The 48,169-nt window shown below is 67.5% G+C and carries 38 protein-coding genes and 1 pseudogene; 17 read left to right on the top strand and 22 right to left on the bottom strand.

The annotated features are described in order from the left end of the window. Positions 1-124 precede the first annotated feature (124 nt). On the bottom strand, positions 125-397 hold the full coding sequence (locus tag ACM6LU_RS37655) for a hypothetical protein (RefSeq protein ID WP_414942644.1): 273 nt from the start codon (positions 395-397) through the stop codon (positions 125-127). Positions 398-801: 404 nt separating this feature from the next. On the opposite strand from ACM6LU_RS37655, the gene ACM6LU_RS37650 reads away from it, so the two are divergent. The 3 genes from ACM6LU_RS37650 to ACM6LU_RS37640 all read left to right on the top strand — a co-directional run bounded on the left by ACM6LU_RS37650 (position 802) and on the right by ACM6LU_RS37640 (position 4,703). Then, positions 802-3,513 (top strand): helix-turn-helix transcriptional regulator, encoded by a 2,712-nt coding sequence (locus tag ACM6LU_RS37650; protein WP_414942643.1) that lies wholly within the window; start codon positions 802-804, stop codon positions 3,511-3,513. A 260-nt stretch (positions 3,514-3,773) separates the two neighbouring features. Next, positions 3,774-4,169 carry a hypothetical protein gene (locus ACM6LU_RS37645; protein ID WP_414942642.1) on the top strand — a complete coding sequence of 132 codons (396 nt, stop codon included), beginning with the start codon at positions 3,774-3,776 and terminating at the stop codon, positions 4,167-4,169. A gap of 36 nt (positions 4,170-4,205) precedes the next feature. Then, complete coding sequence (locus ACM6LU_RS37640) at positions 4,206-4,703, top strand: hypothetical protein (protein WP_414942641.1); 498 nt, start codon at positions 4,206-4,208, stop codon at positions 4,701-4,703. A gap of 285 nt (positions 4,704-4,988) precedes the next feature. On the opposite strand, the gene ACM6LU_RS37635 is transcribed toward ACM6LU_RS37640, so the two are convergent. From ACM6LU_RS37635 to ACM6LU_RS37615, 5 genes are all read right to left on the bottom strand, one after another. Next, complete coding sequence (locus tag ACM6LU_RS37635) at positions 4,989-5,651, bottom strand: hypothetical protein (RefSeq protein WP_414942640.1); 663 nt, start codon at positions 5,649-5,651, stop codon at positions 4,989-4,991. 214 nt (positions 5,652-5,865) lie between these two features. Next, on the bottom strand, positions 5,866-6,069 hold the full coding sequence (locus tag ACM6LU_RS37630) for a cold-shock protein (RefSeq protein WP_276367717.1): 204 nt from the start codon (positions 6,067-6,069) through the stop codon (positions 5,866-5,868). Between the two features lie 421 nt (positions 6,070-6,490). Beyond that, positions 6,491-7,195 (bottom strand): response regulator, encoded by a 705-nt coding sequence (locus tag ACM6LU_RS37625; RefSeq protein ID WP_414942639.1) that lies wholly within the window; start codon positions 7,193-7,195, stop codon positions 6,491-6,493. Beyond that, positions 7,183-7,329 carry a hypothetical protein gene (locus ACM6LU_RS37620; protein WP_414942638.1) on the bottom strand — a complete coding sequence of 49 codons (147 nt, stop codon included), beginning with the start codon at positions 7,327-7,329 and terminating at the stop codon, positions 7,183-7,185. The genes ACM6LU_RS37625 and ACM6LU_RS37620 overlap by 13 nt, the downstream gene beginning before the upstream one ends. Before the next feature lie 101 nt (positions 7,330-7,430). Next, positions 7,431-8,327, bottom strand: a complete 897-nt coding sequence (locus ACM6LU_RS37615; RefSeq protein ID WP_414942637.1) for an alpha/beta fold hydrolase — start codon at positions 8,325-8,327, stop codon at positions 7,431-7,433. A gap of 541 nt (positions 8,328-8,868) precedes the next feature. Between ACM6LU_RS37615 and ACM6LU_RS37610 the strand changes: the two are divergent. Both ACM6LU_RS37610 and ACM6LU_RS37605 read left to right on the top strand, forming a co-directional pair. Further along, positions 8,869-9,117, top strand: a pseudogene (locus ACM6LU_RS37610) (DddA-like double-stranded DNA deaminase toxin); the annotation flags it as partial. Continuing rightward, a complete protein-coding gene (locus ACM6LU_RS37605) occupies positions 9,105-9,449 on the top strand; it encodes an Imm1 family immunity protein (RefSeq protein ID WP_414942636.1) in 345 nt (114 codons plus the stop codon). The pseudogene ACM6LU_RS37610 and the gene ACM6LU_RS37605, both read left to right, overlap by 13 nt. A gap of 203 nt (positions 9,450-9,652) precedes the next feature. On the opposite strand, the gene ACM6LU_RS37600 is transcribed toward ACM6LU_RS37605, so the two are convergent. Both ACM6LU_RS37600 and ACM6LU_RS37595 read right to left on the bottom strand, forming a co-directional pair. Next, positions 9,653-10,396, bottom strand: coding sequence for a MerR family transcriptional regulator (locus ACM6LU_RS37600; RefSeq protein ID WP_414942635.1), 744 nt, complete (start codon positions 10,394-10,396; stop codon positions 9,653-9,655). Between the two features lie 41 nt (positions 10,397-10,437). Further along, complete coding sequence (locus ACM6LU_RS37595) at positions 10,438-11,697, bottom strand: FAD-binding oxidoreductase (protein WP_414942646.1); 1,260 nt, start codon at positions 11,695-11,697, stop codon at positions 10,438-10,440. 80 nt (positions 11,698-11,777) lie between these two features. Between ACM6LU_RS37595 and ACM6LU_RS37590 the strand changes: the two genes are divergently transcribed. Next, entirely contained in the window at positions 11,778-12,383 is a 606-nt protein-coding gene (locus tag ACM6LU_RS37590) for a TetR/AcrR family transcriptional regulator (RefSeq protein WP_414942634.1), read from the top strand. 481 nt (positions 12,384-12,864) lie between these two features. On the opposite strand, the gene ACM6LU_RS37585 is transcribed toward ACM6LU_RS37590, so the two are convergent. Together ACM6LU_RS37585 and ACM6LU_RS37580 are read right to left on the bottom strand one after the other, a co-directional pair. Then, positions 12,865-12,993: a hypothetical protein gene (locus tag ACM6LU_RS37585; RefSeq protein WP_414942633.1), complete on the bottom strand. Its 129-nt coding sequence runs from the start codon at positions 12,991-12,993 to the stop codon at positions 12,865-12,867. Between the two features lie 162 nt (positions 12,994-13,155). Further along, on the bottom strand, positions 13,156-13,755 hold the full coding sequence (locus tag ACM6LU_RS37580) for a TetR/AcrR family transcriptional regulator (RefSeq protein WP_414942632.1): 600 nt from the start codon (positions 13,753-13,755) through the stop codon (positions 13,156-13,158). A 182-nt stretch (positions 13,756-13,937) separates the two neighbouring features. Between ACM6LU_RS37580 and ACM6LU_RS37575 the strand changes: the two genes are divergently transcribed. Beyond that, positions 13,938-14,948: a lysostaphin resistance A-like protein gene (locus ACM6LU_RS37575; protein WP_414942631.1), complete on the top strand. Its 1,011-nt coding sequence runs from the start codon at positions 13,938-13,940 to the stop codon at positions 14,946-14,948. Between the two features lie 70 nt (positions 14,949-15,018). Next, on the top strand, positions 15,019-15,672 hold the full coding sequence (locus tag ACM6LU_RS37570) for a hypothetical protein (protein WP_414942630.1): 654 nt from the start codon (positions 15,019-15,021) through the stop codon (positions 15,670-15,672). Positions 15,673-16,069: 397 nt separating this feature from the next. Here the strand turns inward: ACM6LU_RS37570 and ACM6LU_RS37565 are convergent, their stop codons facing one another. From ACM6LU_RS37565 to ACM6LU_RS37550, 4 genes are all read right to left on the bottom strand, one after another. Further along, positions 16,070-16,369, bottom strand: coding sequence for a peptidase inhibitor family I36 protein (locus ACM6LU_RS37565; RefSeq protein WP_414942645.1), 300 nt, complete (start codon positions 16,367-16,369; stop codon positions 16,070-16,072). Positions 16,370-16,559: 190 nt separating this feature from the next. Next, the gene (locus ACM6LU_RS37560) at positions 16,560-16,925 is read right to left on the bottom strand and encodes a hypothetical protein (RefSeq protein ID WP_414942629.1); all 366 of its coding nucleotides are present in this window, start codon (positions 16,923-16,925) and stop codon (positions 16,560-16,562) included. A 550-nt stretch (positions 16,926-17,475) separates the two neighbouring features. Continuing rightward, positions 17,476-18,168 (bottom strand): tectonin domain-containing protein, encoded by a 693-nt coding sequence (locus tag ACM6LU_RS37555; RefSeq protein ID WP_414942628.1) that lies wholly within the window; start codon positions 18,166-18,168, stop codon positions 17,476-17,478. 920 nt (positions 18,169-19,088) lie between these two features. Continuing rightward, complete coding sequence (locus ACM6LU_RS37550) at positions 19,089-19,367, bottom strand: hypothetical protein (RefSeq protein WP_414942627.1); 279 nt, start codon at positions 19,365-19,367, stop codon at positions 19,089-19,091. A gap of 221 nt (positions 19,368-19,588) precedes the next feature. Between ACM6LU_RS37550 and ACM6LU_RS37545 the strand changes: the two genes are divergently transcribed. Next, positions 19,589-20,098, top strand: a complete 510-nt coding sequence (locus ACM6LU_RS37545) for a TauD/TfdA family dioxygenase (protein ID WP_414942626.1) — start codon at positions 19,589-19,591, stop codon at positions 20,096-20,098. A 432-nt stretch (positions 20,099-20,530) separates the two neighbouring features. Here the strand turns inward: ACM6LU_RS37545 and ACM6LU_RS37540 are convergent, their stop codons facing one another. Next, on the bottom strand, positions 20,531-21,082 hold the full coding sequence (locus ACM6LU_RS37540) for an EF-hand domain-containing protein (RefSeq protein ID WP_414942625.1): 552 nt from the start codon (positions 21,080-21,082) through the stop codon (positions 20,531-20,533). A gap of 922 nt (positions 21,083-22,004) precedes the next feature. Between ACM6LU_RS37540 and ACM6LU_RS37535 the strand changes: the two genes are divergently transcribed. Continuing rightward, a complete protein-coding gene (locus ACM6LU_RS37535) occupies positions 22,005-22,640 on the top strand; it encodes a hypothetical protein (protein WP_414942624.1) in 636 nt (211 codons plus the stop codon). A gap of 52 nt (positions 22,641-22,692) precedes the next feature. Here ACM6LU_RS37535 and ACM6LU_RS37530 read toward each other — a convergent pair whose 3' ends face one another. Next, entirely contained in the window at positions 22,693-22,854 is a 162-nt protein-coding gene (locus ACM6LU_RS37530) for a hypothetical protein (protein ID WP_414942622.1), read from the bottom strand. Positions 22,855-23,274: 420 nt separating this feature from the next. On the opposite strand from ACM6LU_RS37530, the gene ACM6LU_RS37525 reads away from it, so the two are divergent. From ACM6LU_RS37525 to hppD, 4 genes are all read left to right on the top strand, one after another. After that, positions 23,275-23,913 (top strand): LmbU family transcriptional regulator, encoded by a 639-nt coding sequence (locus ACM6LU_RS37525; RefSeq protein WP_414942621.1) that lies wholly within the window; start codon positions 23,275-23,277, stop codon positions 23,911-23,913. A gap of 590 nt (positions 23,914-24,503) precedes the next feature. Beyond that, positions 24,504-25,445, top strand: coding sequence for a transcriptional regulator (locus ACM6LU_RS37520; protein WP_414942620.1), 942 nt, complete (start codon positions 24,504-24,506; stop codon positions 25,443-25,445). Positions 25,446-25,747: 302 nt separating this feature from the next. Beyond that, positions 25,748-26,719 (top strand): ParB N-terminal domain-containing protein, encoded by a 972-nt coding sequence (locus ACM6LU_RS37515; RefSeq protein ID WP_414942619.1) that lies wholly within the window; start codon positions 25,748-25,750, stop codon positions 26,717-26,719. A 79-nt stretch (positions 26,720-26,798) separates the two neighbouring features. Continuing rightward, the gene (gene hppD, locus ACM6LU_RS37510) at positions 26,799-27,872 is read left to right on the top strand and encodes a 4-hydroxyphenylpyruvate dioxygenase (RefSeq protein WP_414942618.1); all 1,074 of its coding nucleotides are present in this window, start codon (positions 26,799-26,801) and stop codon (positions 27,870-27,872) included. 107 nt (positions 27,873-27,979) lie between these two features. Here hppD and ACM6LU_RS37505 read toward each other — a convergent pair whose 3' ends face one another. The 6 genes from ACM6LU_RS37505 to ACM6LU_RS37480 all read right to left on the bottom strand — a co-directional run bounded on the left by ACM6LU_RS37505 (position 27,980) and on the right by ACM6LU_RS37480 (position 36,783). Then, positions 27,980-30,319, bottom strand: a complete 2,340-nt coding sequence (locus tag ACM6LU_RS37505; protein ID WP_414942617.1) for a penicillin acylase family protein — start codon at positions 30,317-30,319, stop codon at positions 27,980-27,982. After that, positions 30,316-31,818: a tryptophan 7-halogenase gene (locus tag ACM6LU_RS37500; RefSeq protein WP_414942616.1), complete on the bottom strand. Its 1,503-nt coding sequence runs from the start codon at positions 31,816-31,818 to the stop codon at positions 30,316-30,318. Before ACM6LU_RS37500 ends, ACM6LU_RS37505 begins: the two co-directional genes overlap by 4 nt. 183 nt (positions 31,819-32,001) lie before the next feature. Then, complete coding sequence (locus tag ACM6LU_RS37495; protein ID WP_414942615.1) at positions 32,002-33,042, bottom strand: ABC transporter permease subunit; 1,041 nt, start codon at positions 33,040-33,042, stop codon at positions 32,002-32,004. Next, on the bottom strand, positions 33,024-33,956 hold the full coding sequence (locus ACM6LU_RS37490; protein WP_414942614.1) for an ABC transporter ATP-binding protein: 933 nt from the start codon (positions 33,954-33,956) through the stop codon (positions 33,024-33,026). The genes ACM6LU_RS37495 and ACM6LU_RS37490 overlap by 19 nt, the downstream gene beginning before the upstream one ends. A gap of 35 nt (positions 33,957-33,991) precedes the next feature. Further along, positions 33,992-35,944: an ABC transporter ATP-binding protein gene (locus ACM6LU_RS37485; protein ID WP_414942613.1), complete on the bottom strand. Its 1,953-nt coding sequence runs from the start codon at positions 35,942-35,944 to the stop codon at positions 33,992-33,994. Between the two features lie 11 nt (positions 35,945-35,955). Continuing rightward, on the bottom strand, positions 35,956-36,783 hold the full coding sequence (locus ACM6LU_RS37480) for an alpha/beta fold hydrolase (RefSeq protein ID WP_414942612.1): 828 nt from the start codon (positions 36,781-36,783) through the stop codon (positions 35,956-35,958). Positions 36,784-37,034: 251 nt separating this feature from the next. On the opposite strand from ACM6LU_RS37480, the gene ACM6LU_RS37475 reads away from it, so the two are divergent. The 3 genes from ACM6LU_RS37475 to ACM6LU_RS37465 all read left to right on the top strand — a co-directional run. Beyond that, positions 37,035-37,307 carry an acyl carrier protein gene (locus tag ACM6LU_RS37475; protein WP_414942611.1) on the top strand — a complete coding sequence of 91 codons (273 nt, stop codon included), beginning with the start codon at positions 37,035-37,037 and terminating at the stop codon, positions 37,305-37,307. Beyond that, positions 37,304-43,585: an amino acid adenylation domain-containing protein gene (locus ACM6LU_RS37470; protein ID WP_414942610.1), complete on the top strand. Its 6,282-nt coding sequence runs from the start codon at positions 37,304-37,306 to the stop codon at positions 43,583-43,585. The genes ACM6LU_RS37475 and ACM6LU_RS37470 overlap by 4 nt, the downstream gene beginning before the upstream one ends. 14 nt (positions 43,586-43,599) lie before the next feature. Continuing rightward, positions 43,600-48,169: non-ribosomal peptide synthetase (locus ACM6LU_RS37465; RefSeq protein WP_414942609.1), on the top strand; the 4,570-nt coding region annotated here is incomplete at its 3' end.

Genomic DNA, 48,169 nt, shown 5'->3' with positions numbered 1-48,169 from the left:
CACCAAGGGAGTGCCTTCCTATCGAGTGAATCTTGGACCGTCGCAAGCCCAATTTTCCCTTACAGGACAGGCACTTCCTCCATTTTCAGGCCAGTTCTACATCACATTGCGCGAAAGACCCAGGTTAGTAGCCGACGAAGTACCACTTGCCCCCGAAAACGCTGGCATCGAAGCAGTCGCCGACCGGACCGTTCCACAATGCCCTCGCGGTCAGGCAATTTTGTTCATGGGTAAACGGGCCGAAGACCCATTCCTCTGTGACGGTCATGGTGATCGGAATATCCGAGATACTTGTCGACGCTCCGGCGGCCGCCGCCGCCGAATCCAACGCGACATTTTCTGTCGCGATGGTGGCAGCAAGAATCATCACCGAAATCAGCTTCGTAACGCTCGACATTTCTTCTCCTCGATTGCCTCTACAGTGGTTGTGATACCATCTCCGCTCCTTGCGCTGGGCGCGACGAAGAAGCGGGCGCTACGGCCAACTGGCTGCAATTACTGGCTGGCAGGACAATCTCGCACACTGGTCGCCCATGTCGACAATTCGCCTGTTCCTCTGCTGTCGGATACCGATCTGCGGGTGGTCGCACGCCCACTTTCGGGGCTCGGTGCCGGGACGACATCGGCCAGGTGGCCGACGTTGTGGCGAGAATCGCCGAGCTGGCATCCTGGCCACCAGTCGGATGCCGAGGTCTGGCCGCGAAGAAGATCTGTCCAGGGGAGCGATCAGGCTTCGCCGCGGTACCGAGAATGGGGAGATGGCAAGTGCAACACGGCATTCCTGAGTCGAGTCGCGGCACCATGCCGGATCTCCCGGTCCAGCTGACAAGCTTCGTGGGCCGGGACATCGAGCGGACTCACGTGGAAAAGGCACTGACCGAGCGTCGGCTCGTCACGCTTGCCGGCCCTGGTGGCATCGGCAAGACCAGGTTGGCTGTGGCCGTGGCGGAGGCATCGGCCCACCGGTACGTGGACGGCGCGTGCTGGGTCGATCTGGGGTCGCTGGTCGACCCAGAGCAGGTCACGCGAACCGTGACAGCAGCTACGCAGGTCCTCGTACACCCCGCCGGCGACCCACGGCGGGCGCTGGTCGCGCAGCTGAAAAATCGGCAGCAGCTGGTTTGCTTGGACACCTGCGAGCACCTCCTCGTGGCCTGCGCCGAGTTGGTCGACCTGTTGCTACGCGGCTGCCCGGGTGTGTCGGTGCTGGCGACCAGCCGCGAGCCGCTGGGAGTTTCCGGCGAAGCAGTGTGGCGTGTTCCGCCCATGGGCATGGAGTCCGCGTCGCGGCTCTTCGCCGATCGAGCGGCCCTCGTGGTCCAGGACTACGTCGCGGGCAAAAGCGTGGAGCAGGAAATCTGCGAACGGCTCGACGGTGTTCCGCTGGCGATCGAACTCGCGGCGGCCTGGGCGGGAGTACTGGCTCCCGGCGAGATCGCGGCGCGGTTACGGCACCGGTCGACGCTGCTGCCCGGTGGCCCGCGGCTGGCCCCCGAGCGACACCGTTCGCTGACGGCCTCGCTGGCATGGAGCTACGACCTGCTCGATGAAACCGACCGCGAGCTGTTTCGCGGGATGGCCGTATTCGCGGGCGGATTCGACCTCGATGCCGCGAGTGCGGTGTGCACGGGGGGCGCGGAAGTGTTGGACGGCGTTCGGCGGCTGGTCGACAAGTCTTTGCTGGCAAAGGTCAACACCCCGACGGGTGCCCGCTTCCACATGCTGGAAACGATCCGTGAGTACGCTTCGGATCGTCTGGAGCAAGCCGCGGAATCAACCGAGCTGCGACGTCGGCATCTCGAGTACTACCTCGGATTCGCCCGGGTCGCGGAAGCAGGCTTCGAGCGCGATCAGGATTACTGGCGTATCGCGCTGCACGCCGACCATGACAATCTGCGTGCCGCCCTCATCCGGGCGCTCGACGAGTATCCGGGACACGGACGCGAACTCGCCGCGGCCCTCAGTCGCTTCTGGTTCGTCTGCGGCCACACGAACGAAGGCATGGGTTACCTGCGGCGGGCGATCGACCTGGCCCCCGACGACCGAACGCCGTTGCAGGCCGCGCTGTTGTCCGGCGCGGCCGCGATGGCCGTGGGCAACGCCGACGGAGCGGAAGCCGCAGAACTGGCCGAACGGGGCATCGACATCGCAGGCGTCGGCGACCGGCATCGGGGACGGTGCCTGACGTGGGCCGCGCACCGCTGGCTGTACTTCGACTCCGACGCTAGTCATGACCTGGCGAGCGAAGGCGGCCGGTCGGGCGTTCTCGCGGACGACCCATTCACCGTCGAGCACGCCGCGATTCTGCGAGCACGGACACTCGCCAACCGTGACCGGCATGCCCAAACGCGTACGGAAATCGGTGACGCGCGCCGGCAAGCGCTGGCGCGAGGCGACCGATGTACAGCCGCCTTTGCCGTCGGCATCGAGATCTGGGCGGATCTGTTCACCGGCGAGGTCCCCAGTGCCGTCAGTGCCAGCCGGGAGGCCCTCACCTTGGTCGAACCGCTTGGGGATCACTTCGCCGTCGGACACATCACGGTCAACTTGGCGTGGGCCTTGGCCCTGTCCGGAGACTTCGACGGAGCCCGCGCCGCGATCGAGCCGGTACTCCGCTCGGTCAGCGACACTGTCCCCGAACTGTTGCGCTGCTTCGCGGTGATCCCTGGCCTGGTGGATTTGTGGCAAGGGCGCCTCGACGCTGCCCACCACTGGCTGACGATCGCCTCCCGTTTCGCCGAGCCGGCGACGGACAACTGGCATGTGGCGCAGGTGCTGCCCCCGCTGGCCGAGACGCTACGTCGCCTGGGAAGGCCCGGCGAAGCACGTGTTGTCGCCGAGCGCGCCGTGGCGTTGGCCACGACGCTGGACGTTCCCCACGTCCAAGCCGAAGCTCTCGACGAACTCGGGTACCTGGCCAGGGACAAGGGCAGCGGGGGCGAGGCCGCACGGCTCCACCATCGGGCACTGGACATCCGCGTCGAGCACGGTTTGCGCACTTTCTGGCCGGACAGCTTCGACGCGCTGGCAGGCGTGACGCGTGATCCAGCGGTCGCGGTCCGGCTACTCGCCGCAAGCGAAAGCGGGCGCGTCGCGGTGGGCCGCGGGTTTCGCCCGGTCGACGATGCGGGGCACACCGCAACGGTGACCACGCTGCGCGCGAAAATCGATCCGGACACATTCGCCGAAACATGGTCGGCGGGCATCGAACTCACCCTTGATGAAGCCGCGGACTACGCGTCCCGCCAGCGCCGTGGCAGATCCTCCGGCACAGGCTGGCAGAGCCTGACGCTCACCGAACGGCAGGTCGTCGATCTAGTCGTGGCCGGGCAGACCAACCCCGAGATCGGCGCACGGCTGTTCATGAGTCGATCGACGGTCAAGACACACCTCGCCCACGTCTTCGCCAAGGTGGCCGTCGCCAACCGGGCGGAGCTGGCGGCTGCGGCGGGACGAAGGCACGCGGTGGACGTCGACGCCGAGGCGGCGAAATCCGGGTTCCCCCATCGATGAGCGGGTTGTCAGCCGGCAGGCCAGTTCGTCGGACGGCGAGGCTGTGGGGCAGATCTGGCCACCTGGCCGATGCCTGCCCTTGCCCGAACGGCGAGGCTGACCGATGCTGGTCAGTGTGGTGACCACGTAATGCCATCTGGGGGTCTCATGTTCAAGCGAGTCGACAATCGTGCCCTGAACCCGCGGGAATCGGTCCGGCCTGCCGGGCAATCTCGCGTTTCCGGCGTGCGGAACGATGAGAGCTGACAGTGTCGAACACCATGGACGATTCTCCGGACGCTTCCGGCCCGCCGTATCCTTACCCGAGCCCGTTGCCCGCCGAGGCGGAGCAGGCGCACCTGCGGGCAGCTGCCCGTCAGCAGACCAGCATCAACAAGTGGAACGGCCTGGTGCTGTTCCCCGGCATCACCTGTGCCGCGATCTCCATCGTCTGGGGCAATGGCCGCAGTTCCGGTCCCGGTGATCAGTCACTGTGGGAAAGCAACCTGGCGCTCGCGCAACTCCTGCTATTCGCCGGTCTCTTCCTGATCGCGCTCGCGACGGTCCAGATCGCGCGACGGGCGTCGAGGAAGGGCAAGCACGTCAGGTTGCTCAGGGCCTATGGCGTACCGCTGGACAGCCTCGGCGTGAAAATTCAAGCGCCCGAACAGGGCTGATGTGGAGAATGTCTTGATACCTGGAGCCAAGCTCAAATGACCTATCCTTCTCAGCCGGGGCAGCCCTATGGCCGACCGCCGTACACAGGGCACGCGTCCTCTATGGGATACGGCACTCCGCCGCCGAAGAAAAGCCTTGCTTGGCTGTGGATCACCCTTTCCCTGATCCTGGTCTCGCTGACCGCACTGGGGATCACCGCTTTCGTCGTGCCTGGGTTTCTTCTCGCCGCCGACCCGAGGGACACCGCGAACACCATCGTCAACGGGTTCAACACCAAAAACGCGGAGACACTGAATTCGGTCAAGTGCGCCGACGCGGAACCCCGGGTGCACCGCGCCGCCGGATACGTCGGCGACGTCGATCATGCCATGCTGGTGAACCCCAAGTCAGCCGGTGAAACCAAGAGTTTCGAACTGGCGCTGACCGATCGCGACGGCAAAGTCTTCGACATGCGGATCGGACTCAAGAAAACAGGTCGAAAATGGTGTTGGAACGATGTAGGCGCCATGGGCAGGCCTGGTAATCGAGAATGAGCCGCCGCTCCGGCGAATTCCTGCAGAAAACGTTCCTGTTTGGACTGTGCCGGGTCGGCTCGGGTCGACGAGGCGATCGTGCTGGGCGCGTGTCCGATGCGGGCGTCGGATGATGATCGCCGCGACGGTGTCGTCGTCGGCTGCACCCGGCGGCCTCGGCGACTAGCGCGTGGGCGAGGACGGCGAGGGCGCGGCCAACGGTTCGCCCCGTGAGGTCTCGCAGCCCGGAACCGGCTCGAACACGGCAATGCCCGGGGCGTTTCGCGGCCCTCTGATCGGTGGTTGTCAGGATTGCCGGGTGTGGTCGGGGCAGCAATGGGAGGTCGGCCAGCGGAGTTCCGCTACGCCGTCGCGGCGGGCCAGTTCGGTGATGTAGAGCTGCACGTCGACGAGGTCGGTCGGGGCATTTTCGCGGATGCGGTCGACCGCCGACGCGACCTCCTCGACCCACCAGGTGCTGGCGAGGCTGTGCGCGTCGACGTCGGCGGCCTCGCCGTCGCGTTGGCGTCGGAATCCCCAGGCGAGTGCGGAGTCGGCCAGTCGTGACCAGTCCGCGGGGCGGTCGAGCCACAGGTCGCGGCGGACAGGCTCGGGCAGCGGGACCTCTTCCAGGAATCGCCGTTCGGCTGCCTTGGCGGGAAGGTCAGCGGCCGACACACAACTGCACACGTACGCGACGGAGCAGATCCGCCGGACGTTGGCGGGGATGTGGGTCCAGCCCTGTTCTCTGGCCGCGGCCACTCGATGGTGCCCGTCGGACACGAAGTAGAGCTGCCCGAGCCGTACGACCTCGACAGGCGGAGGAGCGTCCCCGGCACGAAATCGCGCGAGGACGGACTCGTATCGGGCTGTGCGCCTGCGGGGCCTGAACCGATGATCGAAATCCTCGGAGCGGGACACCGAGCCAAGCACCTGAGGCAGCGGAACCTCGCCCGCGTACGTGCCCATGGCTCCGTCCCCGCCCACCGCCTCCAGCGCATCGGCGAAGGGAATCAGACCAGGCTGCCGCCGTCGACTCACTGACTTCCACCAGTTCATATCGCGTGATCTACCCGCCCCCGCCGCGCTGTAAGCGCCGCGGGGACGGGGCGGTAGCCGAGCATCGCCGCGACGGCTGGTCTCGGCGCCAGCCCATCGGCCAAGGTTTCCGGCAGCCGATGCGTCAGATCGCTGTGACGCCCTGGGCCTGCGGGCCCTTCTGGCCCTGGCCGATCTCGAACTCCACGCGCTGCCCTTCATCCAGGGACTTGAACCCGTTGCCCTGGATCTCCGAGTAGTGCACGAACACGTCCGGCCCGCCACCGTCCTGCTCGATGAAGCCGAAGCCCTTCTCGCTGTTGAACCACTTCACACTGCCCTGAGCCATACCTGCACCTGCTCCTTTTCGTGCGTCAGAGCCCTGACGATGCCCTGATCTTGAGAGCCATTGTCGCAGGCGGCAGCCCATCTGCGCACCTGTCAGGACCGAGACAGGCGGCATCGTGTTGGTGGCCAGGTTGAACTCCCCGCTGACGGCCGGTTAGCGGGGAGTAATCCGGCCGCCCGCTCGGCTACGGAGCGTGGCTCTCGACAGATGCGGCCGTAGCCCGTGAAGAGCTGCCCGCCCGTCGGCTGGAGTGGCTTCGATCTATCGGTTGCCAAGACCGAGGGACCACCATGTCGCCGGTCGTGGGACCACGGACACCAGCGCAGAAGTGGAACGGGCTACCACGCGGTTCGTTGGGCCGCCGCCGCGTTCTTGAACGACCGCTCCGCGGTACGAGCGCGCGTTCTGGGAGCGGTCGGGCTCACGCTTGCGGATCGAGGTCGGCGTCGTGGACAAGCAGTGCGATTTGGACGCGGTTGTCGAGGTCCAGCTTGGTGAGGATGGCCGAGACGTGCGTCTTGACGGTGGCCAGGCCCAGGTAGTGGCGGGCGGCGATTTCGGCGTTGGAGCGCCCGGCGCCGACATCGATGGCCACGGTGCGTTCCCGCGGGGCGAGTGAGTCCAGGCGCTTGCGCGCGGCTTCGGCGCGAGCGTCGCGTCCGGGGCCCGCGCCGGCGACGCGGTGGATGAGACGGCGGGTGACCTCGGGCGAGAGCACGGGCCGTCCCTCTGCGGCCTGGCGGATGGCGACGACGAGTTCCTCCGGTGGGGTGTCCTTGAGCAGGAACCCTGCCGCGCCCGCGCGCAGAGCGCGCAGGACGTGGGCGTCGGAGTCGAAGGTGGTGAGTACGACGATCCGGGGCGCGTCGTCGCGGGCGCAGAGGGTCTCGGTGGCAGTAATACCGTCGGTGCCGGGCATACGGATGTCCATCAGGATCACGTCGGGGGCGTGGCGACCGGCCAGCTCGATCGCCTCCGCGCCGTCAGTCGCCTCGGCAACCACCCGCAGGTCAGTGGCGCCGCGCAGCATCATGGTGAGCCCGAAGCGCACGACCGGGTCGTCGTCGGCGATCAGCACGGCGATGGCCGGGGCGTCGCCCGGTGCTTCCTCGGTCACGTCGGCCACGGTAGCCGGACCGCCAGCCGCCAGCCGCCGGTGCGGGTCGGGCCGTGCCGGAGGTCGCCGCCGACGAGCGTGACCCGTTCAGCAAGGCCGCGCAACCCCGACCCGGAGTCGGCCGGTGCCGTTGCGGGGCGCACGGGTGGCGTCTCGTTGGCGACCTCCGCGCTCAGGTGCGCGCCGGGTTCGGCGGTGATCGTGACGGCGACCGGGGCGGCCGGGGCGTGCTTGCGCGCGTTGGTCAGGCGGCTGCCAGCTTTTCGAAGTTCTGCTGGAAGCCGGTTTGCTGGGTGAGCCGTCGCGGCGGGTTTTCCAAGGTGGGGTCCACCACGCCGTCCAGTACCAGTGCGCGCACATTCTTGGGGAACATCTCGGCGTAGACCGCGCCGAGCCGGGTGCCGTAGCTCTGCCCCGCGTAGGTCAACTTCTCGTCGCCCAGAGCGGAGCGCAGGATGTCCATGTCCCGGGCGGCGTTACGGGTGCCGACCGCGGCCAGGATCTCCTTCCCGCCCGAGCCCTGCGCGCATCGCTCCGCCAGGCGCCGGGTGTCGTCCTCGCTCCACTTACCCGAAGACGCCAGCAGTGTGGTCTGGTCCTCGCCGCGATCGCGTTCCTGGTCGGTGAAACAGCTGATCGCGGGCGTCGACGACCCGACCCCGCGCGGATCGAACCCCACCAGGTCGAACCGTTGCAGCAGCGGGCTCTTCGCGAACGCGGTACTGAACGTCGTCGCCTGGGTCATGCCCGAACCGCCCGGCCCGCCCGGGTTGAGCACCAGTGAGCCGATGCGTTGACCGGGGTCTCCCTGGGCGGGAAGCCGGAGTACAGCGACCTGGATGGTCTTTCCCTTCGGGTCCCGGTAGTCCAGCGGCACCGTCAGCCGAGCGCACTCGAAAGGCTTGGCGTAGAGCTTCTTCTCCCCCGGCGTGGAGCCGTAGCCCTCACACGAGCCGAAATTCGGCTTCTGCCCGTAGTACGCCGCCAATCCGGCAGGAGACGGTTGCGACTCATCACCCGCCGCGGTCGGGGTGCTCGTGCAGGCAGTCGCCAGCGCGAGCACCACCGTCGCCCCGACAGCGGCACCCATGCGATCGGTGGCGCGTCGAATGACAGGCGGGCCGGAGTCGTGCAAGGCCATGGAAGCCTCCGGGATCGATTCGTTGGCACGGTGCGCCTTCAACGAGACACTCGGCCGTAGCGGCACACTCAACCCCGTACCGGTGTGACCTTGCCGACGATCTCCGGAGATATCCGCGACCTCGCGCGTTCCGCGATGGTCCACCGAAGACCTCCCCGGCGTCCACTTGACCATGCCCTGAGGGCACGGGTTCGGATGTGGGCAGGCCCGCTGAGGGTGGGTCAGACAGGAGACGGGAACGTTTCGTACACGGGGTATGGCCCTGGTGGGGACGCTGGGTCTGATGGGCGTCCTGGCCGCGGTGAATCCGGCGACAGCCGGGGAATCAGCGGCGGGAAAGCCGCGGCCGGCATGGGCGGCGTGTCCGGACGACGTGGTGGTGCCGCCGCAGGTGATACCGCAACTCCAGTGCGCGAAGGTGCCGGTTCCGCTGGACTACAGCGATCTTCGGCGCGCTGGGACTACGGGTGAAGAGCTTGCGTTGTGCGCACAGCTGTGCGCACAGGTTTCTCAGCTCGCGGCCTAGCAGCTTCAGGAGAAGGGCATTCCGCGGAAGCCGCTGCGCACGTCGGATGTCGAGATGAAGCTCGCGGCGAAGATGGCTCACGAAGGCATCACCGAGGCGGTGGTGGTGATCAACAATGTCGTATGCAAGGGCATCTTGAGCTGTGACACCCTGGTCCCCATCTTGCTGCCGGACGGGTCCGTGCTCACAGTCCACGGTGTCGAACCGGACGGCACGCCTTACGTCAAGCGCTACGAGGGAGGAGCCCACCCGTGGTGGCACTAGTGGCCTGGTTCGACCGTGAAGCACTCGAACCCGCGCAGGTCGAGACTGCCGCAGCACTCGACGAGGTCCTCGACGCCCTGGTAGCGACGCAGCGGCCGAACCTCGTTGAGTTGACCGTGTCCGGCGCCGCTGACCCCTCGGCCGACGCTTACTACTCGCGTGGCACCAAGACGGACGACGCCGAAACGATCTACTACTACATGGGCTCGGACACCGAGTTCCCGGACGACGCCGAACTGCCGATCAACGAAGTCAGGAAGGCCGCTCACCAGTTCCTGAACACCGGTGGTGAGCGACCGGACGGCATCGACTGGCAAACGGACAGCTTCTGACGGGTGCGGGCTCCTAAAGCCCGCACCCGCCACACCGCGTTCTACCTCTACGACTTCTGACCTGCGAAAACGGCACTTCTAGTTTCACTGCCTCAGTTGCAACTTGACTTTGCCTACTCTCACGGTAGGGAAGGAGACCTTCACGGACCTGCCACCTTTGACTTACCGCTGTTGATCGCGATCACCGGGCACCACACCCCGAACTACTGACCTGGATGGTCGTGCGGGTCGGACAGCAGTTTGTTGATGCGCCGGAGAACGTCCAGCTGCGCGCTGTTGTAGAGCTCCGTCAGGGCCTTGCCGACGGCCTGCTCGACGTAGCGTGCACTGTGCCGGGTGCCGGCGTTCGTGATCTTCACTTCAGGATGCTTCGCGTACAGCGTGCGTAGGTAGGGGACCATGTCCCGGGCCACCGCGGCGCGGGTCTGCTCATCGGCGTCCGCGGAAAGCGTGTCGAACCGTCCGGCGACCGGGTCGGTGACGGGCTCACGCAGCATGTCCGCCCAGGCTCGCAGGGCCTCTGCTCCGAGGACCCGGGTCAGCACGACGATGAATGAGCGGTCGGCGTGCGACATCCTCGCCACGACGTCGGGGGCCGCGAAGCCGGGTGGCAGTTCGGCCGGCGTCGGCTGCCGCAGGATGACGTCGAGTTCGGTGCGAGCGCGTTGGAGACGTTCGATGGTGGCCGCGAGTTCGGTGTCGAGGGCGCGCAGGGCCTCCACCGGCTGGTGGTCGGTGTCCTCCATGGTCGCGATCTGGGACAGCGAGAACCCGAGGTCCGTCAGGCGTTTGATGCGCAGTATCCGAACAAGGTGAGCCACCCCGTACTGCTTGTAGCCGTTGGCACGCCGCTGTGGTTCCGCCAGCAGCCCGATGTCGTGGTAGTGGCGTACCGCTCGCAGTGTGGTGCCGGCGAGTTGAGCGATCTCGCGGGTGCTCCAGGCCACTTCACTCCTCCGTCAACGGCCTCTCTTCGACTCAATGCCCGTCAGAGCCTGCCCGGGGCGTGGAACACGAATTCGGGGTCGTACCTTTGTTTGGCGGCGAGTAGTCGCTCGGTATTCGGCCCGAAGACGGCGGCGGTGCGCTCTGTGTCCTCCGGCCCGAGCAGATTGGGATAGCCGCCCGGAAGACGGTCGGTTCTCCGTACCCATGCCCGGTGTCGATCTTCACCGGCGTCCCCTGGTTCCCAGACCGCGATGGTCTCGACCATCAGGTGCGGCGTCCGGTCGCGGAACGCGGTGGCGTCGGCAGGCACGCGAGCGGCTGCCCCATGGAGGCTGTGCAGCGAGATTGCGGACAGCGGCGAGGTCTTGGCGCTTGCGGCGTCGAGCAAGATCTCCTGAACGGTACGGTCGAGTCCGGTGACTGTCCGCGTCGCGATCTCAACGTGGCGACCGGCTGGGAACATCGCGTCGATCTGTGCGAGCTGATCGACCATCGTGGTCGACCCGACCTGCGCCGCCAGCGGCTCGCCGAGCTCGGTGAACTGCTGCAGCACCTGGGTTCCCGCTTCGGGATCGCCGCACCAGGTCGGTGCGGCGAAGAGCGCCGGCTCACCGGTCGGGGTGGTGATGAAGCCGGCTTGCACGGTCAGCTCGTCCGGCCCGCGCAGCAGCGATTCCTCCAGTTCCGGCAGAGCGTCGAACCGATACATGATCATCCCGGCCAGGATCGACGGCACCGCGTGCAACTGGATCCGCATAGTGGTGACCACGCCGAAATTGCCTCCACCACCGCGCAGCGACCAAAGCAACTCGGGGTTGTGCTCGTCGTCGGCGGTGATCAGCGTGCCGTCGGCGAGCACTACGTCGGCCGACAGCAGGTTGTCGGCGGCGAGACCGAACCGGCCGCTCAGCGGTCCGTAACCACCGCCGAGCGTCAGGCCGGCCATACCGACCGAACCGGCTGTTCCGGTCACCGCGACCAGGCCGGCCCGCTGCGCGGCCGCGGCCACGTCGGCCGCGGTGGCGCCGCCCGCCACGGTGGCGACCGCGGTGGCCGGGTCGACGCTCACCTGTCGCATCGGGCTCAGGTCGAGAGTCAGTCCGCCGTCGGCCAGCGCGCGACCGGCCCAGTCGTGCCCGCCACCGCGGACCGACAGCGGGAGCCCCTTCTTCAGGGCGGTCCGAACCCCGGCCTGGACATCAGCCGTGTCGGCGCAGCGAAGGACGGCAAGCGGACGGCTGGTCACCGCACCGTTCCAGATGGACAGAACTGCTTCGTATTCCGTTCCAGATGTCAGCATGTCACTCACGTCGCCAGAGTAACCCCATACTCGTCAGAGCGAAACTCTGACGAACGACCTCCGGCTATGCTGCGATTGCCATGACCGAGCTTTCGAGAGGCCGCCGCGCCGAGTACGCCGCGGCCACCCGCACCGCCATCATCGACGCGGCACGTCTGCTCTTCGCCCGTAACGGATTCTTCGCGACGAAGATCGATGACATCGCGGCGGAGGCACGTGTAGCACCGGCCACGGTGTACGCGGTGGCCGGCGGCAAACAGGGCCTGATCCGGACGCTGGTCGACTTGTGGAGCCAAGCGCCGATCGTGGCGCAGACCCTCTCTCAGATCGAGGCCCTCACCGACCCGGACGAGATACTGCGGCACACCGCGGCCGTAGTCAGGTCCATGCGCGAGATATACGGCGACATCATTGGGCTGGTGCTGTCGACCGCGCCACACAACCCCGAGGTCGCCGAGAACCTGCGCGTGGCCACGACGCGCTACCGCGATGCCATCGAAACCGTCGCCACCCGGCTCCGCGACGTCGGCGGCTTGCGCGAGGGAACGACGGTCGCGGAGGCGAGCGACATCCTCTGGTTCTACTTCGGATATTCCGGTTACTTCACCTTGCACGATGACAATGGCTGGACCTACGAGCAATCGGAAAGCTGGTTGCTCGCTCAAGCCGCCGCAGCTCTTCGCTAACACTCGGCGCGCGACCGTGTCAAAGAAGCTCAGCACGATAGCCGCGCGCCGTCGCATTCCAGTGCGCCGAAGTGGGCACCGACAAGCCGGATTGCGCCCCGATCGCCGGAACCAGTGAACTCGGAATCACGGAGGAACACGCGCCTGTCGTTGTCCGAAGTCGGCTGCACGGATGTCTGAAGTCGTGTGCATGGGTTCGTTCGGCGGCGGGCGGGGGGCCGATTGCTTGCCGGGTGGCGCGTGGCCTCGAGCGGGTGGTTCGACCGGCGAAAGGGTCGCGGCGGTGAACCGGGCGTTGTTCGATCGGTTGGTCGGAGAGCCGCTGTCGCGGTTGTCGCGGTAGTGCTGCACGCTCCGCTCAAGAGGTCGCGGGCGTAGGCGGCATTGTCGTGTGCATCGGTCCCGGGGGTGCGGGGGTTCTGGTGACGGGTGCGACCGGGTATGTGCGCAGTCGTCTGGTGCCGCGGTTGCTCGGGGACGGTCATTCGGTGCGGGTGACGGTCAGCGACGCCGCGAAGGCTTTGCCGTGGTGATCCGATCGGGTGCGGGTCGGCATGCCCTTGGCCTGCTCGATCACCGGCTGCGTCGTCAGCATTTCCTGCAGCTGCACGACCGACTCAAGAGGAGCTGGCCGGTTCGAGGCGGCGATGGCTGTAGACGGCTCTCTGCTCGACGCCTGTTGTTGACAGGGTCTTCTTGTCCGGATCGTGTCACTGGACACCGCCGGGGGCGTTGAGCCGATTAATACTGCACGGATCCGGAACAGACCGCGTCAGACGGGACCCGACGCCGGCCGGAGCACGGCCGAGGCGGCGGTCGCGAGCGTGTGCGCCTCCAACTCGAGCCGTGCCTGGTCGCCGGGAAGAGCACGTTCGGTCAGCAGGCCGGTGACGACGGTGAGAAGGAAGCGGGCCTGGTGTTCGAGCGTGCCGGGGGCGAGCGCGCCCTCCTCGCGGAGGACGGCCAACCACTTCTCCACACGGTGCACGGCAAGTCGTTCGAGGGCCAGGAAAGCATAGGTGGCGCCCTCGGACGGGGGTGATGCGACGTAGGCGTCGTGCTGCGCGCGCCAGTGTTCGCGTGCCTGATCGCCCGTCCCCACCTGCGACATCAGCAGCTGCAGGCACGCCACGAGCCGTTGGTCAGGAGTGCGCGCGGTGTCCTGCATCGGGTCGTCGGGCAGCTCGACGTCGTAGATGCCGGCGACCACGGTGTCGAGCAGCTCCCGCTGCGTCGGGAAGAAGTGTCGCAGCGACCCGGTGCTCACGCCGGCGCGTGCGGCGACCGCGCGCACGCTCAGCCTTGCCGTCGGATTCTCACCGAGCATGGTCGCCGCGGCGATCAGGATCTTGTCTCGCGTGTTGTGCGGCATCGGTCCGTTCACTCCATCCGGCGGGCGCTCCGACCATTGTTAGCACACTGTGCTACTGTGAAGAAAGTAGTACAGTGTGACAGTCGAAGAGCAGGGCAGTAGGGGTGTCGACATGCCCGGAGCGGCTCGTGTCACTGCGACAGCCCCAGACGGTCACACGTCAAGACGACGAGGAGTAGACAATGACGGTCACCGACCACGGTCCCTGGCTCTTGCGAGGTGACCGCCCCATGTGGACGCCCGCGGTGCCGGCGGGCCTCGAGTACCACCGGGTCTACGCGACCGAGAAGCGACGCATCCTGCGCGGGATTGTCGCGATCGTGCTGCTGGTGGCCGGGTTCATCGGGTTCGCGGTCCTGTTCCAACGTCTCTCGGAGGTCGTAGACGCCGCGCTGTTCGCACGTTCCGGGCCCTCGACGCCGCTGCGTCAGGCCGCGGGTGCGCTGGCGCTGACTGCGCTGATCCCGTACAGCATGCTGGTGCAACGTGTCCTCTACGGCGTGCCCGCGAGGGCGCTGCACTCGGTGGCGGGGCGGTTCCGGTTCGGCGTCCTCGGCCGCGCGCTGCTGGTGTTCGGCCCGCCCCTCCTGGTCGTGATCGCGATCGGGTCGCTGGGCGCCGGCGACCCCGCTCCGTGGACGACCGCCGATCTGGTCTGGTTCTTCGCCATCGGAATGCTGCTGACCCCTCTCGGCGCGGCGGGGGAGGAGTACGGGTTCCGGGGCCTGATGTTTCGTGTGTTCGGGGGCTGGACGCGCGGGGCCCGGTCCGGCGCGGTACTCGGCATCGTCGTGACGACCGTGCTGTTCTCGCTCGCCCACGGAACGCTCGACCCGTTCCTGTTCGCCTCCTACCTCGTGCTGTTCTCGTCGATGGCGGTCGTCACCTGGCGCACGGGCGGACTGGAAGTCGCGGTCGTCCTGCACGGCGTCTACAACGTGACGTTCCTCGTGCTCGGCACGACCCTGCACGTCGACGTGGGCGCCGAGCTCGCGGCCCGGTCGGAGGCGGTTGGTTCGTGGGCGAACCTCGTCCCCAGCGCGGCGCTGGTCGTCATCACCGCCATCGTCTGGTGGATGACCCGCAGGACCGGCCCCGCGCGCACCCCCGGGAACGGGGGGCCGGCACGCGATACGCGCGCCGGCGGACCGGAGGTCGGCACGCTCGCCGGCACGACATCGGACGAGCGGTGACGCCCCGTCGGAATCGGCGGCGGCGAGCCGCGCGACGCATCGCGGTCGACCGCGGAGAGGGTCAGGAGCCATGAGCGCGAGCTGGAACGAACGTCGGCTGGCCAAGCGTGCGAAGCCGGGCGACGGGCGGGCGCTCAAGCCCTTCCGCTGGTGGCAGATGGTGCGGCGCTCGGTGTTGTCGATCACCCTCCCGGTCCACGGACGTCCGATCGTGCACACGGTCGAGGTCAAGCACGGCGGGGACGCCCAGTCGGGCGTGGTGCGGGCCGGACTCTACCTCGACGGCCGCCTCCGGCTGGAGTCGAAGCTGCCGGCGCGCTTTCCGGTCGCGGGCGGACACATCGAGGTCAGCAGGAGCGAGGGAGGCATGCGCCGCTGCCATTTCGTCGATAACGACGGCACGGTGCAGCGTCTCGTGCCCGACCCGCGATCCGCCGAGGGACGACGCATGCGCTTTGCGCGCGAGCATCCCGCCGCGAGCGGGCTCATCGGCGCCGTCTCGATCCTGATGCTGCTCATCGGCGTCGGATTGAACCTGCTGCAGATCGCAGAACCGATCTCCCAGATCCCACCGATCGCCGCCACGCTGGGCACGTTCGAGTCGCCGTTGCGGCTGCCGCTGTGGCTCAACCTGACACTCGGTGTCGGTGCCGCGGTCGGCGCCGTCGAGCGCGCGATGCGCATGCGCTACCACTGGCTCCTCGACAGCGGCGCCGGCACCTAGGTCAGTGGCGAGGGTCGTGCCGAGGGCAGCCGGGTGCCCGACACGAGCTGCCCGATGCGCACGGCCCCCGCAGCGCGTCCATGAGTCCGGCGCGCAATCCGGATCCGCTCAGTTCCAGATGCAGGGCGACGCTGGCCGTGGACGGCTGCGTGACTGAAGTGGCCCGGGAACACGCCGGACGCGGCGTGCGTGCCGTGGTCTGTGCTCGGTCCTGGCCAACGGCACTCTGGTGTCGAGTTGGGCATGCTGGACGAGAGACCTTGAAGGCGCGGCATCCGGGAGGCTGCATGGTGGCTGCCGAGCGGTGTGATCTGACCGTCCATATCGACACGGGTCGGTGGAACGAGACTGGATTCGTGCCCGATTCGATGATCGCGGTCCCCTGCGAGCCAGATATTCAGGTTCCTATCAGCGACCTGATGGGCGGGTCGATATGCGGGAGTTGGGAACCGGGCAGAATGACAGTGGGAAGAAGTTGGGCGCAGGCATCGACTGTTGACGCGAGGATGATCGGCCGGGGGAGTACCGTGGAGTTGTGCTTCATCGAGTGCACCGGAAAAGGCATTCCCTGGCAGATTCCGATCTGTCCGGGAAGAATTTGCTTCTGGCCTGTGAAGTCGTACTGGCTCCACACGCAAACCTGTCCCATGAGGCAGTCGTTGTCTGAGGCTGACGCTGGGGCTGCGCCGATCGACATCGTCAGGAGAACGAGTGTCGTGGCAATCGCTGATTTTCGCAGACTTCGATTTCTTCGCCGCATATCCATCTCCTTGGGCTGCAGAACCGTCGGCGGCCGAATCTACGCTTCGCGGGTAGGGCTGTTCACCCATTCTGGAGGACCGCACCCGGCTGCCGGGCAAGCGAACCCATACGTACGGCAGTTGGAGCTACGGAACGTGGCACATCGGCAGGCTGGGATCACTCGATCGCGAGGTCATCGAAAAGACGAACTTCGCCAACATCGGTTGGTCCTGCACCCGCAACGGCGGATCCCGCCAGGCCCCTGGACTGCGCCCGGCGTGGCCGGGCCCGCCCTGCTGGTGTTCCCGCGCCTCGTGCTGCCGATCACTCCCGGAGTTGCCGGGACCGTGCCGCCGTTGACGCCGGTCGAGGACGAACCCCGTCCGGGCCGCAGCCGCACAGCTCACCCGCCAGTACCTGCTCGTACTGGTTCTCCTGACGACGTCGGCCAGCGTGCGACGGGGCTCCTGCCCGAAGCTCGCCGCGGGTGTGGTTGCGAGGCCGTCGGCCATGCCCCGAGGGCGTGACGAAACGGTGCGAGGGCGCCGCGCAAGCTGTGGTGCCACCGGGACCCGATGCGACCGGCTCGGCCCGGGCCACGAGCTGGCCACCTCCGGGCCGTGGCCTGGAAGTTCATGCGCACCTGGTGCGCGGCCAACGACAACCCGTCCGCCACAACGACCTCCGCGAGAACACCGCTCTGAAAAACTGCGGCGTGATCGACCAGGCCGAGGCATCCTCATGATCACGGCAGAGCGTGGGCGGTACCGTCGGCAACGTCCGATCTACCAGTAGTTCCTTGTGGCCGCACCAAAGGCCCTCAACGAGCCCGAGCTTGGGAACGGGCACTTGGCACTGGTTCGTTCGGAGGTTCCTCGCACCCCGACACCCGCGCCAGTGCGAGGTCGGGGCGCTTCTCGCCCGGTCAGCAAGACGATGTCTCGCTGACCGGGCGTCACTGCGGTGTCGATGGACCGTCCGATGGAGTCGCGAGATCGAGCCTGCGGGTCAAGGCGCGTCGGCTTTCGCCGCCGCGGTGAGCGGATCAGCGGATGGCGTCGATCAGTTCGGTGAGTCTCCGGTGTAGCGGAAGACGCTGCCGCCGGAATTGACGCCCCACACGGTGCCGTCGGCGCCGGCGCCGATGTCTGACAGGGTGCCGTGGACGCCCGTCCACGGGTTCTCGTCGTCGTTGGTGTAGCGGTAGATCTGGCCGCTGGAGTTCACGCCCCACACGCTGGTTCTGGAGCCGACGTCGATCCTGCTCAGGCCGCCTGAAATGCCGACCCAGTGGTTGGCCGTCCAGGTGTAGCGATAGATCTGCTGGGACGAGTTGACCCCCCAGACGGTGCCGTCCGCCGCGGCCCCGATGTCGACCAGACCACCGGGGATCCGGTCCCACGGATCGGCGTCGTCGCCGGTGTAGCGGAAGATCCCGCCAATCGAGTCGACGCCCCACACGTTGGTCCTCGACCCCACCGAGATGCGCGACAACTTCCCGGGCACGTGGAGCCACGCGTTGTCCTCAGTGTCCCCGGTGTAGCGGAAGATGCTGCCACCGGAATTGACACCCCACACAGTGCCGTCAACACCCGCCCCGATATCCGCCAGCCCGCCCGGAATGCCGGTCCACGGGTTGTTGTCGTGGTTGGTGTAGTGGTAGATCTGGCTACCGCTGTTGACACCCCACACGACAGTCCGAGATCCGACCGCTATCGCCGAAAGACCACCCGTGATGTTCTTCCAATGAGCCACTGCTGACACCTTTCACACAGGATTTGATTATGTGCAGAAAGCAGGTAAATGAGGATCGACCACAAAGGTGATTGTCTACTCGCAAGCTTCCCGCGGCCTTGTTCTCCGGCTGCTTCGACCGTATCAACGGCGGGCTGTCCGAAACCCGGCGTTCGTCGCTGTCACCCCAATGACACAGGAAGATCCACCTTTGCGCGCGATCGTCGGCCGGGAAATTCGTCTCAGTGTGCCGCACAGGCGTCGGTGAGCTGTCCGGGTGAACCTCAGCCCTCTCCACAAAGGAGATGAAGGGAACCAACAAGCCATTTCAGGTATGCGGGCCGCCCACCACACTGATCGACCTCCGCTGTAACGTTCTCGTTTGTCAGCAGGCGAGGACGTGGCCGTCGTGCGGGCGGTGGTCGCAGGAGTGACGCAGGTCTGCCAGGCGAAGGTGCCTTATAGCCAACGGTCGGCGCCGTCGTAGCGGGGCGGAAGACGATGCGACTGTGCACGGTGACGTGGTTGTCGATCAACGCCCGTTCGGGGCCGCCGACTGCTGAGGGCGCATATTCACCTGTCGCGAGTCCATCGGGTAAATGACGATATGCGACCGCCTGGCAGCAACGTTCCGTTCAGTACGGTGCTCTCTTGCCGATCTCGTCCGCCAGCTTGGTCAGTGTGCCGAGCGTGGCTGCGATCCGTTTCCGGCGTTTGATCCACGGGCCCGCGCTGCCGATCTGGTTTGCCCGATTTCCGTGAGTACTTCGCGCCCGCCGGCAGGATTTCGTGGGCGGCGAAGTTCCGAAGGGCGATTATCCGGTTCAAGGGCGTGTGTTGCTCCAGCTTGACTGCATCGTCCGGGACGTAACCCTTGATGGTTCGAATTAGACCGTCTCGAATTTTGAGGTCGCAAGAACCCTCCGCCGGTGACGAGGTACTCACAGACCTCGTCCGTGAAGTATTGGGGTCCGGGCTGAGATGGTGCTGATGTCGTTGGTGATCGCGGTCACGATGCAGTCGAGCATCAAATGCCCGAACACCACGTAGGTCTTGCGCAGCGCGACTTCATAGGCCAAGGTCACCGCCTGGTCGTCGAGATCGCTGTCGTCGATCTCCTGAGTGAAAGTCACGATGCGATCCAGGGTGCTCCTGAACTTCTCGGCCGCTTCTGCCCGCTCTTCTTCCTCGGCATCAGCCCAAATTGGCCCTTTAAACACGGTCGTGATCGCCTGGGGCGTTGCGGTTCCAGGATGTGCCTGCCTGTGTGGCGATCTTGGTGGTGGGTGACGGGTGGTGGCCAAGAGCGTCGGCGACTGCGGGTCGGTACCTGCTGCTGGATGGCCCCGCCGCACCCGCTCACGCGGCGATGCCACAGCTCGGCTGCCCGTACAGCTCGACCGCTTCGCCGCCCACCATCTCTTGCCGCCGACCCCACCGCGTGTGCCCCCACGAACCCGACCACGTCATGCTGCTGTGCCTGCGCCCCGACCACGACCGCGTCGCCGGACTGCGCACCGCCTGCCTACGCGAAGTGCTTCCAGTGCTGAGTTCCCAAACCCGCGAGACCCTGTCCGCACCGGAGTTCATCACCGCCCCACCACCCTCCTTCGGCACCGACAACCCGGCCCCCGAACCCAGCCCGATCCTCACCGGCGCCCCCGAAGACCCCGACATGCGCATGGCCCAAATCGCCACCAGAGCCCTCACTCCACGCGCCACCGCCGCCCTGACCGAACTCGTTCACGCCTTCGACCACGCCGCGCGCACCACCCGCCTCGCCCCCGGCGATCTGGCACTGATCGACAACCGCGTCACCGCCCACGGCCGCACCGCCTTCCACCCCCGCTACCACGGCACCGACCGCTGGCTCCAACGCACCTTCGCCCTCACCGACCTTCGCCGCTCCCGCGCCCACCGCGCCCACGACGGCTACATCCTCACCCGCTGACGACCGAGGACGACACCGAACCGCCGTGGCCAGCGACCTGCCTTCAGCGGGCCGCCCGAAGGCGCCACCCGCAAAGCTGTTCGCGCCACTGCTCGCTCGGTAGCGTCGTCTGCACCTGCGCGTTCGGCGATACCGTGGGCGTACCGGCCTCGGCGCCGCGGATCCGGTCCTGCGGAGAGACATGGCGACGACAGCAAGGACTCGGGTCAGGCCGACTGGCCGGCGGGTTCGATTCGGGGTGACAGTGGTAGTTCATGTGTGGGTCGTTCGTCGTATGAGGTGAGCGATTCGGGTGCTCTGCCAGTCCAGCAGAGGGCTGGCGGGGCGCACGGTGTCCGGGAACCAGGACGCCACTGCCGTGTGGCTCTCCGCCGGTGAAGGGCTCCTCTCACCCTGGAACATCAAGGGCTGGGGACGACACGGCGTGGCCGGTCAGTGGGCGATCCTGCCGAACAGGTGCGTGGCGGGGGCGTCGGGGTCGTCACCGTAAAAGAACTCCGCGAGCGCGCGGTGGAACTCGGTGCGATCCAGCCCGCCCGAGCGGTCCAGGTCCAACGCGTCGAAGACCGCGGCACAGTCCTCGGAGGGCACATTGCCCGCCAGGCCGAAGATCTCCCCGAACTCCGCCCGATCGACTCTGTCGTCGCCGTCGAGGTCGATCAGGTCGAAATAGCAGTCGGCCACCGGTCCGACCTGCTGCGGGTACAGGGCGGGATCGGTCAGCGCTCGCCGGAACCCCTCGGTCATCTCCCGCAGATCGACCTTCCCGTCACCGTCCCGGTCCATCGGCGCGATCACGGCGGTCCAGAACGCGTCCAACCCCTCGGTCAGCCGGCGGGCGGTCGCGGACTCCGGCGCGGCACCACGGGCCGCGACGTAACGCTCGCCCATCAACCGGACGTCCTGACGGGTGATCACCCCGTCGCCGTCGACGTCTGCGCCCTTGAACCACTGGCGGTACTTGAGATCGCGAACTCCAGTCATGACCGCGCAACGTAGCCAAGCAATACGGAATATCCAGGCGACGCGACCACCGGGGAGGCGGGATCATCCGTTCGGGTGGTGCCGCCGTCGTCCGCGTGGACGACGGCGGTGTCCGACTCCACGAAGCGGGACCGCGCTCGCGCCATGCGGAGTAGTCGCCAACGACCAGGTGCTGCCGGTCGTCGAAGGCGAAGCCGTGCCGCTGCACGGCGGCGCGCAAGCACACTGCCCGGGTATCGCACCTGGGCGTCGGCGACCTGCTCGACACTGGAAGGTGTCCAGCCGACGTTGAGCACGCGAGTTCTCGAACGACACAACCCGTTGGCGTTACCTGTCGTCAGCAGCCGCAGTGCCTCCAGTCTTTTCGCGCCATACCGCGACGCCGACAGGTTGCTGTCCAGTGGAACAGCCACTACCTCAGCGTCTTTCGCCTCGCACCACCACCGCCCGCGCCTGATCTGCGATGAGATCGAGACCTTCCGGCCCCTGGAAATGTTCGAAGCACTCGCGTAGATGATGACCTTCAGCGGCGGCCGATCGAGCCCGTGACGGCCTTGACTCGCCTTACCCTGAGAAGAACCCCAGCAGACAGCTGGTGGCGGTCGTCATTGGACCCTGAGGTGTACCAGGTGACCCCATCCGACACCTGAAATGCGCCCGGCAGGAACAATCATGCAAGTCTGGTGGCCCCGAAATCCTGATCATTTTTCAGCACGTAAGTGGAATCTCGGCAAAGTGCCCTTCGTAACGTCCGGTCACCGGCCCGCCCAAGAGCACGCCACTCATACCTCCTCCCGAGCACGATTTCTCGCTTTCAGGAAGGGAATCCGGGCAGCCGTAAGACCACCGAAAGGTCGGAACCCGCACGTTGCGACGCCCGTCGGAGCTCCAGTTCCAGTCCCCGGCGCGAAAGGTGAGTCCGATGAGCTACCCAGGTCCGTCAGAGCAGCGGAACCCGCAGCCCCAGCACTACTGGAACACCGTCGGCGCACCCCCGCCGCCCGTCAAGGGCAGGACCGGCTTGGCGATCGGGATCCTGATCGGCGTGCTCACCCTGGTCGCCTTCTGTATCACCGGCTTCGCCGCCCCGGGGTTCCTGCTCGCCGAGGGCGGCGGCACCTTACCGCCTGTCACGCCGTCCAGTCCCGCGCCGACTTCCGCGCCCACGAGCAGCGAGACCAGCAGCGAGACCAGCACGAGGGTCAGCCGCCCGAGCCGCCCGCGGGTCACAGTGACCAGGCGGCCCGCCCCCGGCGCACCCGAGAAGGGAGTCCAGGTGATCAGAGACTTCCTTGCCAAGATCGGCGGGAGCGACAAGGCGGGAGCGATCGCACTGGCCTGCGAACACCAGCGGCGGTTCATGGACGACAAGATCGATTCCCTGCTCCCGCTGGGCTCGCGCGTCGAAATCACCAAAACCGGCGGAACGTCCAGGTTCGCCCTCGCCGATGTCGCCGGAACCGTCGAAAACCGGGCCGCCAAAGGCACGGTGATCGCCGATCGCAAGGACGAGGGAGAGTTCTGCATCACCACCTTCAGCATCCGAGACGCCTACTGAACGGGTGGCTGTCACCGATTTCACGAGCGGGCTTGCAGTCCGTACCGTGAGGTCACTCCGGGAAACTGCTGGCGCCTGCCCAGCTCGCCGAGATGAAGAAGGCCACGAGTTCCGGAACACCGTCACCGAAGACGGCCAACGGTCCGTGACCCTGCTGACTCAACACCGACGAGTACAAGTGGCAGGACGTCGACGTCGCCTTCGGCAATCTCATCGGGATATCCGCTGGAGCATAAAGGGCGAATACTCGTCTCCACTGTATTGAATATACTGAACTGAAATCCCGGGGACCGGTCCCCGGGATTTCAGGGTTTTCTGAAGATTTAATTCGAAAGGTGCTCGCCGGTCTCTTCGCTTCCGCGGGCGGATCGAAGTGAAACTCGTCGGTACGGCTACGGCGGCTGGCTCGCTGAAGAACGTTGTCCCGAATACGCTATTTTAGTTCCTTCAAACTGCGAAAAACGCAGCCAGCTGGCCTTCTGGCAGTCGATCGCGAGATTTTGTTACAGATCTCCTGTAAGTGTTTACTGGATCTCCGGCGCCTTTTATGATCGTGATCACGGTGGGGAATGCGGATGTCGGCGCACTGGGGTCGCTGTTAGTGTCCGTACGGTGACTGTGGGGGTATCGTCCGGTGAAGTGGTCCGAAGGCGGCGACATCGAACTCGCACCGCAGGCGGCGCGAGATGCGGATCGAAGTGGCAAGAAGACAACCGGGGACGCCGTTACCGCGACCCGGGTGGGCCTTCGGTTTCCCGGCCGTGAGCTGGAATTTCAGGAGTGGCGGCGGGCGGGCGCCAAGATCAGCCGGATCGCGAATGCCTCCGCTTGGTACCTGGGGGACTGGGTGGCGTACGGCGAAGCACACTACGAGGATCGCTACCGGCACGCTGTCGACGCGGTGGGGCTCAGCTATCAGACCCTGCGTAACTACGCCTGGGTGTCTCGCCGGTTCGCGATGTCTCGGCGTCGAGACACGCTGACGTTCCATCATCACATGGAAGTGGCGAAATTTCCCGGGGCTGATCAAGATCGCTGGCTTGATCGAGCGGAAGAGGCCAAGTTGTCGGTCCGTGCCCTCCGCCGAGAGATCGCGAGCGCCCATGGTGGCGACGAAACGGACCGAGGCCCCGAGTCGAAGCTGAGAACGATTCAGGCCGAGCCTTCCAGAGTCGAGCGGTGGCGTGCCGCTGCCTCGCTCGCGAACAAGGATCTGGACGATTGGATCGTGACCGCGCTGGATGAGGCCGCGAAGCAGGGTCTGTCGCGGTAATCGGTTGCGGCGTTTGTTACGCGAAGTTTCAGTGGTGAGCGGTGTTCCGCTGAACGGTGCAACGCCTTACTCCGAGAAACGGCACCACCTGGCCACGTCCATCCGCCACGCGACCGAGTCGCGGCCGCCGCTGATGGGAATTCGCGCCCCTGGCCGTTCTTTACACCTAGCGCATGTTGTCAAACGAAGTCGCGTGCGGGAGCCGTGACGCCGGAGGAGAAGAACCTTACGAGTCGCTCCATTTCTCCATAAAGGTGAGAAGTCATGGCGGCGGCTCTTGCTGACTCTGGTCGAAACCAGTAATGCTTGAGTTGGGGGTCATGGGGTCAGAGCCTGCCACTCGGCTCGGCGGCAGAGAGCCGGTTGGGTGTGCGGTCGACTCTCTCGGCTTGCCGGAAACAGAGGGGGACGCGGGGCCTGGTCTTGGAATGGTGTCGGACGTAATGGGGGATTTTATGATCGACATGAATGCACGTTCGTTTCGGTCGGTAACGGCACATGAGGAAATAGTGACGGTGCCGATACTTTCTTTGCGCGCAGGTGAGTCACCGCGGCTGAGAGGTGAGGACAAGAGGCATGTCACGCGGCTCGTGGAGACGGATTCGCCGCTGCCGCCCATTTTGGTCGACCGGCGCACGATGCGGGTCATCGACGGGATGCACCGGTTGATGGCGGCTTCGATGCGGGGCCAGGACACGATCGAGGTCGAGTTCTTCGACGGTGACCCCGAAGAGGGGTTCCTGCGGGCCGTGCGGGCGAACGTGACCCACGGCTTCCCATTGTCCCAGGCGGATCGCCGGGCCGCCGCGATACGGATCGTCGCCTCCCATCCTCGCCTGTCGGATCGGACCATCGCGGAGATCACGGGCCTCGGTGCCAGGACCGTGGCGTCGATCCGACGGTCCAGCGACTCCATTCCGGAGGTGACCACCCGGATCGGCCTGGATGGCAAGGTTCGCCCGGTGAACCACGGTGAGGGGCGACGGCGGACCGCGGCTTTCCTGGCCCGCAATCCGAACGCGTCACTGCGGGAGGCCGCCAAGGCCGCCGGCGTTTCACCCGGCACCGTCCGGGACGTTCGCAAACGGCTCGAGCGTGGTGAGGAACCCGCGCCGCCTGAACCGCGGCAGGGTGGCTCGGCCGAGAGTGCGGAGAAGGAGTCCGGGCAGCAGCTCGAGCGTGTGGGGCGGGAACCTGAGGCGCTGATCGACGCGAGATTCGGCGCGGGGGTGGTCTCGGCGCCGGGAGCGGCCCACGATGCGGCCCGGCACGCACTGGAGAAACTGTTGCGGGATCCCTCTCTGCGGCACAACGAGCAGGGCAGGCGACTCCTGCGGCTCATCCAGCACACCGCGACCGAGGCCAAGGACTGGCTCGGGGCGACCGAGGCCGTTCCACCCCACTGCCTGGTGATGATCACGAGTCTCGCCCGCCACTTTTCGGAGATCTGGCTCTCTCTCGCCGAGGAGCTGGACGATCGTGCGGCGATCGCCGACCCCTGGGGGGTCCGTCCGGCGGACGACGCGAAATGACTGTTCCCGACGGCTCCGGCACCGGCCGGAGACGTCGGGCGGCATTCGTCACGGGGTGAAATCTCCTCGCGGCACGGTGTGACCAGCTGTCGCGCTGGGAAAACAACGAACGATCATGGCGTTCGGGTTTCGGCCATTCCGTTGCGTGGGTTTTGGCCGATTGTCAATTAATTCGCTGTATTTGTGTGCAACTGCGCGAAAGGCGGCAGTTGAACACGGTGGCTACGCGTCGGTTCACTGGGGCATGGTGCGTCATTGCCCGCACGATTTGCGGTGCGGGTCGATAACTAAGGAGTTGGAAATTGCGGTTCGCGCTGGGGCACGACGATCTGCATCCGACAGAAGAAGTGGAAATCCGTTCACTGTCCGTAGGCGACTCTCCTCGAATCGCCGGTGAGAGCTTGGAGCATGTGGAAACGCTGGTCGCCGCCAGCGTGCCGTTGCCACCGATCGTGGTGCACCGGCCCTCGATGCGAGTCATCGACGGCGTGCACCGTCTTCGTGCCGCGATGCTGGCGGGCCGCCAGACGATCGCGGTGCGGTTCTTCGAGGGCTCGGCGGAAGACGCCTTCATTTTGGCTGTCGAGTCCAATATCACGCACGGCCTGCCGCTGTCGACGGCCGATCGCAGACAGGCGGCGGAGCGCATCATCGCCACCCACGGCCGGTGGTCCGACCGGATGATCGCGTCGGTGGTCGGCATGTCCGCCAAGACGGTCGCCGACATCCGCCGCGGCGCGGAAGCCGGTGCGGCGGGCGAGTTCGCCCGCGTCGGCCGGGACGGCCGGGTCCGGTCCATCGACGTCAGCTCGGGCCGCAGGCTGGCCCACGAGATGATCACCGGCGATCCCAGCCTGTCGTTGCGCCAGGTCGCCCGCGCGGCGGGAATTTCGGCGGAGACCGTGCGGGACGTCAAGAACCGGATGCTGCGCGGGGAGGACCCGGTTCTGCGGAAACGGCAAGCAAAACTGGTGGGGCTGAGTGCCGACGATCGGCCCCCGGAGCACACCGTCGCCCGGTCCGAGGTGAAGCCGCCTCCGGCCACGGTGGTGGCGCGGCTGCGGGAGGACCCCGCGTTGCGCCTCAACGAGAACGGGCGGGATCTGTTGCGGCTGCTGAACATCCACCTGGTCCGTTCCGAGGACTGGAACAGGATCATCGACAGTGTGCCGCCACACAGTACGGAAACGATCGCCGAACTGGCGCGCTATTGCGCCGAGAAGTGGACGGAGATCGCGTTCCGTATCGAACGGAAAGGCGCGAAGTCGGCCTAGTGCCGCGTGTCGCCCGCCTCGGCGAAGTGACGGACCGCTCTGTCCGAGGTGTCGTCGAAACCTATTTCGGAGGTATCAAGTGGAAATCAGATCAGTCGACCACGTCGAGCTTTTCGTGGAGGACGCGGAAGGGACGGCGGCGAGGCTCTGCGACTCGTTCGGGTTCGCGCTCGCCGGCCGAGGTGGCGCGAGCACCGGCCTGCGTGGCTGCGAGTCGGTGCTCCTGCGCCAGAACGACATCGCGCTGCTGCTGACGACGGCCACCAGCCCGGACCACCGCGCGGCCGAGTACTTGCGGCACCACGGCGACGGTGTCGGGGTGATCGGCATCGGGGTCGGCGACGCGCACGCCGCGTTCGCCGCGGCGGTCGAGCGCGGGGCCGAACCCGTGGCCCCGCCCGAGGAGTTCGGCCCCGCGGGCGCGCGGGTCACGTTCGCGTCCGTGCTCGGCCTCGGGGACATCGAGCACCGCTTCGTCTCCCGTGAGAAGCCAGGGGGGCCGTTCGCGCCCGCCATCGAGGAGACCGGCGGAGGCACGTCCGGGAGCAGGCTGAAGCGGGTCGACCACTTCGCGCTGTGCGTGTCCGCCGGTGAACTGGACGAGACCGTCCGCCGCTACCAGGAGATCTTCGGCCTCACCAAGACGTTCGAGGAGCGGATCGTCGTCGGTTCGCAGGCGATGGACTCCAAAGTCGTCCAGAGCCGGTCCGAGATGCTCACCTTCACCGTCATCCAGCCCGACGTCACCCGCGACCCCGGACAGATCGACACCTTCGTGAAGTCCCACGGCGGGGCGGGCGTGCAGCACGTCGCGTTCCTCACCGATGACATCAGGACCGCGGTGCGCACCAGCGCCGAGCGGGGCGTTCGGTTCCTGTCGACACCGCTGAGCTACTACGAGGCGCTGCCCGGCAGGCTCGGTGAGATCGGTGTGCCGGTGGAGGAGCTCAGCGCGCTCGACATCCTCGCCGACCGCGACCACACGGGCGTCATGTTCCAGATCTTCACCGAGACCACGCACCCGCGGCGGACACTCTTCTACGAGCTGATCGAGCGCCGGGGAGCGCGGACGTTCGGCAGCAACAACATCCACGCCCTGTACGAGGCCGTCGAGCGGCAGCAGGCGGCCGACACGGCCGCCCGGAACGCCTGACGCTTGGGGAAGTAGATCAAGCTCAGGCGACCCCGGCACAGTCGAGTGGGGAGGGTTCAGGACCGTTCACCGTCCTGAACCCTCCCCACTCTTCCGGTTATGGAACGCTAGGGGCGGGGAAGCAACATGATCACGTTCTCCGCGTCGCGTTCGACAGCGGCGCGGCTGTAGTGCAACGGGAAGGTGCTTCCGGTCCGCCAGCGTTCCAGCAGGTCGCGGTAGTGCGGGCCGGTGGTGTCGCCGGACTGACCGGGCGCGCTGATCGCCTTGGAGTCGTCCCAGCGCCCGACATCGAGTGCCATTTTGAACGACGCCCCGACCCCCTGGTCGTAACTGGAGGGGTCGTACTTCGAAACGTCTACTGTGTACCCCGAGCCGCCGCGCTCCACCGGGCCGACGTGTCGTCCGGTGGAGCTCAGGAAAGAGGTGTGCTGCAAGGCGCCCCAGCGCCACTTACCCGGATCCTCCCCGAGTTTCGCGCGCACTTCGGCGTAGGCGGCACCGAGTGTGGTCAGCAGCAGCCGGTCCCTGGCTGCCGCCCCGCCGGATCCGAACCACCGGTCGGGATGTTCGAGCGCGTCGAGCATCAGACCGGTGTTCCCGCCGGGGAGCGCGGCGAGTGTCGCCGCTTCCTCGTTCAGGAAGACGCGGAGGAACGCCGGGACGAGGTGGTTGGTGAACCAGGGCTCGTAGAGCGCGGTGTGCGCCGAGTCGACGTGTGCGACGCCGTCGTACCCGCGGAGCAGGTTCAGCGCCCTCTCGATGTCAGGATCGGGGCTCCGCAGTCCGGCCAGCAACGGCACCAGACGGCGTGCCGGCAGCGACACCTGGTCGTTCTGCAGCCGGACCGAGTCGTCGACGGAATGCCGACGGCTTGCGGAGAGCACGTCGTCGATGCGCTGCTTGCGATACGGGGGTTCCCATTCGTAACCCACCTGGAACGGATGGCCAGCCGGGACGTTGTAGTCATTGGCGGAAGTGATGAATCCGTTCTTCGGATTGTAGGAGTGGGGCAGTGTGGCGCCGTCGTGAAAGCCGGTCCACTCGTGGCGGCCGTCCCCGGGGACCGGGAACAGGCCGTCGTAGCCGGAACGCTTCGGCGCCAGGCCGGCCGCGACCCAGCCGATGTTCCCACCGGTGTCGGCGTAGAGAAGATTTTCCGACGGCCCGCCCCACAGCCGCGCGGCGGCGGAGAAGTCACCGAAGTTCCGTGCTCGCAGGAAGCGCATGGAGCCGAAGTACGGTGCCGTCCCGGGTTCCGTCCAGGCCGTGCGCAGCGCGTACGCCACGTGGCTCGCCGCGTCGACCCGCAGGACGGGACCGTGCCGGGAGAACTGCATTGCGATCCGCTGCGGCGGCCCGTCCTTGACGGGCACCTCCTCGGTGACCGTCCGGAAGGATTCCCACCCGTCGCGGTAGCGGTACCGGCCGGGGTCGTCCGGGTCGAGCCGGTAGACGTACAGATCTTCCTGGTCGATGCCGAACACGGTCAGCCCGAACGCGACCTTTTCGTTGTGCCCGAGGGAAACCCCGGGCAGGAACGGCTCGCCCGCCCCGATGACGTCGAGACCCGGCGCCGACAGGTGGCTGATGTACCGCAGTGGCGGCGCGGTGAGCGCCCGGTGCGGGTCATTGGCCAGTACCGGGCGCCCGCTCGCGGTTCTTCCCGGCGACACCACCCAGCTGTTGCTGCCCTCCGCCATGCCGGAGGTGTAGGACGGAAGCCCGCCGAAGGCCGACTGCTCGGCCGGGGCGACGGGCTCCAGCACGTCCGCTGGTATGGAACACGGATCGATCCCGTCCGGCACGGCCGGAGTGTGGGCGGGCTGGAGCGCGTGGGAGAACTTGTCTGCCTCGATGCCGCCCGCGCAGACCAGCCGGGAACGGAGCACCTCCGATGCCGCGTTCATCGACAGCCCGTGCTTGCGGACGCGCACCACGTCCTCCGGCTGCCATCTGGCCGGTTTGAAGCCGAACTCCGAGAACTCGGGCGGCAGGCTTTCCGGGTGCCTCTCGATCCAGTCCAGCCGGGCGTTGATGCCTTCGGTGAACCGGATCGCCGCTTGTTTCGCCTCGGGTCCGTACGCCGCCCATTCGCGGTCCATGTCTCCGCGGTAGAGGAGCAGCCGGGCCGCGCGATCCTGTTTGACGAACGACGGACCGAGAATCTCCGAGAGCAGGCCGAGACCGCTTCGCCGCCATATGTCCATCTGGAACAGCCGATCGCGCGCGGCGTTGAACCCCTGTGCGAGGAAGAGGTCATCGATGTTCCGCGCGTAGATGTGGGGCACGCCCGAGTGGTCCACGACCATCCGCACCGGACGGCTCAGCCCGGGGACCTGATAGGTCTCCGTCCGCGGTCCGGCCATCACGGCAGGGGGAGTCAGACCGGACAGCAGCACGGAGACGACCAGTATCGTGCCCGCCTTCCGGCCGCGACGCGTCATCGGCCCGGATCCGGTTCACACCAGGACATGCCGTCGGGCGTGGCGACGAGCCCGCCGTCGAAGACCGGGGTGACCTCGCCCGCCTCGTCGCCGAGCTGTGCCCTGGTCTGCACCTGCGATCCTTCCTGCATCGCCTGGCGCACCACCGACGACCGGAACAACGGCGCCATGTTCTCCTCGTGGGCTTCGACCAGCGTGTCGATGGCGTCGGCGAACTCCGCCGAACGCTGCTTGAGCCGCAGGACGCCCGACTCGGCGTCGGACAGGTCGAATTCGGTGCTGGACATCCCCGCCACGAGCTCGACGAACGACTCGAGGTCGGTGTTGCTGCTGTTGGTCACCTTCTTCGCCGACCAGAAGTACGAGCCCTCGTCGATGTGCATGTCGTAGAACGAGGTCAGGAACTCGTAGAAGACGCCGTACTCGCGGCGGTACCGCGCCTCGAACTCGTCGAAGGCCCGCTGCTCGTCGACGCTCCCGTCCAGGACACTGTTGATCGAGCGGGCCGCCAGCAGCGCGCTGTAGGTGGCCAGGTGGACCCCGGAGGAGAAGACCGGGTCCACGAAGCAGGCCGCGTCGCCGACGAGGACCATGCCCGGCCGCCAGAAAGTCGTGTGGTGGTAGGAGTAGTCCTTGCGTACCCGCAGCTGCCCGTACTGGCCGGTCGTGACCCTGGTCGCGTCGGCGAGGAATTCGCCGATCATCGGGCACTCGGCGATGAGGGAGTTCATCGCCGCCTCGGGGTCGCCCTGGATCTTCGCCGCGTCTTCCCTGCGGACGACCGCGCCGACACTGGTCAGTGTGTCGCTGAGCGGGATGTACCAGAACCACCCGTGGTTGAACGCGACGCACAGGATGTTGCTGGAGTTCGGCGACGGCAGGCGCTTACCGTTCTCGAAGTACCCGAACAGGGCCAGGCTGCGGAAGAAGTCGGAGTACTTCCGTGTACCCCCGACCCGTTTGTGGATGCGGCTGGTGTTGCCGGAGGCGTCCACGACGTATCGGGCCGACATCTCGTGCGTGGTGCCGTCCGGATCGGTGTAGCGCAATCCGCGCACCCGACCGTCTTCGCCTTCCACGACGTCGGTCACCGCGTGGTTCTGGCGGACGTCGACACCCTTGCGGACGGAATTGTCGAGCAGGATCTTGTCGAATTTGCTCCGCTCGACCTGATAGGCGAACGAGGTCGGCCCCGCGACCTTGGGTGAGACGGAGAAGGCGAAGTTCCACGGTGTGGGGTTGGCACCCCACCGGAAGGTGCCACCGCGCTTGCGGGGGAAACCCGCCTCGGCGATTTCGCCGTCGACACCGAGCAGATGGCAGATGCCGTGGATGGTGGACGGCAGCAGCGATTCGCCGATCTGATATCGGGGGAACGTCTCCTTCTCGAGAAGCAGGACGCGGTGGCCCCGCATGGCCACCAGCGACGCCAGCGTCGAGCCCGCGGGGCCACCGCCGACGACCGCTACGTCGAATTCCTCGTGTCGTGCCGTACTCATTCGACCTCCTGGAACGCGTTGCCGGTATCTCTCGTATTTCCTGGTCGCTCTCGGTTCAAGGGTTCCACAAGAATTGCTGGTGACCCACCTTGGACAGTTCTCTCGAACGGACACCGCGAACTGTTTCGCAGCACAAAAAATGCGCCGCCGGTAACAATCACCGACGACGCATTTCCCGGTATGTCAGCTCACCCGGCGTCGTATTCGGACGAGGCTGAGCGCGACGAGAACTCCGCTGAGCACGAGGTAGACCACGGTCTCCAGCACCTGGAACGTCCAATAGCGACTGGCGGGCTGATAGCTGACGTCGACGTGGAGGTCGTGCTTGGCGAGGCACACCGCGGCGTCGCCGAACGTGCCGGTCGCCCCGGTTTTGGGCGGGGTGTTGATGCAGGTACCGAACTTGGCGCTGTCGATGGTCTTGCCGTCCGCGGTGCGCAACGGGCTCGTTTCGGCGATCCAGGCGTTGGGCGCGTTCGGGATCCGCACTCCGCCGATGACCGAGCCGCCGGTGATGCTGCCCAGGTTCTGCGCCTCGTTGATGACCTCGGCGGTCATCGGCAGCGTGGCGTGCTCGGCGGGCACGAGGTTGGGCCGCACCATGTTGGCGAAGAAGAACTGGAAGACGATGAATCCGACGAGGGTCAGCGCCATGGCGGGCAGTGTCCGCCGCAGCAGGAGCCCGGCGATGGTGCCCAAAGTGAACGCCAGCGCGGCGTAACCGATGGGGGCGATGTAGCGCGCGCCGAAGACGAAGGTGCTGAACTGGTTCTTGACGACCTCGTCGAACGGCGCCGCCGCCCAGGTGAGCGCCGCGCCCGCCACTCCGGTGAGGACCATGGCGCCGATGCCCACGATCAGGACCTTGGTGAGCAGCCAGCGCGGACGGGTGACGCTTTGGTTCCACGCCAGCGTATGGGTGTTCCCCTCGAGCTCCCTGGCGATCATCGGCGCGCCCCAGAACGTCCCGATGACGGCGGGGACCAGGGCCAGACCGGCCGCGAGGAACAACAACGTGTTCTCGTAGGCGGCGCGGAACTGGGCCGTCGCCTGCGCGCAGTCGCCTTGGCTCCGGCAGCTGGCCTGGAAGACGTCGTAGCCCTCGCGGACGTCCGTGCCCAGGTACACCAGATAAGCGACGATCACGGCCAGTGCGACGGCGCCTGCCAGCGCCTGGACCCGGAACTGCCGCCAGCTCAGCCACATCATCGCTGGGTCTCCCATGCTTCGGTCTGGCCGTCCACGCCGATGTCCATCCCCATGCCCGCGGCCCTGCCCATGTACGCGAGGACGAGCTCTTCGAGCGAGACCTGTTCGGGCGGGTAGGGCAGCGGCCCCGCCGCGGTACCGATGCGGACGACCACGTGGCTGTAATGGCCGTGGTGTTCCATCCGGATGACCTCGACACCAGGGGGCAGCCGGTCCAGCCCGCCGCGCGGCGCGATCAGCCGGGCGTGGCAGGCCAGCAGGTCGCGGACGTCACCCGCGACCTGCACCCGCGAATCGCACAGCACGATGAGGTAGTCGCAGACCTGCTCGATGTCGTCGAGCAGGTGCGAGGACAGCACCGCGCTGGCGCCGAGCTCGACAACGAAGTCCATCAGGTTACGGAGGAAACCCTTGCGGGCCAGAGGATCCAATGCCGCGGCGGGTTCGTCGAAGATCAGCAGTTCGGGTCGTTTCGCGGCCGCGATGGTCAGCGCGAGCTGCGCGCGCTGACCACCGGACAGGTGCCCCGCCTTCTGCGTCGGGTTCAGCCCGACCTGCCGGATGCGACGCTCGGCCAGTGCCGGATCCCATCCCGGGTTCATCTTCGCGCCGAGTGTCAGGTGCTCGGCCACGCTGAACGACCCGTACACCGGGGTGTTCTGCGCGACGAACCCCACCCTCGCCAGGTGTGCCGCGTTCGCCGCCGGACGAGATCCCAGCACGGTCAACGAGCCCTCTGACGGCTCGATCAGCCCGCAGGCCAGGTGCAGCAGGGTCGACTTGCCCGCTCCGTTCGGGCCGACCAGGCCGATGACCCGGCCGGCGGGGACGGTGAGGTTCACGTCGGCGAGTGCCTGCTTGCCGCGGCGGCCGTACTTCTTGGCCAGGTCCGTTGCATGGAACACCGGAGGGGAGTCTGCGAGTGGCATGCTCTCATCCTCGGATTCCCCTGTTCTTCCCGGCATCAGCCCAAAGCATGGTTTCCGCTTTCGACGGTCGCACTTTTGACTGGTTCTTCGCTGAAGTCCCGCTGCTGGGAGAACTGCGTCCGGTAGAGTTCGGCGTAGAGTCCACCATTCGCGAGCAGCTCCTGGTGGGTGCCACGCTCCTGGATCCGCCCCTGGTCGATCACCAGGATCTGGTCGGCGTCGTGGATGGTGGACAACCGGTGCGCGATGACGAGTGAGGTGCGTCCGGCGAGCGCGGTCTTCAATGCCCGCTGGATGGCCGCCTCGGACTCCGAGTCCAGATGCGCGGTAGCCTCGTCCAGCACCACGATCGGCGGCGACTTGAGCAGCAGCCTGGCCAAGGCCAACCGCTGCTTTTCGCCGCCGGACAAGCGGTAGCCGCGATCGCCGACGACCGTGTCCAGCCCGTCGGGCAGCTGGGAGATGGTCGACCAGATCCGCGCGGCCTCGCACGCCTCGACGACCTCGGCCTCGGTGGCTTCCGGCCGCGCGTAGAGCAGGTTGGCGCGGATCGTGTCGTGGAACATGTGCGCGTCCTGCGTGACCACGCCGACAGAGTCCTGCAGCGAGTCCAGGGTCAGGTCCTTGACGTCGTGGCCACCGATCCGCACCGTTCCGGAGGTGGCGTCGTAAAGCCTCGGCACCAGGTGGGTGATCGTGGTCTTGCCGGCGCCGGAGGGCCCGACGAGCGCGGTGAGCCGCCCCGCCGGGGCGTGGAAGCTCACCTCGTTCAGCACCAGCGCGTTCTCACCCTGGTCCGACACGCGCGCCGGCACCGCTTCGAGGGAGGCCAGAGAGACCTCGTCGGCGCCGGGGTAGCGGAAAGCGACCTGGTCGAACTCGACGTGCGGCGCGGTGCCGTTCCCCGCTTCCGGGGCGGGCAGGGGCCGGGCGTCCGGCCGCTCGGTGATGAGCGGTTCGAGGTCCAGCACCTCGAAGACGCGGTCGAAGCTGACCAGCGCGGTGATGATGTCCATCTGGATGGTCGTCAGCTGGTTGATGGGGTTGTAGAGCATCAGCAGCAGGCCGACCAACGCCACGAGCGTGCCGAGCTGCAGGGTGCCGTCGATGACGAACCAGCCGCCGAAGCCGTAGACCATGGCCGTCGTGATGGTGGTGAGCAGGGTGACCAGGATGAACAGCAGCCGTGCGTGCACCGCCATCGAGATGGCGATGTCGCGGACCTTCCCCGCTTTGCGGGAGAAGTCCGCGGTCTCCTCGCGTCGGCGGCCGTAGAGCTTGACCAGCATCGCGCCTGCCACGTTGAACCGTTCGGTCATCGTCGAGCCCAGTTCGGCGTCGGTCTGCATGCCGGTGCGCGCCAGCCGTTCCAGCCGCGTGGCGATGATCTTCCCCGGCAGGAAGAAGATCGGGATCAACACCAGCGCCACGAGGGTGATCGACCACGACAGGTAGAACATCGTGCCGAGCACCAGCACCAGGGTCAGCACCGTGGACAGCGCCTGCGACAGCAGCGTCGAGATCCCTTGCTCCGCGCCGACGACGTCGGTGTTGAGCCTGCTGACCAGCGACCCGGTCCGCGTGCGGGTGAAGAAGGCCACGGGCTGCCGTTGCACGTGCGAGAACACCTTGGTGCGCAGGTCGAAGATGAGGCCCTGGCCGACCCGGCCGGAGAACCAGGTCTGCGCGTAGATCGCGACGACGTTCACCACGGCGAGCCCGACGACGATCAGGCTCAGCGTCAGCACGACGGACATGTTCCCGGGGGTGATGCCGTCGTCGATGATCCCCTTCAGGAACAGTGGGGTCGACACCATGATGACCGCGTCGATCACGGTCGCCACCATCACGACGAGCAGTGACCAGCGATAGCGCAGGGCATAGGGGATGATGCGCTTCACCGTGCCGGGTTTGATCGGCTGTGGCTCGACTAGGCCTTCGACGCGCAGCCCGATCGTGCCGAGGCTCGGGTCGTCTCCGATGGTCACGAAAGTTCTCCTCAGTTGTTGTCGAAAAACTCGGTGATCGCCGCGTTGACCGCGTCCGGGCGTTCGAGACAGCCGAGATGCCCGCAACCGGGGATCTCGACGAGGTCGCAGCGGGGGATCGCCTCGGCGACCTCCGCGCCGAGGTGCGGCGGGGTGATGAGGTCGTCGGTGAAGGTCACGACCCGGCAGGGGGCCGCCACGCGGCACAGGGCCACGCGCCGGTCGCCGACCAGGTCGGCCCAGGTCTGTCCGGTGGCGACGGTCCCTGTCCCGGACATCTCGAAGACGTCGAGCCAGCTCGCCACCGCGTTGTCGTCGTCCAATGTGGATGGTGAGAACATCTTGAAGACCGTTGTGGCGGCCTCATACGCGGCGGGGAGCCGTACGCCGCTTTCCGCCAGCGCGATCTCGGCTTCGGTCTGAGCCAGCCTGGCGGCGTCCGCGCGGGCCCTGGTGGCGATCAATACCGCGGACCGCACGAGTTCCGGATGGTCGATCGCCAGTTCCTGGGCGATCATCGCGCCCAGTGACATGCCGACGATCCGGCACGGCGCGAGGTCCAGCCCCTCGATCAGTCCTCGGGTGTCGGCGACGAGATCCGCGAGCGAATACTTGCCGTCGGGTGCGTCGGAAGGCGGAATGCCACGGTTGTCGAACACGACCGTGGCGTAGCCCGCGGCGTGCAGCGCGGGTGTTTGGTTCACTGTCCAGAAGTGGCCCGCGGAGCCGGATCCCGCGATCAGCAGAACCGGTTCGCCGCCCGTCGAACGTTCGTACGCGAGACGGATCCCATTCGCGGTGACGAAGTCCGTGGCGTGCCGGTAAGCGGCACCACCCATGTCATTTCCCTCCAGCCTGATCGCCGGATGGCGTGCGATGCCGCGTCCGTCCCGATTCAGGAGCGGCGTCACTATGGCATGGGTCGGGGTGGGGGTACAGGCCGTCGCGGACAGCCGTGATTGACAGTGGTACCAACGCGTCCAACTGCGGGGGCGTCGTCAGTTGGGCGTCTACGCCCGCCTCGGCGATCGGTTGATGCGCCGTGTTTCCGTAGGCCATATTGAGCCGCCTTGAGCCGAGGAGGCCTGTCGTGTCCGACGCCGATCTGACCGCTATCCGCCTGACTGCCGAGAAAATCCAGTCCTGGCTCGTCGAGCGCGTGGCGCATTACGCCATGATTCCCGCCGAGGAGATCGAATCCAATGTCCCGCTGTCGGATTACGGACTGGATTCGGTGTACGCCTTCGCGTTGTGCGGGGACATCGAGGACACGCTCGGCATTCTCGTCGAGCCCATCCTGCTCTGGGACGTCGACACCGTCGCCGCGCTCACCACCCACCTCACCGAGCTGGCGACTACATGAGTGGTCTGGACCTCTCGCTGACCTCAAGCCAGCTCGGTGTCTGGTACTCCCAGCAACTCGCGCCGGAGAACCCGGCCTACAACATCGCCGAGTACCTGGAGATCCACGGCGACGTGGACGTCGCCCTGCTCGTCGTGGCACTGCGCCGGGCCTTGCGGGAGGCCGAGACGTACCGGCTCCGGTTCCGGCTCGAGAACGGGACACCCCGGCAGTACGTCGACGCCTCGATGGAGCATCCGGTCCACGTCGCCGATCTCGGTGCCTCCGCGGATCCACGCGTGGCCGCCGAAAAGTGGATGGCGGCTGATCTGGACCGGTCGGTAGATCTCTTGGCAGGCCCGCCTTCCGCTCATGCCGTGTTCCGGCTCGGGCCCGCTCTGGTCCTCTGGTACCAGCGCGTGCACCACGTCGTCCTCGACGGGGCGAGCCTTTCGACGTTCGCGGCCCGCGTCGCGGACGTCTACACGGCACTCGCCGCCGGGCTGGAACCCGAGAACGGCATGCTGAAGCCGCTTTCGGTACTGCTCGACGCGGACCACGCCTACCGGGATTCCGCCGATTCCCAGCGGGACCGGCGGTTCTGGCTCGACGCGCTGTCGGACCTGCCGGAACCCAGTGGGACGGACCGGACCCGGTCCCTGCCGGGGCGGCCGATCCTGCGAGGCGACGAGATCGACGCGGACGAAGCCGCCGAGTTGAAAGTGGCGGCACGAAGATTGCGCACGAGCTTCGCCGGACTGGCGCTTTCCGCCGCGGCTTTGTACCGGCAGCGCACGGCCGGGGAACGCGACGTCGTCCTCGGGCTGCCGGTCAGCGGGCGGACCACCGAACGGGAGCTCGGGATCCCCGGGATGACCTCCAACGTGGTGCCGCTCCGGCTGGCGATCCCGCGAGGCGGCACCGTCGGCGCGTTCGTGCGGCAGACTTCGCGCGCGGTGTTCGACTGCCTGCGCCACCAGCGCTACCCGTACGGGCAGATCCTCGCCGATCGCGGACTCGTCGGCCGGGGCTCACTGCGTTCCCTGAGCGTCAACGTGATGTCCCTCGGCCGTCCGCTGCGCTTCGCGGACGCCGTCGCCACGCGGTGCGGCCTGTCGAGCGGGCCTGTCGAGGATCTGGCCATCGATGTCTTCGATCGCTCGGCGGGCGGCGGCGTCCAGTTGCTCGTCGAGCTGAATCCCGCGCTGCACGACCCGGCGTCGGGAGCGGAGATCGTCCGGAGGTTCCGCCGGGTACTGAACCGCCTGGCGGCCGCGTCGCCCACCGAGCGCCTGGACCGGATCGACGTCCTCGACGACGACGAGCGGCGACGTGTACTCGTGGACTGGAACCGCACCGACACCGAAGTCGACGGCGCGACCGCGCTTGACCGGTTCGAACAGCATGTCGCGCGGACCCCGGACGCGGTGGCGGTCGTCTGCGGCGAGGCGGAGCTCACCTACGGCGAGCTGGCCGATCGGGCGCGTCGGCTGGCCAGCTCGCTGCGTGAGCACGGCGTCGGCACCGAGTCGGTGGTCGCCGTGTGCCTACCGCGCGGGCCCGAGATGCTCACCGCGATCCTGGCGACCTGGCTGGCCGGAGCGGCGTACTTGCCGATCGACCCGGACCATCCCGCCGAGCGCGTGGAGTTCATGCGCGCCGACGGCGGTGCCACCGTGCTGATCGGGCCCGACGGGGTGTCCGGCCCGGTGGGGACACCGGCGTCCGCGCCTGCCGTGCTGCCCGGCCAGTTGGCGTATGTGATGTACACGTCCGGTTCGACGGGCGTGCCGAAAGGTGTCGCGGTCACCCACGCGGGGCTGGCGAACTACCTCGCGTGGGCGGTCGAGTTCTACCGGATCGGTGCGGGGGACCGGGTTCCGCTGCACTCGTCGCTCGCGTTCGACCTCACGGTGACGAGCGTGCTGGCGCCGCTGGTGTGCGGCGGCACGGTGGTGATCAGCCCCGAAGGCGGCCCTGAGGGGCTGGCCGACCTCGTGCGAGCCGGCGGGGACGACGAGTTCGGACTCGTGAAAGTGGTGCCAGGGCACCTGCCGCTGCTCGCGGAACTGCTGTCGCGGGACCAGCGGGCGTCGGCGGCCCGGCGGCTGGTGGTGGGCGGGGCCGCGCTGCCCGGTGCCGAGGTACGAGCCTGGCTGGCGGCCGCTCCCGGCACGGTCGTGATCAACGAGTACGGGCCGACCGAGACGGTGGTCGGCTGTTGCGTGTTCGAGATGACCGCGGGGCGTCCGGTGGGCAACGCGGTGCCGATCGGCACACCGATCGCGAAGACTCGCCTGTACGTGCTGGACGATGCGCTGGGCCTGGCCCCACCAGGAGTGGTGGGCGAACTGTACGTGGCCGGAGCCGGGCTGGCGCGGGGTTACGCGGGCCGTCCCGGGCTGACCGCGGAACGGTTCGTGGCGTGTCCGTTCGGGGACGCCACCGCGGCGGGACGCATGTACCGGACGGGAGATCTGGCGCGGTGGACCACCGGCGGGGTGCTGGAGTTCCTCGGCCGGACCGACGAGCAGGTCAAGATCCGCGGATACCGCGTCGAGCCCGGCGAGATCGAGGCGGCGCTGGCCCGGCACCCGGCGGTCGCGCGGGCGGTCGTGGTGGCCACCGACGAGCCAGGCGATCGCGCGCGGTTGGTGGCCTACGTGGTGCCCGGGGCCGGGGCGGAAGTGGACGTGCTGGAGCTGCGCCGATTCGCCGCGCGGGTGCTGCCGGACCACATGGTGCCCTCGGTGGTGCAGGTGCTCGCGGCTATTCCGTTGTCTCCCAGCGGAAAGGTGGACCGGAAGGCCTTGCCCGCGCCAGAGGTCGTGATCTCGGACCGGGCGCCTCGCACCCCGCGGGAAGCGATTCTGTGCCGCCTGTTCGCCGAGGTGCTCGGGCTGGCGCGAGTGGGTGTCGACGAGGACTTCTTCGCACTGGGCGGGCATTCGCTGGCCGTCACCCGGTTGATCGGCCGCATCCGGGCCACACTCGGCCTTGAAGTGCCGATGCGGACCGTGTTCCGGGCACCCACGGTGGCGGATCTGGCCGCCGGGCTCGACAGCGGCGCCACCGCCCGCCCCGCGCTGCGGGCGGTGCCGCGCCAGGACCCCGTGCCACTGTCCTCGGCACAGCGCCGGTTGTGGTTCCTGCACCGGATGCAGGGCGGGTCGGCGACTTACAATGCTCCGCTGGGCCTGCGGATCACCGGTGCGCTGGAGCATGCGGCGCTCGAGGCGGCGCTGGCCGACGTGGTGGCCAGGCACGAAGTGCTGCGGACCGTTTTCCCGGAAGTGGACGGGACGGCCTGCCAGCGGATCCTCGATCCGGACGAGGCCCGGCCGCGGTTGGTGGTGCACGAGGGCGGGCGTCCCGAGCAGTGGGCGCGGGCCGCGGGCCACGTCTTCGATCTGGCCACGGATCCGCCGCTGTGGGCCGAACTGTTCGCGGTGGGGCCGGACGATCATCTGCTGGTACTGGTCGTTCACCACATCGCGGGGGACGCCTGGTCGATGAAGCCGCTGGCACGTGACCTCGCCGCCGCGTACGCCGCGCGGAGCCAGGGCAGGGCGCCCCGGTTGCCGGAGCCGCCGGTGCAGTACGCGGACTACACGGTGTGGCAGCACGCGCTCCTGGGTCAGGAAGACGATCCGGAGAGCCTGCTCGGCCGCCAGCTGAGCTACTGGCGGGATCGGCTGGCCGGGCTGCCTGCCCGGCTGCGGCTGCCCACCGACCGGCCCCGACCGGCCGTGGCGACCGGCCGTGGCGACCTGCTGTCGTTCCGGCTGACGCCATCCCTGCACCGGGATCTGGTGGAACTCGCCAGGGAACGCGGAGCAACCCTGTTCATGGTGGTGCACGCGGCGCTGGCCGCGTTGCTGGCCAGGCTCGGCGCGGGGGACGACATCCCGCTGGGGGCACCGATCGCCGGCCGCCACGACGCCGTCCTGGACGACTTGGTCGGCTGCTTCGTCAACACGCTGGTGCTGCGGACCGACGTCTCCGGCAACCCGACCTTCCACGACCTGCTCCTGCGGGTCAGGGAAACCGATCTGGCCGCCTACGAGAACCAGGACGTCCCGTTCGAACACCTGGTGGAGGTGCTCAATCCGGACCGCTCCCCAGCACACCACCCCCTCTTCCAGGTCAGCCTGACCCTGCAGGACGCGGCGTTCGCGACCTTCGAGTTGCCCGGCCTCGAAACCCGGCCGGAACCGATCGGCACCGGTACGGCCCGGTTCGACCTGATGGTCGGCCTGACCGATCGCTATGGGGAGGACGGCGCTCCTTCCGGTGTCGAAGGGACAGTGGAGTACGCCACCGATCTCTTCGACACCGCAACGGTTCGGACGTTGCTGGATCGGCTGACGCGGCTACTGGAGCAGGTGGCCGAGGACCCCCGCCGTCGAGTGGGTGATCTCGACCTGCTGGCTCCCGGCGAACGACGTTGGCTGCTGGACGAGGTCCACGACGAAGCCGTGGAAGCATCTGACGAGACCTTGGTGACCTTGTTCGAGCGGCAGGTAGCGGCTTCCCCGGAGGCCGTCGCAGTGACCTTCGCTGGTGCCCAGCTGACGTATGCGGGACTGAACGCTCGGGCGAATCGTCTGGCCCGTCGCTTGGTGGGCGAAGGTGTCGGCCCGGAGTCGGTCGTGGGTGTGGTGGCGCGACGGTCGGCCGAGTCGGTGGTGTCGTTGCTGGGTGTGCTCAAGGCGGGTGGCGCGTATTTGCCGGTGGATCCGGATTCTCCGGTGGAGCGGGCCGGTTTCGTGCTGGCGGACGCGGACGTGGTGTGTGTGGTGGCGACGTCGGATTGTGTGTCCGTGGTACCAGAGGGTTTTCCGGTTGTGGTGGCGGACGAACCAGGGCAGGACGTGGTGTCTGAGGTCGCCCCGGTTGTTCGGTTGCTTTCTGCTCATGCGGCGTATGTGATTTACACGTCGGGTTCGACGGGGTTGCCGAAGGGGGTGGTGGTTCCGCATCGGAATGTGGTGGCGTTGTTCGCGGCTGCTGGTGGGTTGTTTGATTTTGGTGCGGATGATGTGTGGTCGTGGTTTCATTCGTTCGCGTTCGATTTCTCGGTGTGGGAGTTGTGGGGCGCGTTGTTGTATGGCGGCCGGGTTGTGGTGGTGCCGTTCGAGGTGTCGCGTTCGCCGCGGGAGTTTGTGGATTTGCTGGAGCGGGAGCGGGTTACGGTGTTGAGTCAGACGCCGTCGGCGTTCTATCAGTTGATGGCAGCTCAGTCGGGGGCGGGGCTGGCGTGTGTGCGGGCGGTGGTGTTCGGTGGGGAGGCGTTGGAGCCCGCGCGGTTGAGCGAGTGGTGGGAGCGGTTTGGTGATTCCGGTCCTCGGTTGGTGAATATGTATGGGATTACTGAGACGACGGTGCATGTCACCCATTGCGATCTCGCACCGAATACCGAGGGGGGTGTGATCGGTCGGGGTCTTGCGGGTTTGTCGGTGTATGTGCTGGATGAATGGTTGCGGCCTGTTCCGGTGGGTGTGGTGGGTGAGTTGTATGTGGCTGGTCCGCAGTTGGCGCGTGGTTATGTGAATCGTGCGGGTTTGACCGGTGAGCGTTTTGTGGCGTGTCCCTTCGGGTCCCCGGGTGTCCGGATGTATCGGACGGGGGACCGGGGCCGCTGGAACGCCGACGGCCTGCTGGTGTTCGCGGGCCGCGTGGACGACCAGGTCCAGATCCGCGGCCACCGGGTCGAACCGGGGGAGGTCCGCGCCGTGCTGGCCGGGCACCCGGCGGTCGCCCAGGCCGTCGTGACGGCGCGGGAGGACGTGCCGGGCGACCTGCGACTGGTCGCCTACATCCTGCCCACCCAGGAAGCCAAGGACACCGACACCGCCGGCGAGATCACCGCGAAGGTCCGCGCCCACGCCGCCGCGCGGCTCCCCGGCTACCTGTGCCCGTCGGCCGTCACGGTGCTCGACGCCTTGCCGAGCACGCCCAACGGCAAGCTCGACGTCGCCGCGCTGCCCGCACCGGACTACGCGTCGGCTCGCCGGACGAGCCGGGGTCCCGCCAACGAACGCGAAGCGGCCCTGTGCGCGGCGTTCGCCGAGACCCTCGCCGTGCCCGAGGTCGGCGTGGAGGACGACTTCTTCCTGCTCGGCGGCCATTCGCTGCTCGCCACCAGGCTCGTCGCCCGGATCCGCGCGTCGACGGGGGCGGAACTGCCGATCGAAGAACTGTTCGCGACTCCCACCCCGGCCGGGCTCGCCGCCTGGCTCGCCGAGCACGGCGACCGGACCGAACATGTCAGGCCCGCGCTGCGACGGATGCGTTAAAGAAAGAGGAGCCGATGATTCCCGCGTCGTTCGCACAACAGCGATTGTGGTTGCAGTGGCGGATCGAAGGGGCAGGCGCCACGTACAACAGCCCGAGCATCCTGCGGCTGACCGGGCCGCTGGACCAGGTGGCCCTGGCCGCCGCGCTGCGTGACGTGATCATTCGCCACGAGGCGCTGCGCACGGTCTTCCCCGAGGTGGACGGCGAGCCGCGTCAGCGGATCGTGGAGCCCGGTGAGCTGGCCTGGGATCTTCCGGTGGTGCGGGTGAGGGGGACCGAGGATCCGGCGTCGCGCCGACAGCTTGCGGCCCTGCGAGACTTGAAGTGGGACCGGCCGGCGGAACTGCCCTCGGTCGAGGCGGCCGTCGAGCCGCCCGGTGAGGAGATCGACGCGAGCGCTCTGCCGGGCGCGGTGGCACGGGTGGCGGCGTACCCGTTCGACTTGTCCGCCGAGATTCCGGTGCGCGCCTGGTTGTTCGCGCTGGCACCGGAATCGCATGTGCTCGTGGTGGTCATCCACCACATCGCCACCGACGGCTGGTCGGCGGGCCCGTTCGCGCGGGACGTCGCCGCCGCGTACGCCGCGCATGGCGCGGGTCGCGAACCGGACTGGCCGGACCTGCCCGTGCAGTACGCCGACTACACGTTGTGGCAGCGGGAGTTGCTCGGCGAGAAGGACGACCCGGACAGTTTGCTGTCGCGGCAGGTCGGCTACTGGCGCGACGCGTTGGCCGGCGTCCCCGAAGAGCTGAACCTCCCGGCGGATCGCCCGCGGCCGGTGGAACCTTCCCATCGCGGGCACGCGATCGGGGTCGGCGTTCCGGCGGCGGTGCACGGCAGGCTGGTCACTTTGGCTCGCCGGCGTCGCGCCACACTGCCGATGCTGCTCCAGGCGGGGCTGGCGGTGACGTTGTCCCGGCTCGGCGCGGGGTACGACATCCCCATCGGCACTCCGACCGCGGGGCGATCCGACGAAGGCCTGCACGACCTGGTCGGGTTCTTCGTCAACACGTTGGTGGTCCGAGCCGATCTGTCCGGGAACCCGACGTTCGGTGAGGCGATCGACCGCGTGCGTGCCACCGCGGTGCGCGCTTTCGCTCACCAGGACGTGCCGTTCGAGCGACTCGTCGAGGAACTCGCTCCCGTCCGCGCGCTCGCCCGTCACCCCCTGTTCCAGGTCGTCCTGGCGCCCCTGGACGACGGTGCCGCCCCCGAATTCCCCGGTGTGCGCGCCGAGGCGCTCTCGATCGGCCGGACGACGGCCAAGTTCGATCTGGAAGCGACGCTGGGTGAGGTCTTCGACGAAGCGGGCGCCCCGGCGGGGATCCGGGGTGTGCTCACGGGATCGGCCGACCTGTTCGACACGCATACGGTGGCCCGGATCGCGGGCTACCTGGTGCGGGTGCTGACGGCCATGTCCGCGAACCCTGACCTGCCGGTCGGCTCGGTGGAACTCCCGGAAGCGGCCGAACTCACCCAGCTGGTGGAGGAGTGGAACGCGACAGCGGTGTCCACTTCGGATATCTCGGTGCCGGAGGCGTTCGCTGAACGGGTGAAGGTGGCTCCGGCCGGGATCGCGGTGGTGTGGGACGGCGGTGAGCTCACCTACGGGGAACTGGACGCGCGCTCGGACCGCCTCGCGCGGACACTGGTGGCCGCCGGGGCCGGGCCGGAATTGGCGGTCGCGGTGCTGATGGAGCGTTCCAGCGAGCTGGTGGTGGCACTGCTGGCGATCCTGAAGACCGGCGCCGCTTTCGTCCCGGTGGACGTGAGCTGGCCGGAAACGCGGATGCGTGCCGTGCTCGAGGACGCGGGCGCCGCGGTGCTGGTGGTGCACGAGGCGACGGCTCGGCACGATCTCGGGCTCACGGTGATCCAGTCCGATGGCGAGACGGACTCTGTGGCCGAACTGCCTGGTGCGATGTCGCCCGATGGTGCCGCGTATGTGATGTACACGTCGGGTTCGACTGGTGTGCCGAAGGGTGTGGTGGCGACTCACCGGGATGTGGTCGGCTTGGCGGAGGACCGGTGCTGGGGTGTGACGTCGCGGGTGTTGTTTCATGCGCCGTACGCGTTCGACGCGTCGTCGTACGAGTTGTGGGTGCCGTTGTTGTCGGGCGGGACCGTCGTGGTGGCACCGGTGGAACGGATGGACGCCGCTGTGCTGCGCCGGTTGATCGCGGAGTACGCGTTGTCGCATGTGCATGTGACGGCGGGTTTGTTCCGGGTGCTGGCGGACCGGGATCCGAAGTGTTTCGCCGATGTGCGTGAGGTGCTGACGGGTGGGGATGTGGTTCCGGCCGAGTCCGTGCGGCGGGTGCTGGAGTCGAATCCCGGTGTGGTGGTGCGGCAGCTGTACGGTCCGACCGAGGTGACGTTGTGCGCCACCCAGCATGAAGTCGGTGCTGACGGTGAGGTCGGCGATGTGCTGCCGATCGGGCGACCGATGGACAACATGCGCGTCTACGTGCTCGATGAAGGGTTGCGCCCGGTTCCGGTCGGGGTGGCCGGTGAACTTTACGTCGCCGGTGCGGGCGTCGCGCGCGGCTACCTGAATCGTCCTTTGTGGACAGCGGAGCGTTTTGTGGCTTGCCCGTTCGGTTCGGGCGAGCGGATGTACCGGACGGGCGATCTGGTCCGGTGGTCTTCGGACGGTCGTCTGGTGTTCGGCGGTCGCGCGGACGAGCAGGTGAAGATTCGCGGATTCCGGGTCGAACTCGGTGAGGTCGAGGCGGCGCTCGCCGGGCATCCGGCGGTCGCGCAGGCCACGGTCGTCGTCCAGGAGGACACGTCCGGTGGGAAGCGGCTGATCGGCTACCTGGTACCCGAGATACGTGGCACCGCCGTCACCGAAGCGGTGCGCGAGTACGTGGCCGAGCGCCTGCCCGCTTATCTGGTGCCCTCGGCGCTGGTGGAGCTGGACGTCCTGCCGCTGACGGTGAACGGCAAGGTGGATCGCGCGGCACTCCCCGCTCCCGAGTACGCGGCGGGTGACGGCCGCGCCCCCGCCGGCCCGCGCGAGGAGCTGTTGTGCCAGGCGTTCGCCGAGGTGCTGGAACTCCCCGCCGTCGGCGTCGACGACGACTTCTTCGCACTCGGCGGCCATTCGCTGCTGGCGGTTTCGCTGGTGGAATGGCTGCGGCAGCGCGGGGTGTCGGTGTCGGTGCGGGCGTTGTTCGTGACGCCGACCCCGGCTCTGCTGGCGGCCGTCGCGGGACCGGAGCCGGTGACGGTACCGCCCAACCTGATCCCGCCGCACACCAGCGAGATCACGCCCGAAATGCTGCCACTGGTCGACCTGACCGAAGACGAGATCGCCCGGATCGTGGCGACCGTCCCTGGTGGCGCGGCGAACGTGCAGGACGTCTATCCGCTGGCGCCGTTGCAGGAGGGGCTCCTCTTCCACCACCTGATGGCCGATCGGGACGGTGACGATGTCTACGCGATGCCGTTCACACTGCGGCTCGACACCCGGGACCGGGTGACCGCGTTGCTCGACGCGTTGCAGCGGGTCATCGACCGGCACGACGTGTACCGCACGGCGATCGTCTGGGAGGGCCTGCCGGGGCCGGTCCAGGTGGTGTGGAGGCACGCCGAATTGCCGGTCACCGAAGGACCCCTTGACGCCGACGGATGGATGGAGCTGGGCAGGGCGCCGCTGTTGAGCGTCCGCGTCGCGCCGGAACCCGAGGGCACGGCCTGGCTGGCCTTGGTACGCATGCATCACCTGATCCAGGACCACGCCGCGCTGGAAGTGGTACTGGACGAGATCAAGGCGTTCATGGAGGGGCGGGCTGACGCGTTACCAGCGCCCGTGCCGTTCCGCGAGTTCGTGACACAGGCTCGGCTGGGCATGTCCGGCGAGGACCACGAACGCCATTTCGCCGGACTGCTGGGTGACGTGACCGAGACTTGCGCCCCCTACGGGCTCCTGGACGTGCACGGCGACGGCGCCGGGATCACGCAGGGCAGGCTGGCGGTGGACGACCGGCTGGCCGAGCGGCTGCGGGAGGTGGCGCGGTCACGCGGGGTGAGTCCCGCGACGGTCTTCCACGTCGCTTGGTCGCGGGTGCTGGCGGCCGTGTCCGAGCGTCCCGACGTCGTGTTCGGCACAGTGCTGCTCGGGCGGGCGAACTTGGGCGCGGACCGCGTTCCCGGCTTGTTCATGAACACCCTGCCGGTCCGGGTCAGGACCGCGGAGCAGACCGTCGGCGACGCGTTGATCGGGATGCGTGACCAGCTCGCTGACCTGATGGTGCACGAGCACGCGCCGTTGACCCTGGCGCAGGCGGCCAGCGGGCTGTCCGGTGGCGGGCCCCTGTTCACCTCGATCGTCAACTATCGGCACCTCCAGCGAGACGTCGAGCAGTCGGGCACCGGCCTCGAAGGCGTCGAAGCGCTGTTGGCGAGAGACCCGACGAACTACCCGCTCGACATCTCCGTGAACCAGAGCCCCACCGGTTTCGACTTGGTCGTGGAGGCCGTGGCGCCAGTGGATCCGGTGCAGGTGTGCGAGCTGCTGCACACCTGTGTCGAGAATCTTGTCACCGCCCTTGTGGACGCCCCGGATCGCAGGCTCGCGA

It is taken from the genome of Amycolatopsis sp. cmx-11-51, assembly GCF_047608665.1.
In the GTDB taxonomy this organism is placed as follows: domain Bacteria; phylum Actinomycetota; class Actinomycetes; order Mycobacteriales; family Pseudonocardiaceae; genus Amycolatopsis.
The sequence above is the reverse complement of the archived record's forward strand: the minus strand, read 5'-3'. Positions and strand labels throughout refer to the sequence as shown.

Coding starts and splice junctions, on each gene's coding strand:
- ACM6LU_RS37645 (WP_414942642.1), top strand. CDS start 3,774: ATGGACGATTCTCCGGACGCTTCCGGCCCGCCGTATCCTTACCCGAGC.
- ACM6LU_RS37530 (WP_414942622.1), bottom strand. CDS start 22,854: ATGAGATTGCCGAAGGCGACGTCGACGTCCTGCCACTTGTACTCGTCG.
- ACM6LU_RS37570 (WP_414942630.1), top strand. CDS start 15,019: ATGAGCGCGAGCTGGAACGAACGTCGGCTGGCCAAGCGTGCGAAGCCG.
- ACM6LU_RS37635 (WP_414942640.1), bottom strand. CDS start 5,651: ATGGGCACGTACGCGGGCGAGGTTCCGCTGCCTCAGGTGCTTGGCTCG.
- ACM6LU_RS37505 (WP_414942617.1), bottom strand. CDS start 30,319: ATGACGCGTCGCGGCCGGAAGGCGGGCACGATACTGGTCGTCTCCGTG.
- ACM6LU_RS37590 (WP_414942634.1), top strand. CDS start 11,778: ATGACCGAGCTTTCGAGAGGCCGCCGCGCCGAGTACGCCGCGGCCACC.
- ACM6LU_RS37615 (WP_414942637.1), bottom strand. CDS start 8,327: ATGGCCTTGCACGACTCCGGCCCGCCTGTCATTCGACGCGCCACCGAT.
- ACM6LU_RS37495 (WP_414942615.1), bottom strand. CDS start 33,042: ATGGGAGACCCAGCGATGATGTGGCTGAGCTGGCGGCAGTTCCGGGTC.
- ACM6LU_RS37565 (WP_414942645.1), bottom strand. CDS start 16,369: ATGTCGATCGGCGCAGCCCCAGCGTCAGCCTCAGACAACGACTGCCTC.
- ACM6LU_RS37500 (WP_414942616.1), bottom strand. CDS start 31,818: ATGAGTACGGCACGACACGAGGAATTCGACGTAGCGGTCGTCGGCGGT.
- ACM6LU_RS37490 (WP_414942614.1), bottom strand. CDS start 33,956: ATGCCACTCGCAGACTCCCCTCCGGTGTTCCATGCAACGGACCTGGCC.
- ACM6LU_RS37535 (WP_414942624.1), top strand. CDS start 22,005: ATGAGCTACCCAGGTCCGTCAGAGCAGCGGAACCCGCAGCCCCAGCAC.
- ACM6LU_RS37630 (WP_276367717.1), bottom strand. CDS start 6,069: ATGGCTCAGGGCAGTGTGAAGTGGTTCAACAGCGAGAAGGGCTTCGGC.
- ACM6LU_RS37655 (WP_414942644.1), bottom strand. CDS start 397: ATGTCGAGCGTTACGAAGCTGATTTCGGTGATGATTCTTGCTGCCACC.
- ACM6LU_RS37470 (WP_414942610.1), top strand. CDS start 37,304: ATGAGTGGTCTGGACCTCTCGCTGACCTCAAGCCAGCTCGGTGTCTGG.
- ACM6LU_RS37540 (WP_414942625.1), bottom strand. CDS start 21,082: ATGACTGGAGTTCGCGATCTCAAGTACCGCCAGTGGTTCAAGGGCGCA.
- ACM6LU_RS37595 (WP_414942646.1), bottom strand. CDS start 11,697: ATGCTGACATCTGGAACGGAATACGAAGCAGTTCTGTCCATCTGGAAC.
- ACM6LU_RS37575 (WP_414942631.1), top strand. CDS start 13,938: ATGACGGTCACCGACCACGGTCCCTGGCTCTTGCGAGGTGACCGCCCC.
- ACM6LU_RS37640 (WP_414942641.1), top strand. CDS start 4,206: ATGACCTATCCTTCTCAGCCGGGGCAGCCCTATGGCCGACCGCCGTAC.
- ACM6LU_RS37560 (WP_414942629.1), bottom strand. CDS start 16,925: ATGGCCGACGGCCTCGCAACCACACCCGCGGCGAGCTTCGGGCAGGAG.
- ACM6LU_RS37650 (WP_414942643.1), top strand. CDS start 802: ATGCCGGATCTCCCGGTCCAGCTGACAAGCTTCGTGGGCCGGGACATC.
- ACM6LU_RS37580 (WP_414942632.1), bottom strand. CDS start 13,755: ATGCCGCACAACACGCGAGACAAGATCCTGATCGCCGCGGCGACCATG.
- ACM6LU_RS37480 (WP_414942612.1), bottom strand. CDS start 36,783: ATGGGTGGTGCCGCTTACCGGCACGCCACGGACTTCGTCACCGCGAAT.